Origin of the sequence: Klebsiella ornithinolytica (assembly GCF_030505655.1) — a bacterium.
In the GTDB taxonomy this organism is placed as follows: domain Bacteria; phylum Pseudomonadota; class Gammaproteobacteria; order Enterobacterales; family Enterobacteriaceae; genus Klebsiella; species Klebsiella ornithinolytica.
Window position 1 is genome coordinate 2843170 of record NZ_CP130153.1, and the last position, 57671, is coordinate 2900840.

A 57671-nucleotide genomic window follows, 5' to 3' on the forward strand; every position below is an offset into this window, starting at 1 on the left:
TCCCTCCCCGGCTGGCGCTACGCCCGCCGGGGCTTTTCCCCTTCCCCTCTTATGTTTTCCCCAGCTGCAATAACCGGCTGTAGGTACGCTGAATATCTTCCTGTTCGACATCCGCCACCAGTTCGCTCAGTCCGCAGGCAGCCACCACGATCAGCTGACACTGCTTTTCATAGAGCACATCCACCAGATTAATAAAACGCTGCTGCGCCGCCGGGCCTGCCTGACGCAAAGGCGGAACCGCATCCAGCAGCCAGCGCTCATGCCGTTCACAGAGCACCAGATAATCCATCACCGATGTCGCCGCCATGCACAGTTGGTTGAAGGTGAAATGCAGAAAATGCGCCGGCGCAGAGGCGGCGTGCAGCGTACGATAGCCCACCTGCAGCGGCTGCGCGCTGACGCAGGGATCCGGTAGTTCAAGTCGCTGGCGGGTTTGTGCAGAGGGCTGCACCAGAAACCTCCCGCGGCAGAATGGATTTTCCGCCGGCGCATGGCGCGCCCGGTAATCCTCTTCACCATTGAGCGCGGCTATCGTCATGTGCTGTTTGATCAGCGCAATCGACGGCACAAAACGTTCGTGATACAGCGGGTTAGCCAGTAATTGATCCGGGGGATAGTTGGAGGTAGCCAGCAGAATGATGCCGCGTTGGAACAGCAGCGTAAGCAGCGCTTTCACCAACATGGCGTCGCCCGGATCGTGCAGATGGAACTCATCAAAACACAGGAGTCGACAGCCGTCGGTCATCTGTGCCAGCACCTCAGGCAGGGTTAGCGCGGGCTGCGCGTTCAGCCGCTGATGCAGTTCGCGAAAGAAATAGTGGAAATGCACCCGGCGCTTTTCCGCCAGCGGCAGGCTGGTAAAGAAATGATCGATAATAAAACTTTTGCCGCGCCCGGTACGCCCCCAGACGTACAGCCCTTTGGCGCCGGCGGCCTTGCCTGAGGTCAGTCCGCTCCCCAGCGTGTCCAGTTGATTAACCAGCGCCTGCTGATCTGCATCAAGGGCCAACGCCAGCTCCTGAGCCCGCTGCGCCATAAACGAAGTAAACCTGAATTCAGTCATTCCTTGCGTCATTTTCGCTCTTCGTGGTGTTACCGGCGCATCTGCCCCGGAAAAAGATGAGGAATCCTCATCAATTACACCTTCCCTGAACGACAATAACAAGCTTATCTGCAGCACAACGGTTTTATACCTCTCGCGGACCTGAAAAAAATCCATCGCTCTCTTCAGGGGCACATCAGCAGACTAAAACCTGCAAAAACAGATAAATAGCATTGTTTATTCAGTAGCAGGTTGACTGTGCCGACCTACAAAAACCAACGTTATATATTGACATATACAGCGATGTTTTTTATCTTTTTGTCATACAAATAAAAACCGTACCCTTCAGACAGAGACGAGATTTTACCCGCCTCATTCCGCTTTCATTCGTCTGAACTCAAAATTAATGCGCTCATATAAACTCGTTTTATTTACCGGGATGATTCCCTGTTCTCTCATTATGCCGGCGATGCCCGTATATGCGGCAGAAACCCTGGTTGTCACCGCAGAACCGCTTACGCAATCCCTTGATGATGTTACGCCTGCCGCTGAACAGCAGGCTACGGTAGGCAACCTCGGCAAGCAGAAGTTGATTAACGTTCCGTGGTCCGTGCAGACGCTCTCCGACTCTCTGACCCGCCAGGTGCAGGCCAGCAGCGTCAAAGATATCTACCGTTATCTGCCCTCCGTCCAGGGCGACGGCGTTCGTCCGCAAACCCGCGGTATGCAGGGCAGCGTGGTCCAGAACAGCATGATTGATGGCCTGAACGTGGTGTCGACCACCGAGTACCCCGCTGAACAGTTTCAACGCATTGAGGTACTGAACGGTATGGCCGGCGCGTTATATGGCCCGGCGAACCCGGCAGGCATGTTTAACCTGGTCTCGAAACGGCCTACCGATGTGCCGCTGCGCAGGGTAACCGTTGGCGGTGGGACCGCCTCCGGCGCGAATGCCGCGTTGGACCTGAGCGGGCCGGTTGACGCGGCCGACAGAGTAAAATATCGCCTCAATCTGCGGGATCAGGACGGCAGCAGCTATACCCACGGTAGCCGTCAGCGCAACCAGTATGCGGGTCTGGCGCTCGACTTCCAGCTGACCGACCAGACGGTGCTGGAGAGCAATTTCAGCTACTACCACTTCTATCAAAAAGGTCTTCCTGGCACTTTTGCCCTCGCAAAAGGCACCCGTTTCCCGTCACCGCTGGATCCGACCAAAAGCCAATATGGCCAGTACTACGCCGGCAACGACGACACCACCACAACCGGAAGCCTGCATATTAAGCATGATTTTGACGGTAACTGGCTGCTGGACATTGGCGTACTGCGCCAGATTGCCGACCGCGAATCCACCGCCGTGACCAATACGCTCACCGACAATCGCGGCCATTACACCACCACAACCGCCAACTCTGCCGCCAGCCGTTTTACCATCAACAGCTATCTTGCCAATCTTACCGGCAGCGTTGAGACGGGCTGGCTGCAGCATGATCTGGCGGTCGGCATGCGCGGTTTCGTGTGGAAAAACGACAATCCACGCAACGGCGGGACGCAAACGCTGGGACACGCCTCGCTGGCGGAAAATCCGGATTACGCCCGCCCTGCTTACCCGGACTTTACCGACCGCTATCATTCGGCCACCACCACGCAGCACGTTTTTTTACTGAGCGATACGCTGACTTTCACCCCGCAGTGGAGCCTGCTGCTCTCGGGTAGCGAAAACCTGTTCACCGTCGACAATTACAACAAAAGCGGAAATCGCAGCAGCAATCATGATGACCGGGGTACCAGCGGCTCAGCCAGTCTGATGTATAAACCGGTGGAGAATGTGACGCTCTACACGACCTGGGCAAACAGCATGCAACAGGGCGACACGGCGCCGGCCGGAGCCAGCAATGCCGGAGAGGTTCTCGACCCTTATCGTAGCCATCAGCTGGAAGTCGGCGCGAAATATGCCCCGCACCGCGACCTGCTCTTAACCGCGGCGCTATTCCAGGCCGAACGTCCGTTCGCCTACACCAACGATAGCGGCGATTTTGCCGAAGACGGTACGCAAAAAAACCGCGGGCTGGAGCTGATGGCCGACGGACACGTCACCTCTAACCTGCGACTGTTCGGCGGCGCTACCTGGCTCGACCCGCGTCTGCATAATACCTCGAGCGCGGATGCCGATGATAAGCAGGTTGTCGGCCTGCCGCGCTTCACCGCCAACCTGCTGGCCATTTACAGCATCGACCCGGTTCCTGGACTCGACGTCAACGGCAATATTCACTACGTCGGGCGCCGGGCGACGGATAATGCCAATGACAGCTGGGTCGCCAGCTATACCACCGTGGATATCGGCAGCAACTACCGCACCCGACTGTTTGGCACCGACACCACCTTCAGGTTAGCAATTACTAACATTACTAATCGCCACTACTGGACCAACATCGTGCCCGGCGCGCTGACAGGCTATACCGGCGCAGGTTACGCCAGCGCTCAGCCCGGCGCACCGCGCGAAGCGACGGCGTCAGTACAGTTTGATTTCTGAGGAACAACATGAAAAAGATAGCCGCTGGTCTGCTTTCGCTGCTACTCGCTTTGCCGGTGCTGGCCGACCGTCAGGTGACGGACGATGCCGGGCACCCGGTGATATTGCCCGATCGGGTGACTCAGGTGGCAGAGGGGTGGTTCGCGCACCACTCGCTGCTGATGACGCTCGGCGTCGGCGACCGTATCGTCGCCACGGTTAACCGTCCGGATAGCCGCCCGTGGATGTTTCATATCGCTCCCCGGCTCAATCAGGTGCTGATAAGTCGCGGCCCCCACTTCACCAGCGAAGCGCTGCTGACGCGCGATGCTCAGGTGGTCTTTGTGGCGCAGGGCAATGGCGATGCGGACGCCTATCGCCAGGCGGGATTAGCCGTGATGGAAATGCACTTTACCGACTACCCGTCGCTGGCCCACGCCGTAGAGACCACCGCAGCGGTCTTCGATACGCCCCAGGTTCGGGCCAGGGCCCAGGCGTACAACCGGTATCTGCAACAGGTTATCGCCGTCACCGCTCAGCGCAACCGGGGTCTGACGGACGGCGAGCGGCCGCGGGTGCTGCATATCCAGTCGCTGAAGCCTCTTAAGGTTGACGGCAGCCATACGCTAATCGATACCTGGATTCACCTGGCCGGTGGGCGAAACGCCGCGGCGGAAATCTCCGGCAATATGCAGGAAATTTCCCCGGAGAAAGTGCTCGCCTGGCAGCCAGATATCATCATCCTCGGCGCCGGGTGCGGCGATTTACAGCACTCGGCTTATGGCAAGCTGTTCGCGCCGCTACGGGCGGTAAAAAACGGCAAGGTCTGGCAGAATCCGGCAGGCGTGTTCCCGTGGGATCGCTACGGCACGGAAAGCGCGCTGCAGATCCAATGGGCGGCGAAACGGTTGCAACCACAGCGTTTTAACGATCTGGATATGATCGCCATCACCCGCGATTTTTATCAGCGCTTTTTCGATTATTCACTGACCGGGTCGGAAGCAGAGCGGATATTACAGGCGCTGCCGCCGCAGGTAAAAGTGGGCCGCTAAGCAGCGGCTCAGCGCATCATGCTGGCCGCCGGTGTCATGGTCATTTACTTCAAATCCGTCGGCCACCCTACGAAGAAACCAGCGTATCCAGTAGACATTTTGCATATCGGCGAGATTTTTTGCTGTGGAAGTCCCATGGAAAGAGGAATTAAAAATTTAAAACCATTAACAATCTAATAACATTAGCAGGCAAACATTTTATCTGAGGAAAATAATAATATGTCTACCACCCAGGTTCTGGGGGATGCGCCTTTTGCACCCGCAGAACACCCCCACTCCAGCTTAACCCGCCGCATTGATGCCCTGCCTGCCTCTGTCGGCCTGTGGTCGTTTATTACTCTGCTGGCGCTGGGCGGCTTCTTTGAGCTCTACGATCTTTTTCAGACCGGGTATATCAGTACCGGACTGCTGGCAGAACATATTTTTCATACCGACCAACAGGGCATTTTTGGCATCTCCGATCAGGCCTCATTTGCCTCGGCCACCTTCTTCGGATTATTTATCGGCGCCAGTCTGCTGGCGCCGCTGGCGGACAAGCTGGGCCGCCGATTGACCTTTATGTTTGCGCTGGCCTGGTACGGCGCGTTTTCACTGCTGATGGCTTTCCAGAACAGCGCCGAAGGGGTCATCTTGTGCCGCTTCCTGGTTGGTATTGGGCTGGGAATTGAACTGGTGACCATCGACACCTACCTGAGCGAATGGGTCCCGACCCATCTGCGCAACAAAGCGTTCGCCTTTGCCTTTTTTATCCAGTTTCTCTCGGTTCCCGCCGTCGCGCTGATGTCATGGATGCTGGTCCCGACGACGCTGTTCGGCCTGAGCGGCTGGCGCTGGGTGATTATCTTTGGCGCACTGTGTTCGCTGATCATTTGGGTCATCCGCAAAAAATTGCCGGAGTCGGCCCGCTGGCTGGAGGTGAAAGGTCGCCATGCGGATGCGCACGCGGTGATGTGTCAGATGGAGCGGCGCTGTGGCGTCACGCCTTCGCCGCAGCATATCCCGGACACCCGGGAAGCGCAGCGCAAAAGTGGAACCTTTAAAGAGATCTGGGCGCCGGAATACCGCAGACGAACCCTCATGCTGATGGTGATGAATTTCTTTCAGGCGATCGGCTTTTTTGGCTTCGGCAACTGGCTGCCGGCGCTGCTTTCCGGCCAGGGGGCGAGCATTACCCACAGCCTGCTGTACGCCTTTTTTATCACTCTCGCCTACCCGCTGGGCTGCTTGTTCTGCACCCGCTTTGTCCACCGGTTTGAGAATAAGTGGCAGATCGTTCTTTCCGCGCTGATGACGGTGGTGTTCGGTACCCTGTTTGCGCTGCAGAATAACCCGGTGATGCTGGTTGTCTGCGGGTTTATGATTACCTGGTCCAACGCCTGGCTGACCATCAGCTATCATGCCTACCAGGCGGAAATCTTCCCGACGCGGATTCGCGCCAGAGCCGTGGGCTTTTGCTACTCGTTCAGCCGCCTGTCAACGGCGCTCACCAGCCTTCTGATCGGCCTGATTTTACAATACGCCGGCACCCCGGGGGTGATTAGCTTCATCGTGGCCAGCATGCTGATGGTGATGCTCTCGGTGGGTATTTACGGCCCGAAAACCCGCGGTATCGAGCTGGAAAATATCTGACTGTCCGCTGCGCCGCCGGGTGATTATCGGCGGCGCAGTCGGCTCCTGGCGGGCAATCGTCAGCGCACTAAGCCGTAGTCTGCCAAATGAATATGCCATTGAGCCCCAGGGACGGCCTCCCATCCCCCGGCCATATTAATTAAAAATGACCTGCGCATCGGCAAAACATTTCTCCGCCAGTGACGAGACCGGCTGCTGGTTGCGCATGATCAGCGCCAGCATTGACTCTACTTCGGTTTCGACGATGGGAATAATCTCCAGATTATCGCTTAACGCCTCCAGACCATTGTTGAGCGGCATAATGGCGCAGCAAATTCCCGCCTGCACCGCCTGGATAATCTGGAAGGTAGAATCGCTCTCAAAAACATATTTCGGCGTGAACCCTTTACTCTTAAAACTCATCTCAATGGATTCACGGTAATGCATTCCTTTAGTGAGAAAACCAAGCGGTAATGCGGCCAGCGTTTCCCAGTCTGGCGTCCCTTCGGCAAACTGAAAATGGCGTTTATCATGCAGCAACCCCATTCGCGTTGCCGGCAGCCGCTTAATGTTGAAAAGCTGGCTATCGACGTGGTGAAGGTAGCAAATGCCCAGATCGAGCTGATTACGGCTGACGCCATCGATAATCTGCTCCGAGGTGAGAGAAAGCAGGCTGAACTGCAGCTCCGGGTACTTCCCGGCCAGCGGTTTAATCAGCTGCATCGGGTTAAGGCTGGCCAGCGGCACCATCCCTACCCGCAGTTGCCCCACCATCTGGCCGCGACAAATCGCCGCTTCCGCCTCCAGCCCGTCATGAGCCGCCAGCAGCGCCCGCGCCCAGGCCAGAATACGTTCGCCTTCCGCGGTAAACCCCTCAAACCGCTGCCCGCGCTGAATCAGAACCAGATTGAGCTCCTCTTCCAGATTGCGGATGCGCATCGAAAGCGTCGGCTGAGTGATATGGCACAGCGCCGCGGCCTGGCCAAAATGACGCGTTTGATCGAGTGCGATCAGGTATTTGAGCTGTTTAATATCCATGGTTAATCCAGTGTGTTGCCGTTCGCTATATGCGAACGCCGGCGCGATGCAGACTCCCCTCGCCCGGTCAAAAGTATGTTAGTTAAATGTTACGTTCAGCATCGGACAAATACAAGCCGGTCCGGCGCTTGCGGAAGTGACGATCGGCGGACTACACTCGCACAGAACCGCTTCGGGAGGAGCACATGGCGCCCCGCATCCATCACGTCCAGCAGCATCACTTGCCTCTCCCCGGTCTCGAGGCCATGTCACTGCTGACCGAACAGCACTTTTCGCGCCATGCTCACGAGCAGTTTGGCCTCGGTATTTTCATTCGCGGTGCCCAGCGCTCGTGGAGTCATCTTGGCCAGGTTGACGCCTCGGCCGGGCAGATCATTATGGTCAACCCGGGAGAAATGCACGATGGCGTTCCGCTGAACGGTCCCCGCAGCTGGCAAATGCTCTACCTCGATCCGCAGCTCGTCGTCGATGAATTTCAGGGCGCGGTCAAAAGTGAGGATATCCTGCTGCGCCCGGTGGTCGACGACCCGCCGCTGCGCCTGCTCATGCAGCGACTGTTCGCTGAAATCACCGCCCGCACGGGCGATGAGACGGCGCTTGAAGAGGGGCTGCTGCTCTGTCTGCTGCGGGCAACCGGCTGCCATCGTCTCGTCCGGACGGCACCGGCCCGTTACTCCCCGACCATCGCGCTGGCAAAAGAGTATCTTGATGATGCGCCGGAGGAAAAAACCTCCCTCGACATGCTCGCCGCGCTGTGCGGCATGAGTCGTTTCCAGCTGATCCGCGGCTTCGCCCGCGAAACGGGCATTACCCCGCATGCCTATCTGGTGCAGTCCCGGGTACGGCTGGCGCGTCGGCTGTTAAGCGCCGGACATTCCCCCGCCGATGCGGCGCAGATGGCCGGCTTCGCCGATCAAAGCCATCTGACTCGCGCCTTTCAAAAACAGTTCGGCACCACCCCGGGCAGCTATCACTCCGTCCGGTAACCTCGTCTGCAATTTTATTCAAGACGCGCCCGCGGTGTGGCGAAATACTCAGAGCGACTGATTTCTCTCACAGGAACACCGCCATGTCGTTCATCAGCCCTGAATTTCTACTCACCTCATTGCTGGTTGTACTCGCCCCCGGCACCGGGACGCTCTACACCATTGCCACCGGACTCGCTGCCGGAAGACGCAGGAGTTTCGCGGCCGCTTTCGGCTGCACCCTGGGTATCATTCCGCATCTGCTTGCCGCCGTCACCGGTCTGGCGGCGCTGCTCCACCGCACTCCGGAACTCTTCGGTGCGATCAAATATCTCGGTGTCGCCTGGCTGCTGTACATGGCATGGAATACGCTCGCTCAACGGGGCGCGCTCACGCCAGAGAGCCGTGACGAGGCCGATTCACCGCTGAAAATCATCACGCATGCCGTGATGATTAACCTTCTCAACCCGAAACTGCCGCTCTTCTTTTTCGCCTTTCTGCCGCAATTTATCCGCAGCGATGCCGCCTCCCCGGGGGAAGCGATGCTGACGCTGAGCGGGATTTTTATGCTGATGACGCTACTGGTCTTTATGTTATACGGCGCCTGCGCGGCCGCGATGCGCGGCTATGTCCTGACCCGTCCCAGGGTGTTACTGGGGCTGCGGGTCGCTTTTGCCGCCGGTTTTGTCGGCCTTGGCATCAAGCTGGTACTGGCGCCAGAATAGCGAGAGTTTGCTGCCGACGTTGAGGTCGGCAGCGGTCGCGGGCAGATTAGCGCAGGCCGGAGACCGGCCGAATCTCTTTCGAGCGCAGGGTCAGACGAATCGGCACGGATTTATAAGAAGGCGTGCCGCTCTCTTCATCAATGTAGTCCAGCGGAACCAGGACGTTGGCTTCCGGATAGTAGGCGCCAACGGTGCCTGGCGCGATGTTGTAGGCCACCAGCGTAATATCCTCCAGACGCAAATCGCTGTCCGGCAGCGCGGTGGTGATATCCACCCGGTCGCCGTGCTCGAATCCCTGACTGGCCATATCCTGCTCGTTCATAAACAGCACGTCGCGACGGCCAAAAATACCGCGGTAGCGGTCATCCATGGCGTAGATGGTGGTGTTGTACTGATCGTGGCTGCGCAGTGTGACCAGCCGCAGTACCTCCTCGCCCGCAACATGGACGTTCTCATGTACGCCGTGGAACACCGAGAACATGGCTTTCCCGGTTGGCGTTGGCCAGATGCGCTCCGTCGGCGGCAGCGGCATGCGAAAACCGCCCGGGTGACGAATACGCTCGTTGTAGTTATCAAAACCGGGAATGGTGCGTTCGATCAGATCGCGGATACAGTCGTAATCTGCCACCAGCGAGCGCCAGTCGACTTTAGTGTTTGCCAGGGTCGCCATCGCCATACCGGCAACAATCGCCGGTTCTGAACGCAGCAGCGGCGAGGCCGGTTTCAGTTTTCCTGACGAGGCGTGCACCATCGACATGGAATCTTCCACGGTGATCGACTGCCGCCCGGTCTCCTGCATATCCAGCTCGGTGCGGCCCAGACACGGCAGAATAAACGTCTCTTTCGCTACCAGCAGATGCGAACGGTTCAGTTTTGTCCCGACGTGCACGCTGAGATCCAGCCCGCGCATTGCCGGGAACGCGCGCTCATGGTCGGGCATTGCCACCGCAAAGTTACCGCCAAGACACAGCAGAGCCTTCGATTTGCCCTCGATCATCGCCTGCAGCGCTTTCACCGCGTCATGGCCATGCTTGTGCGGCGGCACGAACCCAAACACCTCCTGCAGCTTCGCCAGGAAGGCGGCGCCCGGCTTCTCGGTAATCCCGACGGTGCGGTTGCCCTGGACGTTGGAGTGACCGCGCAACGGACAGATCCCGGCACCGGGTTTGCCGATATTCCCGCGCATCAGCAGCAGGTCGGCGATCAGCCGCACGTTTGATGTGCCTTTGTTATGCTGAGTGATCCCCATGCCATAGGTCACAATCGTGGCGTTCGATTTAGCGTAAGCGTCGGCAACCCGCTGCAGGTCAGCGCGGGTGAGACCGGATTCGCGTTCGATATCTTGCCAGGAGGTCTTCTGCAAATCATCGACAAACGCCGGGAAGTTCTGCGTATGTTCAGTAATAAAGGCGCGATCGAGGACGCTACCCTGCTCTTCTTCCATCTGCAGCAGCGCTTTGGCAATGCCTTTCAGCGCCGCCGCATCGCCACCGGCCTTCACCTGAAAATAGGTAGAGGCAATATTTGTCGAGCGCAGTGTTGCCATCTCGATAACATTCTGCGGATCGGCAAAACGCTCCAGCGCACGCTCTTTCAAAGGGTTAAACACGATAATCGGTACGCCGCGACGAGCCAGCTCATGCAGCGTCCCCATCATACGCGGGTGGTTGGTTCCCGGATTATGGCCGATGGAAATCACCAGCTCGGTTTTATCAAAATCATCCAGCGACACCGTTCCCTTGCCGATGCCGATCGACTGCGGCAGCCCGACGCTGGTCGATTCATGGCACATATTCGAACAGTCGGGAAAATTGTTGGTGCCCAGTTCACGGGCAAACAGCTGGAACAGCCAGGCCGCTTCGTTGGAGGCGCGTCCGGAAGTATAGAACTCGACCTCGTCCGGCTGCATGCCGCTGACCACTTCGCCGATACGCGCGAAGGCGCTTTCCCAGCTGGTCGGGCGCAGCGTGTCGCTGGCGCGATCGTAGACCAGCGGATGGGTTAAGCGACCGTAGCCTTCGAGCTCAAAGTCGCTTTTGGCCAACAGCGAAGTGACGGTGTTCGCCGCCAGAAATTTCGGCGTAACGCGTTTGCTGGTCGCTTCCCAGGTCACCGCTTTGGCGCCATTTTCGCAAAACTGGAAAGTAGATTTGTGTTCTTTATCCGGCCAGGCACAGCCGGGGCAGTCAAAGCCGTCAGGCTGATTGGTGCGCAGCAGGGTGACGGGCGCCTCCAGGGCATCCATTTGTGTCCGCACGGCGATGGCCGTTGCTTTCAATGCGCCCCAGCCGCCGGCCGGGCCATCATAAGGATGCACGCCAGGTACTGAGCGTCTTTTCATATTCATATCTACTCCAGAATGCGCCGTCGATAAGCGAGAACGACGTGCAGAATCACCTTAATCAGGGCGATCCGCAACGTGAAAAAGTTCGTCCGCCGGAGAACACCGCGGCGGACGTTTTTGTTAACGAAAGCATAACAATCGGGATCGCAACTGTATAATCAATGTTATCTATCACGCGTTAGATTTAACTTATTTAACAGTTACGCAGAGAGAACCATCAGGTCAGATTGTAGTAGCGGTCGGGCTGCAGCGTTTCCGGCAGCGGGTGCTGACCGGTCATATCCAACAGGTTGCGTTCGATGGTGTTGCACATGGCGTTGAGGGGTAAATCGTTCGCCGCGGTGCCAAACGGATCTTCCAGCTCTTCCGCCAGCGAATCCCAGGACAAGAAGGTGTAAGAGATAAAGACCGACACGAACGGCGTCATGTAGTGCAGATCGCCGACCAGCGCGAAAGGCAGCAAGGTGCAGAACAGATAGACCGTACGCTGCAGAATCAAGGTATATGCGAAAGGGACCGGCGTGCTGGCCAGGCGTTCGCATCCGCCCAACACGTGGGCCAGCTCGTCGAGCTTATTGTCCATCAGACCATAGGTGATATCGCTCACCTTCCCCGCTTCGCGCAGCTGGCCCAGCTCATGACCGACCAGCAACAGGATGCGGTTAGTCGGCATCGAGCTGCCGAGGATCTCCGCGACGGTATCGGGGGGCAGCAGCCGGTTAAGGTCAGCCCCGGGATGGGTTTTACGTAACTGGTGTTTCAGACTCCAGCTAAAGGCAATCAGGTAGCTGGCGATTTTTTGATGCGTTTGGTGCTCCGTCGGAAGAATATTTTTCAGCTGACGCATCAGGGTGCGTTCGGCAATCAGTACCGTCCCCCAGAGATTACGCGCTTCGACAAAACGGTTGTAGCTGGCGCTGTTGCGAAAACCGAGGAATATCGCGATGGCTATCCCCAGCAAACTAAAGGGTGCCACAGTCAGATGGATACCCAGCTGTTCGTACCATTGATAGCTGATGATGGCGATAATCGACATCAGGACGTTAAGCAGCAGGCGAAAAATGATTTTTGACAGCACGGAGCCGTGCCAGTCAAACAGACGAAGGAACCAGTGTTGTTCTGGTCGGATGATCATTGTATGACTTCCTGAATGCCCAGTCTGGCTATAGATAATATCTATTAACCGATTGGATTATTTTATTGAACATAAACACGACAATGCGTTTGTTATTAACCATTAATATGCGATGGAATAATGGCGCAATAATTATGGTCCTTTTTTATTTATCGGGCAATATGAAAACCACTGCGGGGATGCGAGGTAGAGCGCCAATGAATCAACCCTGAGATTAATGTGGCTACATTATCAACCTGCCGGCGTCAGCCTCCTCTGGACAGTTAACGCACCTGTCGCGGGGCCCACACGCAATCGATTCCAGCGAGCCGATAATTTAATTCACAGAGGGCCGAAAACGCGCATAAAAATATAAATCGCGCCGACTTTTTTATTCTGAAATAATAGCCGACAGGTGCTATCCGCGACAAAAACGTTAATTCACGGCCATTCTGCGCATCGCACAATGATAGGCGCCGTTGCGTACCGATGCGCGAAGCACCCTGGCGATACCCTGTACCGCGAGCCGGGCGGTATGCCGCTGCCAGGGAGTCAGCGTCAGAGAGAGCATCTCCTGCGCCCAGGGCGGCAGCAGATCAATCCCGGCACGCATCATCAACTGGCCTGCCGGCTGAGTCAGACGGCCGGGTAAACGGGTGGTCAGCAGCACGTTCGCCACCTCCCGCGTACGCTCATCGCAGCGCAGACGCGGGCGCATATCCTGCAGATATTCCGTCACCTGCTGCGGCGTCACCGGGATATCGCGCGCGCCCAGACGGCGGGCAATCTCAGCCGCCTCGTGGAAATATTGCGTCTGTCGCTCCTCGCTGACCACCGTACGCTTATAGCGCAGATGCGATGCCATAAAGCTGCTGCATTCGGCCACGTGTACCCAGGTCAGCAGCGCCGGATCGCTGGCCTTATACGGCGTGCCGTCTTTATCCTGCCCGCTGACCCGCAGGTGAATGCCCTGCACTTTGGCAATCAGCCTTTCCGCATCGATGGTGGTGCCAAAGGTGGTCGCGGAGATAAACTGGCTGGTGCGCCGCAGGCGGCCGAAGATATCGTCGCGGAAATTGGAGTGATCCCAGACGCCGGCCAGCGCCAGCGGGTGCAACATCTGGAGCAACAGTGCGCTCACGCCTCCGCATAGCATCGACGTAAAGTCGCCGTGTACCTGCCAGATGGCCGATCGGGGGCCGAACAGCCCCGGCTCCCCTTGCGGGTGCTCGAAATCAATCTCTTTCAGCGCCATGCCGGTTAAGCCCAGAACCTGAGCTTCTATCATTCCGCGTATGCTGGTCATTGTTTTGCCTGATTCTCTCCGTGACAGCAAAACATACCACTATTCGGCGCGGGACTCATGTGCAGGCCGTGACTTTATCCGCAGCGAGAATGCAGAGTGCCCGCCAGCAACGGGCACTAAAGACTCACGGATTCAGCTGGTAGTCGAGGCTAATCTCAGCGTTCAACACCTGCGATACCGGGCAGCCGGCTTTCGCTTTCTGGATAATGCCGTCAAAGACATCGGCTTCAATGCCCGGCAGAACAATCTGACTCTGCAGCGCCACCTGGGTAATCGCAAAACCGCCGCCGGATTTATCCAGCGTCACCACCGCCACCGTATCAATCGCCGTGGCCGTATAGCCGGCTTCACTGAGCATCAGCGACAGCGCCATCGAGAAGCAGGCCGCATGCGCAGCGCCTATCAACTCTTCCGGATTGGTCCCTTTTACTCCCTCAAAACGGGTATTGAAACCGTACGGCTGCTGGCTCAACGCCCCGCTTTCTGTCGAAACGGTCCCCTTGCCACTTTTTAAATCCCCTTCCCAGTGCGCCTGACCTTTCTTATGGATTGCCATGTAATCGCTCCTGTTGGTATGTCGAACCCAAAGTATAGATGGTGAGGCGTCTTTCGGGGGTGGATTAGGAAAATCCCCTATAAAACAAAAAATTATCAGGTGGCGCCTTCTGTCGTTTTTTTTAACACGAAAATGACAATGATTAACATTCGCGCAACAGATCACATTTTCATCATCGCGCCATAGCGAATTTTTTCCGCTCATCTACTATCAGTTCACAACTAGATATATCGAGATAAAAGATATATCTCAATTGGGCTTTGTCTTGAGCAGAACAGGCGGCCACAGAGCTGCTACGTATCCGATACCTGTAGCGATGACTGAAAGAGAGAACCCTACAATGCAGCAGATCAATGAGCTAGTCGGCCAGCCTCCTTTTAATGTGACCCGGGCCAGCCATGTCGTCCTGAACGTACGGGACCTTGAAGCAAGTAAACATTTTTATCGCGAGCTGGTGGGCCTGATCGTCAGCGATGAAGATGCCTCCACCGTCTGGCTGCGTGGCCTGGAAGAGCGCGGTCACCACAGTCTGGTGCTACGTAAAAGCGCACAGCCTGGCTGCGCGCGCATCGGCATGCGGGTCCACAGTGAGGACGATGTCAAACGGGCGCGGGATTATTTCGCCGCACAAGGAGCGAATGCCGAACTGGTTGATGTCCCCTGGCAGGGTCTGACGCTGCACGTCAGCGACAGCATCGGCGTGCCGCTGGAGTTCTGCGCGACCATGGAGCCGCGCGAACGGATGTTTAAACAGTACGATCGCTACCGCGGCGCCTGTGCCCAGCGTCTCGATCATTATCAGCTGCAGGCCAGCGACGTGCGCACCGCGTTTGATTTCTACCAGCGCCTGGGATTTCGCACTAGCGAATACACCTGGTCGACGCTGGACGGCAATGAGCAGCTCTGGGGGGTGTGGATGCAGCGTAAAGGCAACCCGCACGATATTGTCTTTACTAACGGCGTCGGCCCTCGCCTGCACCATTTCGCTTATACCATCCCGGATAGCAACGACATGATTCGCGCCTGTGACGTGGCCGGAGCGTTGGGCTACGCGCCGCAGCTGGAGCGCGGCCCTGGACGTCACGGCATCAGCGGCGCGCTGTTTATCTATTTTCGCGACCCTGATGGCCACCGCATTGAACTGTTCAACACCCACTATCAGCACATCGACCCGGAACCTGCCGTCGGCTGGGATCTGGCGGATCCCAAACGCGCCGATCAGTGGGGACTGCCGGCACAAAACAAATGGTTTACCGAGGCCACAACGTTCGTGGGCGTGACGCCGCAGCCTCCGCGGCTGCGGGTTGAACCGCCGGACCTGGAACGTTTTCTGGCGATGGCCAACGACGCCTGACATTGCACATCGTCACACGCTGTACCTCAACGCTCCGGCGCCGCGCGCGGCCTGTGAGCAAACTTAACAGCATCCAGGAGTACGATTGTGGCTACATTTTTTCAAAATGCTTATCTCAGAATTCTGGTGACCTACGCCCTCGGCGTGATGGCGGCGATGACCGTCAGTGAAGCGGTCACCGAACTGGGCGCCATTGCACACGCGTTTCATATCGACGGGCACGGCCAGGTGGGACTGATCATGTCGCTCCCTTCCTTAATGGTCGCTCTCGGCGCGCTGCTGGCAGGCTATACCGTTGACCGCTTCGGCGATCGCGTGGTGCTGCTGATTGGCGCGGTGATTATTGTTGCCGGCGACCTGCTGGTGATTGCTGCCCCCACTTTTACGCTGCTGCTGATCTGTCGGGCGATTACCGGCGTGGGCTATGTCCTGACCGCCGTCGCCGCCGTCACCCTGCTTATTCGCATCACAACCGGCAAGCAGAGGACGATGGCGATGGCGCTGTGGTCAACGTTTGTCCCCGCCAGTTTTCTACTGCCGTTTCTCTCGGCCGGTCTGGCCGAACACTTTGGCGACTGGCGGGTGGCGTTCCTGGCCCACTCGGTCTTGACCCTGCTGCTGGCCGCTGTGGCGCAATGCTGCCTGCCACGACGCAGTGCGGAAGAAAAAATCATCTTCTCCCGTACCCGGGGCCTGCGCGACGTGCTGAAGAGCCCGCTGCCGTGGCTGCTGGGGATCTCTTTCGGCGCCGATGCGTTTCTGCAAACCGGCGTCATCACCACCCTCGCACCGTGGCTGGCGAAAAGCTATGGCGTGGATCCGCTGGCGGTTTCGCGCTGGAACGTGGTGGCGATGGTCTGTAACGGCATCGGCTGTCTGATGGTCGGCGCCCTGCTCAACCGTGGCGTCCGGGCGATGCTTATCGGCGCGCTGGGCATCTTACTGACCGGTATTCCCGCGCTGGTCATCTTCAGCCTGCAGCTGGGGCTGTGGCCATCGCTGGTGGCGTCGTGGGTCTTTACCTTTGGCAGCGGGCTGCTGGTGGGAATGTGGGCACTGGCGCCGGTGGTGGCTCCTTCACGCGACAGCATTGGCGCCACCAGCGGGCTTATCACCCAGTTGACGCTGATTGGCGTGTTCCTGGGACCGCCGCTGTTTTTCCATGCTCTACAGAATCATACCGGCCATTCGCTATCGCTGCTGGTTCTGGCGGGACTGGCGGTATGTCTGGTCGGCATTCCCGTCTGGCTGCGCGATCCGAACCATAAACCTGCCGCTGAACACCGCGCCCCGGACGGCGCTGGCATCAACAAATCGTCCGTGAACTGACTATGACAGGCCAGCTGGCCTGCCGATAACACAATCTGAGGAAGTTATTATGTTGGATATCGTCATTATTGGTGCCGGTCCGGCAGGGCTGGCTGCGGCCCTGCGTCTGCACCAGCAGGGATTTAAACCGCGTTTATTCGAAGCCGTTCAGGAAATTAAGCCGCTGGGCGTCGGGGTGGATATCAAACCCTACGCGGTAAAAGAGCTGACGGAACTGGGTCTGTACGAGGCTTTTTGCGACATTTCTGTCGACGCTCAGGAGTCGATTTTTTACACCGGTTACGGCCAGCAGATTTTCGCCGAACAGTGCGGTCGACATATGGGATATGAACACGATCAGCGCTTCGTACATCGCGGCCATCTCCAGATGATGCTCTATCGTGCGGTACAGGAACGATTGGGGCCCGAGGCGATTACCCTCGGCTGTCGCTGCCTGAGCTTCACCCAGGACGAGCATGGGGTGACCGTCACGTTTGATAACAGCCTGAACCCGGCGGCTCCGCAACAGGTACGGGCCGATGTGATGGTTGGCGTGGATGGCATTCGCTCGGTGGTGCGCAGCCAGCTGCTCCCGGCCTCTCAGCGTAGTCACTTTTCCGGCCTGACGCTGTATCGCGGCGTCACCGTAATGCCGCCGATCAAAACCGGCGGCTCGATTTTGCACATCGGCGATCCGATTCGTCAGGGCACCCTGATCGTCTACCCCATTCAGGACAACGTCGATGGTCAGGGAAATCAGCTGGTCAACTGGGTGATTGAGCAGGCCGAAAAACCGCAAAGCGAAGAAGACTGGAATCAGGAAACCGGCGTCAAAGAGATTGAACATGTTTTCGATGACTGCCAGCTCGGTTTCCTGGATGTCAGCGAAATGATCCGCCGCGCCCGCGAATGCTACCTCTTCCCGCTGATCGATCACGATCCCCTCTCCCAGTGGTCTTTTGGCCGTATCACCCTGCTGGGCGACGCCGCGCACGCCATGTATCCGCGCGGCGGCAACAGCGTTTGTCAGGCATTTGTCGACGCCCGCGTGCTGGCTGAGAAACTCAGCACAGTGGCCGATCCGGTTGCGGCGCTGCGGGCCTACGAGGAAGAACGACGCGAGAAGGTGAACTGGCTGGTGCTGGCTTCACGCGGCGAAGGCCCCGAGGTGGTTCGTCGGATTGTTGAAGAGCGCAGCGGCGGGAAACCGTTCGACGATATTGAGGCCATTTTCCCCCACGAAGAGGCGCTGGCTATCTTCAGCGAATACCACGCCAAAGCCGGGATGCGGATTCCTGGAAGTAAAGAGAGCGTAGCGCCCGGTAAATATAAGTCCGTTTTTGCCAGCGAGCAGAAATAACACCCCACCAACCAACATGACACCAAAAACAAAAGGAAAGAACGCATGAGTAAAATTATCGATGCCAACATGCACTGGCTGCCAGGCGACCTGTTCTCCGACGAAAAACTGCTGAATGCATTTCTGGATTGCGTGCCGAAACAGTACGGGGTCCACACCCGGGTAGAGCAGATCGAAGGCAAACCGCTGCGTCAGCTGATCATCGAACAGCCGAAAGGCTATGTGAATCTCAACTACGCCGAAGGTCAGTACACGCTGGAGAGTCAGCTGGCAGACATGGAAAAAGCCGGCGTCGACCACGCCATTTTCCGTCTTCCGGTATGGCAGGAGTGGCTGGATCTGGAGACCTGTAAAAAGGTCAACGATCGAATGGCTGAATACGTGAAACGCAGCGGCGGAAAAATGTCGGCGCTGGCGGTCGTTCCGCCGTGGGGGACCGAAGAGTGTCTGCGCGAAGTCGACCGCTGTCTGAATCAGCTCGGCTTCCGCGGCGCGCAGATTGTCGCCCACTACGGGCAGATCTATCTCGACGATCCGGCCTTCCGCCCTTACCTCAACTACCTGAACTCGCTGGAAATTCCGGTTGTGGTTCACCATACGCCGCTGCCGGTGGATTTTAACTCCGTACTGCCGTACACCAATCAGCGCCGCCAGTTCGGGCGCTGCATCGACCAGGCCACCGCCGTCGGACGCGAGCTGTTCAGCGGCATGTTTGACGAGCTGCCGAACCTGCGCTTTATCCACTCCATGCTGGGCGGCGCGTTTTACGCCTTCGCCGATATGCTGGTACCGCCGCAGCATCAGTTCAACGATGCAGTCGATCGTTTCCAGACCGGCACCGGCAATCTGCGCGCGCAGTTAAGCAACAACATCTTCTTCGATACTTCCGGCGCGCCGCAATGGGGTAAAGCTCAGCTGGAGGCCGCGGTGAAGGTGATCGGCGGGAAAAATATTCTCTACGGTAGCTCCTACCCGATTCGCAAGGACTGGTTCTTCCAGGGGGTGGACACCATTCAGAGTCTGGATATTTCAGCGGAAGATAAGGCCAATATTCTCGGCGGGAATGCCGCACGGATGTTCCATCTCGACTAACGAAATCGGCCCCGCTAAACATCAGATTATCGGGGCCAAAAGCGAGAAACCGGCAGAGGGCTGCCGGTTTTTTTACGTCCGCTGCCAGCGGATATCCAGCGTTTCGCGCACTGCCGCTTCCGCCAGATGGCGTTCCACGATGGTTTCCATCTCGGCCAGATCGTCGGTTTCCGTGGCGCTTAACGTAATCTGCAACAGGTTATCCTGCACATCCAGCCGGACCTCGCCGATGCTCAGTCGAAACTGCCCGCTGTGCTCATCGCTGACGACCGGCGTGCGATGTTGGAAATGGCTGCACAAGCGGCGCATAAATCGCGAGGCATTGGGCGTCGCGATGCAGGCGATACTGGTGTGCACGCCCTCCGACGCAACCGGGGTAGTCAGCAGATGTTCAATACGTTCGGCGGCCAGATGAATTGCCTGCGCCAGGCTCACGACCATACCGGCAGGCAGCGGCTCATATTTCATCCGCAGGCTGAGCGCCCGTTTCAGGTGGTCCATTGCCTCTACCAGCTCCACCGGCGATGCTCGGTTCGCCTGCGGCGCCACCCGCGACTTAAGCATTTCCATAACCGATTGATTGGCCGTCAGCCATGCCCGGCCCTCTTCGGTAATGCTGTAGCGCTTGCGGCCGCCCTTTTCCAGGTCGATAACCGCATAGTTGCGGTCATACAGCCAGGTCAGGGTCGGATAGATGACCCCCGGGCTGGGCTTATACAACCCGCCAAAGCGTTCTTTAATGTCATGAATTAGTTCGTATCCATGGCTCGGCTGTTCAGACAGCATCGCCAGGAGCAGCACGCGTAGCTCACCGTAATCGAATACCCGCCCACGACGCCCGGTCTGCCCCGCATTCTGCGGGACAGCCGGAGTGTCGTTACCGGCGGACTTTTTTCCGGAGCGTTGTGTTTGTTCCATCGTCGACTCCTTTATCATCCACTGCAACATAACTAAACTTTAAATATATCTTAAAGAGATGACGCAGGCCTGAATTTTGTTCGCCAACGGAATACGCGCGGGAAAGCGGAGAAGCGGTCAGTAAAAGTTAGTTAAAGAACGGCGATAAAATCACACTGTACGCGAATATTGCCGTTCAGTTTAGCATCGATGGCGTACCTGGCCGGACGCGATGCCGGATCAGGGAAATAGCGGACCCAGTGGCGGTTCACCGTTTCGCGCTCGTTTCTGTCCGCCATCAACAGCGTCAATCGGGCAATGTTGTCCAGCGTCCCTCCGGCATCCTCAATTAGCGTTTTGATATGGGCAAACATCAGCGCGCACTGGGCATCAAGATCATCCGGTACCTGCCGGGTCAGCGGATCGCGGCCATAAATCACACCGGAAAAAACCATATTGCCAATCCGACAGGCGGCAGGAACGGGATTGGCGTGAACGAAGGCCTCGCTATAAATACTTTTTCTGTTACTCATATTTATCTCCAGTCAGGATCTGCCGCCGGCAGACCCTGCTACTAATAAAAGGACAATGTCATCACGATTAATATTCGCTGTCCGGCATCATAGCGCCGAATTTATAAACCAGGCGCAGGCGTTCAGCATGATAATCACCGGTTATCGGCGACGGCGAGTCAATATAATCAAATTCAAATTCAGCATGTAATCGCGGGGTCAGGTTATAGCCTAATATCATAAACCCGGCATTAATATCCTTAGCGGCAATCGGATAATAAATCCCACTGGAATCTTTTAAATTCAGACGCGTATAGCCTAATACCGCCAGCGCGTTTTGATTATGATAAACATAGCGCAGCGCCAGCGCATCGCCGGGCTGATTACTGGTGATCATCGATGCCAGCGGTTGTCCGGCCTCAATCGGCGTGGTGTCATAAATACCGAAATTATATGGTGCGAAATAGGCGCCATTTAAAAACGCCCCGTCTTTGCTGGGGACATGAGTGGCAATCACCGAGAGACTGTGATTGCGCGAGCGCATCCCCAGTCGGGCAGAATAAAGATCGGTGTCGATATTTTTATACGGCCAGGACTGATCCGATGTATCCCATTCATGCAAATACTGTGCGCCGAAAAATGGCGTCCATTGTCCCACGCTTAGCCCATGTACCGGCAGCTCGCCGCCGACAAAAGCCATCTGCGCACGTTTATCAAAGTGATAATACCAGGCCTCGGCCTGGGCATCGTACAGGTGGCCATAGCGCAGACCGAAGGTGGAGAAACCATCGCTGTCGACCGAAGGGATCGTCGTATCATCAACCTCTGGCGCCCCGGTATCTCCCTTACCAAAGGTATCAGAGCTGAAAGGTTTGAAGCGGTAGATTCGATAGCCGTACAGCTTTAACGGCTGCTTATCCAGCAAAGCGTAATCGCCGCCAACCCCCTCATATAAGGCCGGAATCATGGTACGACCTTCGCCGCCGTTGGCGAAAGGCGTGTCGAGTGCAATTCGTCCCCCCTGTAGATTAAATCCATATCCCCGATAGCGCAGATAGGCCTTACCCAGAACATTGATATTATCCGCCGGCAGATAAACTTCCGTTTTTTCACTGTTATCGGGATTGAGACCTAAATTCCACGACGCATAATCTGCAACACCAAAACTAAAGCCATAAAGTTCCGGGCTGACATATTGAATATCACCCCCAAAGGCGTGCGTTTGTTTATCCGCAACGGTACCGTTAAATTCTTTAAAAAAATGCATAGTTTTGACTTCGCCGTAAATATTCCCTTGCGAAAGCCAGTCGTTGAATGAATCAGAGTCGCCACCGGCAGATACCGTATTCGCGTAACAACTGCCGCACATCAACGCCAGCGGAAATAACGCCATCGTTGAGACTCTGAATGAACAGTTTAATTCCATTGCCAGATAACCTCATTGTAGGAGACAGAGATATTTTTATTTACCGCCCGGAGCCTGTTCGCGCAGGCTCATAGAGAATGGCGCGTCAATGCGCCCACCCGCGCTACGCTCTGCGTTCGCGATGGGTGATATCAACAGAAATTAAAGCCGACAGGTTTATTTGCGCGTTTGTGCCAATAAGGCTTTGCCGTAATCATTGCCATTGGGAATCCGCGTAATCGTGTGAATATGAAAACGCGCCGGCTGCTCATTGGTCAGCCACATCCCGCTATGGTGATCGAACTCCAGCATCACCACCGGACTTTGAATACGGTAATAAAAGACATCGTCATCGCCGCAGCCGCCAATCCAGCACCACCAGGTTTCCTCAAGATGCTGTTCAATGCACGCCAGCCGCCGCTGTCGCGGAGCATCGGGCAAAAAATCAAGGAAGCAGGCAATCGTCGCCATTAACATCTTGCGCTGCGCCGGACTGAACTCCGCCACACAAATTCCCTCATAAGGAATTATTCGGTTATCCTGAAAAGCCCCGCCGAGATGGCGCTGATCGGCGAAGTTAAAGCGCTCTGGCGGCATCGCCGGATCTTCCATCTGCTGGAAAATCGTTGCTCGTTTCTGCTGCCGCGGAGTCAACGCCTGCATCAACGCAAGGCCGCAGCGCTCTTCGTCGGTAAACAGCGTCGCATCGCTGTCATCACCGCGATCGATAACGTTTGGCTCCACGCCCATAAACGTGGGGGCGATAGTCAGCTGACGTCCGACGATAAAACAGCAAAACGCGACATGATGGCCGTAGATATTCCACCCCCAGGGCCGATCCGCCGAAGGCTCGCCGAACAACATGAAATGGAAGCTCCAGCGGTTCATGATGTTATTCAGGTCATACAGCTCGCCAAGGAAATGGTTGGCATCCATCAGGCGAGAGACTTTGCGAAAACCCTGCTCGCTGGTGCAGGTCCTCAATAACCCGAGAAATGCCTCGCGCGTCGCCGGAGACGTCGCTTCCAGGCGCACGCCATAGTCATTGAACGGAATTTCCGGGTTATACCAGGCACGCCACTGCGGCGCATCAATCGGCTGGCAGACGCGCTGGCGCTGCGACGGCTCCAGCGTCCGCAGCAGCTCTCTGGCGGCGGCAACCGCCTCGTCGACGGCAAACCCTTCATCGGCTAACGCGAAAAGCCCCTCGCGTACCCTGCCGTCAGTCGTGATCCCGCGAAACGTTTCATCCAGGCTGGCCTGCCACTGCGCCTGTAGGTCACGTGCTTTTTCCGTCGCCAGCATCCTGGCGCCATAGGTGGCAACATCCACGTTACGCGCGGCCAGAATACGTGGCGCGTCAGCAGGCAGAAGATAATCACGAAAAGAGTTGCTGCTCATCACGCCTCCCACGCTATGGCGTCGTCTTCTGCCACCACGCGATGTTCTATCGCCCCCAGGCCGTCGATGGTCAGATGCAGCAGATCGCCCGGCTGCAGGAAACGTCCGGTCGGCGCGCCAATCCCGGACGGTGTTCCGGTAGCAAGTACGTCGCCCGGCTCCAGCGTCATCACCGATGAGAGATACTCAATTTGTTGATATATGTTGTAAATCATATCGCCGGTTGAGGCGTGCTGACGTTGTTCACCGTTCACCGTTAGCGTCATCTGTAGCGCCAACGGGTCGGCAATTTCATCGCCGGTCGTCAGCCACGGGCCCAGCGGCCCGTGCGTATCGAATGATTTGCCGAGCGTAAAGGTCGGCGATTTTTTCAGCCAGTCCCGCGCGGAGAGATCGTTGACGATCAGATAGCCGGCAATCACCGCGTGTGCATCGCGGGCACAGACGTGGCGACAGCGGCGACCGATAACCACACCGAGCTCGATTTCATAATCCATCTGCTCGCTAACGCGCGGCTTAACGACCGGATCAAAGGGCCCGCTGATGCAGGAAACCTGCTTGTTAAACCACATTTGCGATGGCGGGATGGCGATCCCCGCCCGGCGTGCCTCCTCGGCATGCTGGCGATAGTTCATACCAATGCCGAGAAACTTCTGCGGGTCGTGAATCGGGGCCTCCAGGCGAACCTCCTCCAGCGCAATGGCCGGCCCGGTGGCCCGCTCAAGCCGTTCGCGAAGCGCCGGCAGGTCGTTGAGCAACTGGCGCATTGAGTGATCGATGCCGGTGATTTCGGATAAATCAATGACCGTAGAATCAACCACTTTGCCAAGCCGGGTACGTCCGTGGTGGGTGTAGCGCACGAGCTTCATAACACTCCTTCTTACGCCGCAAAGGGCGTCATTTGTGACAACACAATCTGCCAGCCCTGCGGGGAACGTCGCAGAACCAGCGTGGAAAAACCGTGGCGAACCCTTTCGGCGCCATCGTGCAGTGCACGGACCACGTTGCGCGTTTCGCCGCTGATAATGGCAATATCGCCCAGCAGGCGTATGTCCGGCGTTGGCCGCTCGATAGCCACAAAGCCGCCCATTTTCACCACGTGTTCGAGAAACTCGGCCTTACCCTGCACCATTCCGGTACTGTGAATATGAACAAGATCGTCGGCCAGGAGCCCCGCCAGACGCACGCTATCACCGGCCACCAGTGCCTGCTGACGCTGCGTCTCAAGCGTCATTAGCGCCAGGAGATCCGTATTCATAGCAGCCCCTCATAGGAACCGCCGTCGAGCTGCAGATTTTGTCCGGAAATATAGGAAGCCTGCTGGCTACAGAGAAAGGCACAGGCTGCAGCGAACTCCTCCGGGCGGCCAAAGCGACCGGCGGCGATTGTCGCCTCATTGCGTCGGCGCGCCTCTTGCAGACTGATGCCCTCTTCATCCATCAGCCGCTGCAACATAAATGCCTGGCGCGGCGTATCGATCCGCTCCGGAAGCAGGTTATTGATGGTCACATTGTCGGCTACCACTTCACGACCGATCGCTTTGCAGATAGCAGTCAGCGCCGTCCGCGCCGAGGTGGATAGCCCCATCATGTAGTGCGGCGCTTTGACCATGGCCGAAGTGATATTGACGATCCGCCCGAAGCGCTGCTGCTGCATTGCCGGCAGCCACGCGCGAATCAGCTGTACCGCAGGAATAAAATTGGCCGCCATCGCCCCCAGCAGCGCCTCTTCATGCCAGTCGGCAAGTGCGCCGGGCTGAGGCCCGGCGTTATTGGTCACCAGAATGTCGATTTTTGGCCAGGCCGCCAGGATCGCCGCGCGCCCCGCCGACTGCGTCAGGTCGGCAGTGACGGTGGTGACGGCAACCTGAGGAAAGCGCTGGCGCAGCGCCGATGCCGCCTGCGCCAGCTTCTGTTCATAACGCCCGTTTAGCGTGACGTTCACGCCTTCTGCCGCCAGCGCCGCCGCGCAGGCCAGACCGAGTCCTTGCGATGATGCGCAGACGAAAGCCTGTTTTCCGCCAATCCCCAGATCCATTCTCCGCTCCTGAATGTTAATTATTGGTAAAATAATGTACATATATTGATATATCTCAAATTGCGATATGTCTAGATATCCACAGGAGGATTAGATGAAAGTCGGAGATGGCTCACGAAAGAGGACGCTGTCGGCGCGAACAAGAGACAGACGTGCGGACGCCACCCGGTAGCAGGTAGCGAGGTGAGTGATGGCAGGAGCACGCGCGCCCGCAAGGCGCGACGCAGGATCGGCGGTACGAAAGCGCGCTAGCTAAGCTGCGCCAGCTGCTGTTGGATCTCATCGAGGAACAGCGGTAGCGCGCTGGGTTGATAGTCGCGCGATAAATAGATGCCGTAGACGCTGAGTGCTTTCGGCGTCCAGCCCGGCAACACCGGCTTCAGCGCCCCGCTGTTGAGCGCGCGCTGCGCTTCCAGTTCCGGCAGCATCGCGATACCGCATCCGGCTACCGCCGCTTTGAGTAGTAATGAGGAGATCCCGGCGCTGAGGTTTCCGGAAACCGTCACCGAGACCTCCTCGCCCTGCGAGTCGGTAAGCTGCCAGCTCGGCGCGACAAAATGGCTGTAGTGCAGACAGTTATGTTCGCTAAGCTCCGCCGGCGTCTGCGGCTGGCCATGTAACTGCAGCCAGCGCGGCGATGCGCACAGGACCGAACGACAGACCCCCAGCCGACGGGCAATCGCTCCTGGCTCCGGGTTATCGGTGATGCGAATCGCCACGTCGATGCGCTCGCCGATCAGACTCACCGGATGATTATTGATATCCAGTTCGAGACGCAGCTGGGGATAACGGGCGAGAAAATCGGGTAACAGCGGTGAAATCAGCTGCATAGCCGTAAAGTGAGCGCAGGCGACGCGAAGCGTGCCGCTGGGCACCGCCCGCTCGGTCTGCCCGGCAATTTCATCCGACAGTTGCGTCAGGCTGCGGGTTTTTTGCAGCACCTTCTCCCCGGCCGCGGTTAAGGTTAATTTGCGCGTCGAACGGTGGATCAGGCGGGTACCCGCCCAGTGTTCCATCTGCTCCAGATAGCGACTGACCATCGGGCGTGACATCCCCAGCGCACGGGCCGCGGCGCTCAGGCTCCCCAGTTCGCAGATCCGCATGTAGACCTGCGCGGCAATAATTCTGTCCATCTTTCACTTCCATCTGCACGTTTTATGAAACTCAGCATCTCTTTTTTCAGGAATTTTCGCAAATCAGGAAATCCGTAAAATAGCGTTATTCAACAGACACAGAGAAAACCAACATGAAATTATCTGCCCTTGCCGTTGCCACCGCGCTGTTCAGCTCCGCTGCGTTTGCCGCACCTTTAACATTGCAGACCTATAACCCGCAGGATAAAGGTATCTTCGCCGTGAACTCGACGCTGGCTTCCGGCCCGCATGAAGCGGTGCTGTTTGATGCGCAATTTAGCGTGAAAGATGGCGAAAAGCTGGTCGATATGATCCGCAAAAGCGGTAAGAAACTGAGCCGCATTGTCATTACCTCCGGCGATCCGGATTTCTATTTCGGCCTCGAGCCGCTGGTGAAGGCTTTCCCGGACGCAAAAGTTGTCGCCACGGCCGAGGTGGTCAAGCACATCGAAGCAACCCAGGCCGCGAAGCTGGCATTCTGGGGCCCGCAGATGAAAGATGGCGCACCGAAGCAGCTTTATACGCCGCAGGTGATTGCGGCCAACACCTTTACCATTGACGGCGAAAAAGTTGAAATTCGTCAGCCGCAACACTACGCGGCGTTCGTCTGGATCCCGGCGAACAAAGCCATCCTCGGCGGTACCGGTGTCGCCTGGGGTATGCACGTATGGACGGCCGATACCCAGAGCGCCGAAAGCCGCTTGCAGTGGCGCAAAACGCTCGACGATATGGCTGCACTCCATCCGCAGCAGGTCATTCCGGGCCACTATCTTGGCACACCGCCGGCCGGGGATCGCGCGATCGCCTTTACCCGCGACTATCTGCAGCAGTTTGAGCAGGCGCTGAAAACGCACAAAGACTCCGCCGGGGTGATCGCCGAGATGACACAGCGCTGGCCGGAGCTGGCGGAAGTCAGTTCGCTGGAGCTGAGTGCGAAGGTGAACACCGGCGAGATGAAGTGGTAAACGCAGACTATTCCTGATTCCGGGTGATAAAGTTGCCAGGGGCGGAAAAATAGACCACGATAGATAGACGGTCGCGCTAGCGCGCCGTTCTTAGGGTTACATTTCGTCCGGCCACGCCGGGCTTGTCCTTGAAACAGAACTGGATTAAGGAGTAAGAATGAAATCGAACCACCAGGCACGTCATCTTCTCGGTCTGAACTATAAACTGTCCCAGCAGAAAAAAGTGGTGCTGGACGGCGATGTGGAAACGACAATTAACCACGCTCATGCCACCGGCCGTAAGCGCCGCGCGGGTTAATTTCTCAGCTGAATGATGATAAAAACACCGTCCTTTCGTCAGGATGGTGTTTTTTTAATACAATTTCCCCTCTTTGATAACATCTGCTCTATACTGCTCCCGCTGCATTCCCTGCCAGCCCGCACGCTTATCGCCGCGCACGGTCTGAAGTGAACATCAAGGAGTTAGTGCGATGCAATTCACCCATAAGAAAAACCGTTCCCTGTATATCCCCTACGCTGGCCCCGTTCTGCTCGAATTTCCCCTTCTCAACAAAGGTAGCGCCTTCAGCATGGAAGAGCGCAGCAGCTTTAACCTGCTCGGCCTGCTGCCAGAAGTTGTTGAAACAATTGAGGAACAAGCTGAACGCGCATGGATCCAGTACCAGGGATTTAAAACTGAGATCGACAAGCATATTTACCTGCGCAACATTCAGGACACCAACGAAACCCTCTTTTATCGCCTGATTGGCAACCATCTCGATGAGATGATGCCGGTCATCTATACGCCGACCGTCGGCGCCGCCTGCGAGCGCTTCTCTGAGATCTACCGTCGTTCGCGCGGTGTTTTTATCTCCTATCAGAACCGGCACAACCTCGACGATATCCTGCAAAACGTCCCGAACCACAACGTCAAAGTGATCGTCGTCACCGACGGGGAACGCATTCTGGGTCTCGGCGACCAGGGCATCGGCGGTATGGGGATCCCGATCGGCAAACTCTCGCTGTACACCACCTGCGGCGGTATCAGCCCGGCCTACACGCTGCCGATTGTGCTGGACGTGGGGACGAACAATCAGCAGCTGCTCGACGATCCGCTGTATATGGGCTGGCGCCATCCGCGTATTACCGACGATGAGTATTATCAGTTTGTCGATGACGTTATCCAGGCCATTAAGCACCGCTGGCCGGACGTTCTGCTGCAGTTTGAAGACTTCGCGCAGAAAAACGCTATGCCGCTGCTCAACCGCTATCGCAATGAGATTTGCTCATTCAATGATGATATCCAGGGCACCGCCTCGGTGACCGTCGGCACGCTGATTGCAGCCAGCCGCGGTGCGGGCAGCCAGCTGAGCGAACAGAAAATCGTCTTCCTCGGCGCCGGCTCTGCCGGTTGCGGGATTGCCGAACAGATTATCGCCCAGATCCAACGCGAAGGATTAAGCGAAGAAGAAGCGCGTCAGCGCGTGTTCATGGTTGACCGTTTCGGCCTGCTGACTGACGCCATGCCGAACCTGCTGCCGTTCCAGAACAAACTGGTGCAGAAGCGTGAAAATCTGCAGCAGTGGGATACCACCAACGAAGTGCTCTCCCTGCTTGACGTTGTGCGCAATGTGAAACCGAATATCCTGATCGGTGTCTCCGGCCAGCCGGGTCTGTTCACCGAAGAGATTATTCGCGAGATGCATAAGCACTGCCCGCGTCCAATCGTAATGCCGCTGTCGAACCCGACCTCTCGGGTGGAAGCCACGCCGCAGAACATCCTCAGCTGGACCGACGGCGAAGCGCTGGTTGCCACCGGCAGCCCGTTCGCGCCGGTCACGCTGAAAGGTAAGCAGTACGTTATTGCCCAGTGCAACAACTCCTATATCTTCCCCGGTATCGGTCTTGGCGTCATCGCCTCAGGGGCATCGCGAGTCACCGATGAGATGCTGATGGCGGCCAGTGAGACGCTGGCGAAGCACTCGCCGCTGGTCAACAACGGCGAAGGCCCGGTGCTGCCGGAACTGAAAGATATCCAGACCGTCTCACGCGCGATCGCTTTCGCGGTCGGCAAAGTCGCTCAGGAACAGGGCGTGGCGGTGAAAACCTCCGCCGAGGCGCTGTTGCAGGCGATCAGCGATAACTTCTGGTTGCCGGAGTATCGCAACTACCGCCGGACCTCGATCTGATTAACCTGCATCGCAAACGGGCCTGACAACGGGCCCGTTTTTTTGCCGCCGCCCCACTATCTTTAGTTGCTAGCCAAATCGCCGCCCACCTCCTACACTGCTTTCACCTGTCAACTCACTGAATGAAAAAGGAGGACCCCATGCTGTTATGTGAAATATCTATGTTTTCACTGACATTTGGTAATCGTCACTGCTCAAGCGTTATCGGTATCGTGCTGCGATAACTTCAGCTTGAGCGAAGACACCCCAGACTAATTCCCTTCCCTCGGGCTTACCGGGTTATCGTCAGCGATGTTTGACGAGGCGTTTTTACGCCTGTAACTCTTGAGTAAGTTCACTATGAGTACATTATTTAGCGCGCAATCTCTGCATGTTGAAACGGCATTCGGGCCGCTTTTCACCGACCTCTCCTTTACCCTGAAAAAAGGCGACCGCATCGGCCTGATCGGCCATAACGGCTGCGGCAAAAGTACCCTGCTGCAGGTGCTGGACGGCACGCTGACGCCCGCTGCCGGCAGCGTGGCGCTGGCGCACCATTGCCTGATGGCGCGGGTTGAACAGCACCTGCCGGATGCCCTGCTGCAACAATCGCTCATTGAGGTGGTTCTGGCGCGGCTTCCCGCCAGCGGGCGTGAACAACAGCGCTGGCAGGCAGAACGTCTGCTGGCAGAAATGGGCTTTACGACGGTGGCGTTCACCCAGCGAGCGGCAACGCTAAGCGGCGGGCAACATACCCGACTGCTGTTGGCCAGAGCGTTAATTCAGCAGCCGGATCTCCTGCTGCTGGACGAACCCGGCAACCATCTCGATCTGCCGACCCTGCTGTGGCTGGAAAGCTTCTTGCAAACCTGGCAGGGGAGCTTCGTGCTGGTGTCCCATGACCCCCTCTTACTGGATGCTGTAACTAATGCCAGTTGGATCCTGCGCGACAGAACCCTGCACGCCTTCTCTCTTCCCTGTAGCGCGGCGCGTCAGGCGCTGGCGGAACGGGACGAAAGCGATGCCCTGCGTCATAAAGCCGAGCAGCGAGAAATCGACCGCGTCAACACCAGCGCCAAACGGCTGGCAACCTGGGGACAGGTGTACGACAACGAAGATCTCTCGCGCAAAGCCAAACAGATGGAGAAACAGGTCGCGCGCCTGAAGGAGAGTCAAACCGAGCTGACCGCCGGCACGCCGTGGCGGCTGGCGCTGAACGGTGACGCCCTGCGGGCCGATCGTTTACTCGAAATTGAACAGCTGCCGGTGCCCCCGGCTCCGGGATTACCAGCCCTGTTCACCGCCGGGCTGGCGCGTCTGCGCAGCGGCGACCGGGTGGCGATTATGGGGCGCAACGGCGGCGGGAAATCGTCGTTGCTGCGCCTGCTGTGGCGGCAGATGCAGCAGGCGGCGCCGGATGTCGGCCTGCGTCTGCATCCACGATTACATCCGGGCTACTACGACCAGTCGCTGCATCAGCTGGCGGATAATGCCACGCTGCTGGAGGCGCTGGAGCGCTTCGAACCCGCCGGTGAACGCCGTAAGCGGGCGCTGATTTCCGCCGGTTTCGGCTGGAGCCGCCACGGGCAAAAGGTCAGCACCCTCAGCGGGGGCGAACGTTCCCGCTTGCTGTTTGTCGGGCTGTCGCTGGCGAGCTATAGCCTGCTTCTGCTGGATGAGCCCACCAACCATCTGGATATGGAAGGCAAAGAGGCGCTGGCTGCCTCGCTGCGCGAGTATTCCGGCGGTCTGCTGCTGGTCAGTCATGACCGTCAGTTGATAAGCCAGAGCTGTAACCGCTTCTGGCTGATTGATGATAACGGGCTGAGCGAGTGGCATAGCACCGACGACGTTTACACCCGCCTGCGCGGCGGGGCGCCCCTGCCCGGGAGGCCCGCCGACGCGGATGCGACGACCACCGTCTCCGAAGACCATGACGCCCTGCTGGAACGGCTGATCGATCTGGAACAACGGCTGGCGGATGATGTATCGCGTAAACCTAAGCACCAGAAACCCCACCTGCAGGCGCAGTGGCGCGAGGAGATCGCGGCCATTACCGCCAGACTGAGTTAAAGGAGACTGAATCCCCGGCTAAGGTGGAGACAGCTTAGCCGGGTGTACGCGGTCAAGGACGGTGGCTACGCCGACGCTGCATCCGCCGGGTATCGGCTGAACTGCTGTTCGGTCATCATCATCCCCCACTGATCGCCCTGCCACTCTTTATGTAGCGTAAAGCCGAATGATTCATACAGCGCGCGCGCGGCGTCAAGCCCGCTGAAGGTCCACAGCTGAACGGCTGAAAACGCGCGACGGTCGCAAAAAGCCATCGCCTCGGCCAACAGACGTCGGCCAACGCCGCTGCCCCGACAGCTGTCGTCGAGAATAAACCAACGTAGATGCGCTTCGTTATTGCCCAGATCTTCACCATCGATGGCCACGGAGCCGACGATTTTGCCCTCCAGCACGGCCAGCCAGATCTGATTGCACTCTGCGTCAAGTCGGGCAGAAAACTCTGCCAGCCCGCTGGCGACCTTACCTTCGAAAAAGTGGCCGAACCCGTGGTGCCGGGCATAATATTCGCCGTGCATCTGCGCAATGCGGCCAATCATACCCGGCCGGTATCCGCGCACAATCGTCACGTTGTTTGCCGCAGCGGGCCTTGGTACGTCGCGGCATTTCGCCAGCGCCTGCGCGTACGCGGTCAGCCCCAGCGCCACGTTTTGCTGTTGTCCGGCATCGAGATGCATAAGCGCATCAATGACCCGCATCGCCCCGTAATCGTTAATCCGTCCGACCGTCCCTCGTCCCTGTTCCGTCAGTTCGAGTTGCTTGAAGCGGGCATCTTCGCCGTCGGGTTTTTCCTGCAGCTCGCCGGCGGTCAGCAGACGGGACAACATCCGACTGACGCTTGATTTCTCCAGGCCGAGGATCTGAACCAGCTGCGCGGCGGTCATCGCCCCGTGTGCGGAAATTTCCAGCAGCGTATGCACGGCGGAGGGTGAATAGTCGGTGGCTGCCAGCGTAGAATTCATGAAGCCGAGTTCACGAACCATCAGGCGGGAAGAGCGGCGTATTTCAGTGATGAGCGATTGGTTAATAAGCGATGGATGCGTCATGGAGATGGGTGCAGGTGAGTTAATAGTTGCACAATACAACCATTATTGCGTTCTTCCTGTCAATCCACGCCGCCATTCGGCCCGCGCACACGAACGGTATTTCCTTCCGGCTCATCGGCTCTTTGTCAGGATTAAACACGGTCGCAACGGGTCATTGCCCGGCTAAAAAAGTACAGGCACCGTGCGGTGCCTGTTTTTATCTTATTGTGGATTTTTGGCTTTCCACGCATCCCATGCCTGCTTAATCTCTTGTTTTGCCGCAGCGGCATCGTTAAAGCCGTTCAGCTCCACCTTTTTACGCCCGTCAGGCAGTTGCTTATAGACGCGGAAAAAGGCCTGCAGCCGCTCCTGCTCAATGGCAGGCAGGTCGCTGATATTCTTGATGTCATCATAGGTCGGATCGATTTTGCTCGCCGGCACGGCAATAATCTTATCGTCCTTTTCCCCACCATCGATCATCTTCAGGACGCCGATTGCCCGCAGCTTAATCAGCGTCCCCGGAGCCATCGGTGCACGCGTGTAGAACACCACGTCCAGCGGATCGCCGTCTCCCGCCAGCGACTGGGTCAGTGAACCGTAGTTAGCCGGATAGGCGACCGGCATCGACTGGAAACGATCGGCTATAATAAATCCCGTCTTCGCGTCGGTCTCATATTTGATGATACCGCCCGTCGGAATTTCCGTGACCGCGTAAAACTCTTCCGGGTTGTTCTCCGGCTGCGGAAAGTCCAGTACGTTGTGGGCCTGAGCGGCGGCAGACAGGAACAGCGATGCGGCGAGGATAGTTTTTACCAGATGCATTGTAGTATCACTCTGTTGTTATAAGAAATTTGCCTGTAACAGCCTGCCGCTTAGCCATGAACAGAATATGACGACCTCATTGCATAATTATTAACAGCCAAAATTCACACATATGCTCGAATTTTGCGCTATTAGTGCTCCTCTAGACCACATATTTCACTAGCTCCCTTGCATTCCTGACTATAAGGGTTAATCCTTAATGAGTATTATTTAAGAGTAAACACTCATTTTTTCTTCAAAATTCAAGGAGTAAACATGAAGGCAGCCGTTGTTACCCACGATCATCAGGTTGATGTGACGGAAAAAACACTGCGTCCCCTGCAACATGGAGAAGCGTTGTTGAAAATGGAGTGCTGTGGCGTATGCCATACCGACCTGCACGTGAAAAACGGCGATTTTGGCGATAAAACCGGCGTGATTCTGGGCCATGAAGGCGTGGGCGTTGTACAGCAGGTTGGTCCGGGCGTCACCTCCCTGAAACCGGGCGACCGCGCCAGCGTGGCGTGGTTCTTCGAAGGCTGTGGGCACTGCGATTACTGTAACAGCGGCAACGAAACGCTCTGCCGTTCGGTAAAAAATGCCGGTTACAGCGTAGACGGCGGCATGGCTGAAGAGTGCATCGTCACCGCTAACTATGCGGTCAAAGTGCCGGACGGCCTCGACTCTGCTGCCGCCAGCAGCATCACCTGCGCGGGTGTTACCACCTATAAAGCGGTGAAAGTTTCCCATATTAAACCGGGCCAATGGATTGCCATCTACGGTCTTGGTGGCCTCGGCAACCTGGCGCTGCAATATGCGAAAAACGTGTTCAATGCCAAAGTCATCGCCATCGACGTTAACGATGCGCAGCTGGCGCTGGCGGCCGAGATGGGCGCAGATCTGACCATTAACTCCCGCAATGAAGATGCGGCGAAGGTGATTCAGGAAAAAACCGGCGGCGCTCACGCGGCCGTCGTCACCGCTGTCGCCAAAGCGGCGTTTAACTCCGCCGTTGACGCCGTTCGCGCCGGAGGCCGCGTGGTGGCCGTTGGCCTGCCTCCGGAAGCCATGAGCCTCGATATTCCCCGTCTGGTACTGGATGGTATCGAAGTGGTGGGCTCGCTGGTCGGCACCCGTCAGGATCTGACCGAAGCCTTCCAGTTCGCGGCCGAAGGGAAAGTCGTTCCTAAAGTGACGCTGCGTCCGCTGGGCGACATCAACGCCATCTTTAAAGAGATGGAACAAGGGCAAATTCGCGGCCGTATGGTTATCGATTTCCGCCGCTAAGCCTCGCGCCTCTCCCGCTCAGGGAGAGGCCGTTTCATGACGCTGGCCATCCGGCATGAACGCATTCCTCCGGCTGTTACCCACATAGAATATTTCCCCGACGCGGTAAATGCCTTTTCCGCAAATGCTTAGCGCAATTCGTTGGTTCCTTTGTTTATATCCGCGCCCGATGATGGCAACACAATAGATAACAAAGGAATTCACCATGCAAAGCCGTTTTCGTCTGCCCGCGTTGGCAGCCCTCTTTTTATCCGGCGCTTTTTCCGCCTGGGCCGCCGATACGCCGGTCAAAGGCGGGACATTAATCTATCTGGAGCAGCAGCCGCACACCAATCTCTATCCACCGGCCGGAGGCTTCTACCCCAACGGCGGCATTCTCAATCAGATAACCGATAAGCTCACCTGGCAAAACCCGAAGACGCTGGCGGTTGAACCGTGGATTGCCGAGAGCTGGGTCACGAACGCCGACAAAACCGAATACACCTTTACGCTGCGTCCGGGCATCACCTTCTCCGACGGTACCCCGCTGGATGCCCACGCGGTGGCCAAAAATTTTGATACCTACGGTCTCGGCAATAAAGCCCACCGGCTGCCGGTCTCTGAAGTGATCAACAACTACGACCATAGCGAAGTCATCAATCCGCTAACGGTGAAGTTTTACTTCAAAAAGCCGTCGCCAGGATTCCTGCAGGGTACCGCCACCATTGGCTCCGGGCTGGTCTCTCTCAGCACCTTGCAGCGTAATTTCGACGAGCTCGGCGACGCGCGCAATATTATCGGCTCCGGACCCTTTATCGTTAAAGATGAAAAGCCGGGTCGCGAGCTGACGCTGGTCGCCCGTAAGGATTACCTGTGGGGGCCGAAAAACCTGGCTCAACAGGGGCCGGCCAACCTCGACGGCATTACCTTTATCGTCACTCCGGAAGACAGCGTGCGTATCGGGGCGTTACTGGCGGGTCAGGCCGACTTTATCCGCCAGGTCCAGGCCTACGATGAAAAGCAGGCGACCGACCAGGGATTCAGGATTTATGCCGCCCCCACCCGCGGCGTCAATGACAGCCTGAGTTTCCGCCCGGATAACCCGCTGGTGTCCGACCTGCGCGTCCGCCAGGCGCTGCTGCATGCCACCAATGCAAAACAGGTGGTTGATACGCTGTTCTCCGCCAACTACCCGCAGGCGACCTCGGCTATCGCCAGCACGGCGGCAGGGTATGTCAATCTGAGCGACAAGCTGACCTTCGATCAGGCCAAAGCCAGACAGTTGCTCGATGAAGCCGGATGGCAACCGGCCGCCGACGGGATCAGAGAGAAAGATGGCCAGCGCCTGGCGCTGACGGTCTATGAATCGCTGCCGCAGCCGCAAAACAAAGAGGTGCTCCAGCTGATCGCCCAGCAGTGGCGCCAGGTGGGGGCGGCGCTGAGCGTCAAAGCGGGCGATGCCGGTAGCCGGGTAATTGATAACCTCGATCCGCTGAAGACCCCGCTGACCGTTTCAGAAGTGGGTCGCGCCGACCCGGACGTGGTGAAAAGCATGTTCTTCCCGACCAACCGCGATGCTCTGCTGCAACAGGGCGGTTCCAGCGACAAAGTGCAGCACTTCCGCGACGATAAGCTTAACGATCTGCTGACCGCGATTTCCGCCGAAGTCGATGCGCAAAAACGCCTGCAGCTGACCGGCGATGCCCAGCGCTATCTGCTGGATAACGCCTACGTGATCCCGATATTTGAAGAGCCGCAGGTCTTTGCCGGCGCGCCGTGGGTGAAGGGCGTGAGTTTTGAAGCCGTTGGTCGTCCGTCGTTCTACGGCAGCTGGCTGGAAAAGCACTGAGGAGCATGGGATGAGCCATAACCTTCTGCGACGTCTGGGCCAGAGTTTACTGGTGCTGTGGGCGGCCTTCACCCTCTCCTTCGTGCTGCTGCAGGTGCTGCCGGGAGACGCGGTACTGATCAAGTTCCAGAATCCGGATCTGGGTCTCAGTCCGGCGCAAATCGCCGATATGCGCATCGCCTACGGCGCCGACAGCCCAATCTGGACGCAGTATTTCCACACCTTAGCGGCGATGCTGCAGGGGGATTTTGGCTACTCGTTACAGGCGGGTATTGCGGTCAGTACGCTGCTGGCCAGCAACCTGCCGGATACGCTCAGCCTCGCGATCCCGGCGTTTATACTGGCTATCGTGCTGGCCTTTAGCCTGGCCTTCGCCTCACGCCTGCCGGGGCTGCGCTGGCTGAGCAATACCTTACAATCTTTGCCGGTGCTGTTTATCTCGCTGCCGACCTTCTGGCTGGGCATTGCGCTGATTCAACTCTTCTCCTTCCAGCTGCGTTGGATCCCGGTGATCAACCCCGGCCCGCTACAGGGCCTGATACTGCCGATCATTGCCGTCGCGGTGCCCATTTCCGCCCCGCTGGCGCAGATCCTGATGCGCAGCATGGACCAGGTGGCCGCCCTGCCGTTTGTCGCCATCGCCCGCGCCAAAGGGATGAGTGAAACCGGCGTCCTGTGGCGACACGTTACCGGCAACGCCCTACTACCGGCGCTGAATATCGCCGGGCTGCTGCTGGGGGAGTTGATCGCCGGCGCATTGATTACCGAAACCGTCTTCGGCCGCGGCGGTCTGGGTCAACTGACCCAGCAGGCGGTCAACAATCAGGATATTGCCGTCTTACAGGCGGTGGTGATGATCTCCGCCCTCGCGTTTGTGTTGATTAACCTGCTGGTGGATCTGCTGATGCCGCTGTTCGATCCCCGCCTGAAAACAGTGACCGGAGGAGTGGTATGAGCCTCGTTGATTACGCTACCGCCGCCCGCCGGCGGGCGCCCGGCCGTCGACCGCTGCGTTTCCAGCCGGGGCTATGGCTCGCCTGGAGCATCATGATCGCCGCGCTGTTGATGGCGCTCGCCCCGCAGCTGTTCAGCGGCTATAACCCGCTTGAAGGGACCTCCGGCGCGCAGCGTCTGGCGCCGCAGGTCGGCCACTGGCTAGGAACCGACCAGCTGGGACGCGATCTGTGGACGCGGATTGTCTATGGCGCGGTCCACTCTCTTTCCGCCGCGCTGGCGGCCGTCGCTATCGGGCTGCTGGTCGGCACCGCGCTCGGTACGCTGGCCGGTGCCGTTGCCGGACGCGTCGAGTCGCTGGTGATGCGGCTGGTTGACGTCCTGCTGGCCATCCCGTCGCTGCTGCTGTCATTAACGGTGATTATCCTGCTTGGCTTCGGCACGCTGAACGCCGCGGTTGCCGTGGGCGTTGCCGCCATTGCCAGTTTTGCCCGCCTGGCGCGAGCGGAAGTAGTCCGCGTGCGGCACAGCGACTACGTCGAAGCGGCCTTTGGCAGCGGCGGCACTTTCTTCGCCGTCTTCTGGCGGCATATTTTACCTAATTCCCTCACCGCCGTACTGGCCTTCGCCACACTGCAGTTTGGCCAGGCGATTCTCGCCCTCTCCACCCTGAGCTTTCTCGGCTACGGGACCCCGCCGCCGGTGCCTGAATGGGGGCTGCTGATTGCCGAAGGCCGTAACTATCTCTCAACCGCCTGGTGGCTGACCACCTTTCCCGGCGTGGCGGTCGTCGCGGTGGTGCTGGCGGCCAACCGCATCAGCCGTCAATTTAGCGGAGAGCGCTCATGAACGTATTACGCGTGGAAAACCTGCGCATCAGCTACCGCTCGCAGCACCGCTGGCAGGAAGTGGTGCATAACGTCAGTTTCAGCCTGCAACGCGGTGAAATGCTGGCATTTGTCGGGGAGTCGGGTTCCGGCAAAACCACCACCGCCCAGGCCATTATCGGCCTGCTGGCGAACAATGCCCGACGCGACAGTGGACGAGTGGAGATCAATGGCGAGGATATCAGCGGCTGGTCGGGGAAACGACTTGATAGTCTGCGCGGCACGCGCATCAGTCTGGTCCCGCAGGACCCGGGCAACTCCCTGAACCCGGTACAAACGATCGGCGCGCAGGTTGGCGAAATTCTGCGTCTGCACCAGAAAGAGCCCGCCGCCGTACGTAAGCAGCAGGTGCTGGCCCTGCTGAGCAAAGTTGGCCTCAGCCACCCCGAACAGCGCTTTCATCAGTATCCGCATCAGCTCTCCGGCGGCATGAAGCAGCGGGTGTTAATTGCGATCGCCATTGCCCTGAAGCCGGACTTGATCATTGCCGACGAGCCAACCAGCGCCCTCGATGTCACCGTACAAAAACGTATTCTCGACCTCCTCGATACCCTGCGCCGGGAGTCCGGGACGGCGGTACTGCTCGTCACCCACGATCTGGCGCTGGCGGCGCAGCGTGCCGACCGGCTGCTGGTTTTTCGCCACGGAGAAATTCAGGAACAGGGCATTACGGCGGATGTTATCCGCGCACCGCAACACGCCTACACTCGCCAGCTGTTGAGCGATCTGCAGGGAATCCAGCCGACAATAGGGGCAGCGCAGCGCCGCCATCCGGCGACGGCCGCTATCCGGGTCGCGGATATCAGTAAACGTTTTTCGCTGGGCGACGCCGGGCTGCAGGCGCTTGACGCCGTCAGCTTTGAGGTGAAACGCGGTACAACCCATGCGTTAGTGGGTGAATCAGGTTCGGGCAAAACCACGCTGGCGCGGATTCTGCTCGGATTTGAACAGGCCGATCGCGGCCACATCGCCATCGATGGTATCGATGCCGGTCATTTAAGTCGCGAGGCGCAGCGTCAGCTGCGGCGTAAAATTCAGTTCGTCTACCAGAACCCGTTCGCCTCGCTCGACCCGCGTCAGACCCTGTTTGAGATTATCGAAGAGCCGCTGAAAAATTTCGAACCGCTGAGCCCGGCCATCCGTCGTGCCCGGGTCGAGGCGGTTGCCGCCCGGGTCGCACTGGCGCCGGAGCTGCTGACGCGGACCGCCCGCGAGCTTTCCGGCGGCCAGCGCCAGCGGGTCGCCATTGCCCGGGCGCTGGTACTGGAGCCGACGATTCTGGTCCTCGACGAAGCGACTTCCGCGCTGGATGTCACGGTGCAGGCGCAGATTCTGGCCCTGCTTCAGCAGCTCCAGCAACAGCTGGGGCTGACCTATCTGTTTATCACCCACGACCTGGCGACGGTGCGTCGCATCGCGCAGAGCGTCACGGTACTGCGCGCCGGTCAGGTTGTGGAATACGGCGAGGTCAACCGCCTGTTTAGCCAGCCGCAGCACGACTATACCCGTGAACTCATCGCCGCTATTCCCCACCTGTCCACTCTGAGCAAGGAGATCGCATGACGCGTAAACGCCTGGGTTTTTTCACCCGCCTGCTGGACTCTGCCCCTGCGCAAGAGCGCTACCGGCTGGCAACCGAACAGATTCGCCACGCCGAACGTCTCGGCTTTGACAGCGCGTGGATTGCCCAGCATCACTTCCACGAGCATGAAGGCGGCCTGCCTTCGCCGCTGGTCTTTCTCGCCCACGTGGCGGCACAGACCGAACATATTCGCCTCGGTACCGCCATTATTACGCTGCCGATGGAGAACGCACTGCGGGTCGCCGAAGACGCGGCGGTGCTGGATCTCCTGGCCAACGGGCGTCTTGAAGTCGGCTTTGGCTCCGGCGGTACGCCCACTTCATTTCTGCCGTTTGGCTTAACCAGCGAACAGCGGGGCGCCGCCTTTGCCGATAATCTGCATCTGATCCACAGCGCCTGGCGCGGTGATTCACTGGCCCATCCAGAAAACCATCTCTACCCGCCGGCGCCGCAGCTGGCTGAACGGATCTGGATAGCGACGTTTTCAATTGACGGTGCCATTCGCGCCGGTCAGGCCGGTCACGGCCTGATGCTCTCCCGCACGCAGCCGCGCCCGCCCGGGCAGCCATATTTAGCGCTTGATGCCATCCAGAATCCGCTGATCGATGCCTACCTCGCGGCGCTGCCCGCCGGCAAAGCGCCAAGGATCCTCGCCTCGCGCACCGCCTTTATTGCCGACAGCCAGGAGTACGCTCTGCAGGTTGCAGCACCCGGATTACGCCAGCAGGCAGCGGCGCATCGCGCCGCCGGGCATGAAATAATCGGTGACACTGTCACCGACCATCTGTCGCAACTGGATGCCCACGTCGGGGATGTCGAACATGTACAGGCGTCTCTGGCGCGGGACAGCGTGCTGGCCCGCGTCACCGATATTTCGTTCCAGGTCCACTCCGTTGAGCCCGCGCACCGTGACACGCTGCGTTCCCTTGAGCTGATCGCTCAGCATATCGCCCCGCAACTAAGGTAGGAGTCACCATGACACTGAGTCAGGATATTTTGGCAGAGCTGGCAGAGATTTCCCCGCGTTCCCCGTTAGCCGAGGCCCGGGCCGTGCGCGACGCAGCGACCCGCCATGCGCAGGGCAGCTATGAGGTGCTGTTCAGCCAGCAGGATGAGGATTTTCCACCCGATGAGCGTTTTGCCGTCGCCGCCAAAGTGGCGAAACTGCATCAGGCCGATGCGCTGGCCGCCCACTATGCCGGTTTTGGCCTCGCCGACCCGACCTCCGCGCGGCTGACACCGGCGCTGGCGTTTGCCCGCCTGTTAACCTTCAGCCCGGTGGAAGCCACGCCCTCGGCGCTGCAGGCGCTTACCCGCGCCGGCTGGACCCCGCGGGGGATAGTCACCCTCGCCCAGCTGATCGCCTTCGTCAGCTTCCAGAGCCGGTTGCTCAACGGTCTGCGGTTATTGAACGGCAAACCCTTTGCCAGCGCCGATACGCCGGTGGCGGCCGGTTTCTGGCATACCACCCGGCAAACGGTCAGCGGTAGGCCCGCCCCGGGACATTTCACCCGAGATGAGCTCAACTGGGAGCCCTGGCTTGAGGCCAAACCGCTGGAAGCCTTCAACGACGACGAACGGGCGATTCTGGCGAAATTTGGCCATACGGATTCCCCCTACTTCCGGCTGCTGGCGCGCAATCAGCCGGTGCTGGAGCAGCGTACGCTGACCGACAAAGGCATCTTCTACACTCCAGGCGGTCTGCCGCGTGCGGAACGGGAGCTGGCCGCCACGGTCGCCAGTAAAGTTAACGGCTGTATTTATTGCGCATCGGTCCATGCCCGCAAGGCGGCGCAGCTGGCAAAAGATGAGAGTGCGATAGAAACGCTGCTGGCGGTGACGCCGGGGGAAACATTGAGCGACGGCCAGTCGCCGCGCTGGCGGGCGGAAATAGACTTTGCCGCCGCCCTTTCCGTCACGCCGCCAGCCCTGACCACAGCGCATCTTCATGGCCTTGAAGAACAGGGGCTGGACACGCTGGCCCAGCTCGATTTACTGCAATCGGCGGCCTTTTTCGCATGGGCTAACCGCCTGATGTTGACCCTTGGCGAACCGTGGGAAACCGATTAATTCACCGCGCCCGCCGCGATGCGGTTTCGCTGGCCGCGGGCGTAAATCAACAGGGATGTCATGGCCAGGAAGGAGAGTAACGCCGCCGGGAGCGCAATCGCATTCCAGCCAAAGCCCGAGGTAATCATCATCCCGCCGCAAAATGCGCCGATCGCGCTGCCGAGGTTGAAGGCTATCTGCCCGCCGGCCGCCCCCAGCATCTCTCCGCCCCGCGCATTCTGTAGCAATAAGATTTGCAACGGCGCCGCCAGCGCAAAGAGTCCGGCGCAGCACAAAAATGCCAGCAGCAGCGATGCCGTTTTATGGTCGCCAAAGAGAAAGATCAGCAGCATCACCACCACAATGGCGCCGTCGGTGGCGGCCGCAATGCGCAGCGGGCTGTAGCGAGCGGAGATTTTCCCGCTCAGCAGATTACCGATAACCATCCCCAGCCCTACCAGCATCATGATGGCGATCATCGCGCTTTCGGAAAATCCGGAGACATGGATCATAAAGGGTTTGATGTAGCTGAACCACGTAAACACCCCGGCGTTGCCAAACAGGGTCGCGGCAAAAATAAGCCACGGCGCAGGCGACGATAAGAAGTGAAACTGCTCCCGCAGCCGCGATGTGGATCGATCAAAGACGGTCGGTACCCACCAGAGAATCGACATCAGCACCGCCACGTTGAAGACGGCAATGCCCAGAAAGGTATAGCGCCAGCTGAACTGATGCCCAAGCCATGTCCCGGCGGGGACGCCGACCAGGTTAGCCACCGTCATCCCGGCAATCATTCCCGCCACCGCAGCGGTCACTTTACCCGGCGGGGCCACCTTCGACAGAATAATCGCCCCGACGCCGAAAAAGGCGCCATGCGGGAAGCCGGACACCAGCCGCCCTGTCGCCAGCATGAAATAGCTGGAAGAAAAGGTAAACAAGGTATTCCCGACAATACAGAGCGCCGCGAGAAACAGCATCACCGACTTTAATGAAAAGCGGCTGGAAAACAGCGCCATCACCGGTGCGCCAATCACCACCCCGAAGGCATACCAGGCGATCATGTTGCCGGCGACAGGAATGGAGACCCCGACATCGTGAGCAATTTCCGGCAACACACCCATAATGCCAAATTCCGCCATGCCCAGGCCAAACGTACCCAGCGCGAGCGAAAAAATCGTCTTTTTCATTCAGTTAATCACGTAGTTTGGATTTTTGGCCGGCATTATTGACCATTCAGGATCGGCAAACCAGACAAAAACGTCCGCTGACCCGTTTGTCCATAAAATAGCGCGATCCCTGCATGTGAGTCTGGGGGCGGGAGAGATGAATTGGAGAGGATGGCCGGCGCGTCGGCGTGACGCAGAGGCAGTCAGCCGTATCGCAGCGCAATACGGCTGGAGAGCGTTAGTGGGTCGCTTTCCCGATCATGCCGCCGGCCCCGGCGCCCAGCGCCGCGCCCTGCAGCACGCTGTTGCCGGAAACGGCTGCGGCACCCGCTCCGACTGCGGCGCCGATGGCCCCGCCGGTACGTGCGGCTTTGCCTTTGTCGCCGTGTTCAGTCATGGCGCCGATACCGCCACCGACGACCGCGCCTTGTACCGTAGAGCGCACGCTTTTTCCGCTTAGCGCCCCCACGGCGGCCCCCGCCACGGCGCCACCGGCCGTTTTATCCATCGCGCTGACGGAAAAGGTCAGTGCGCATCCCAAAAAAATGGCTATACCGTTCGCTGTTTTCATCGGTCAATTCCTTTTTAGTTCGCTCCCGAAGGCGTTAACGCCAGCCCTACGGACAATCCTCAGGAGCCAGACCTCGCGGTCTGATGGCAAAGAGTCGGCAAACGGTATGCGCTCGCTGGCGGAATGAAAAGAGAAAACTTGTCCAAATCTGGACAAGTTTCATGCCTTCTGCCGCGTGACGCCTTGCCGCTTTCAGCCATTAACCCGCGGAATTGTCATAATGTCCGCCACTCTGGCCCGGGGTGATTACACTTTACGGTACACGGGTCCCATTTCCCCTCTCAGAACGGAGCGATAGCCATGGGAAACAACAAGAAGGCCAAGGGTGTAGCGGGTTCGACCAAAATGAAGCCGCTTGGCGACAAAGAGTATGAAAAAGCGCTGCGCAAGCTCCACGTTGAGCTGGTTAAATTGCAGCAGTGGGTGGTCAGTCAGGGACTGAAGGTCTGCATTGTCTTTGAAGGCCGCGATGGCGCCGGTAAAGGTGGCACCATCAAAGCGATCACCGAGCGGGTCAGCCCGCGTGTGTTCCGGGTGATCGCCCTGCCGGCCCCGACCGACAAGGAGAAGACCCAGCTCTATTTTCAACGCTATATCCCGCATCTGCCGGCCGCAGGAGAAATCGTCATTTTCGACCGCAGCTGGTATAACCGGGCCGGCGTTGAACGGGTGATGGGATTTTGCAGCGCCGACGAAGTGGAAAAATTCCTTGCTGGCGCGCCGCTGGTAGAGCGGTCGATGGTGGAGTCCGGCATCATCCTGCTCAAATACTGGCTCGAGGTGACGCCGGAAGAGCAGGAACGTCGGCTGCGCGACCGCATTGATGACGGGCGAAAAATCTGGAAATTATCACCGATGGATATCAAGTCATTTAACCGCTGGGATGAGTACACGCAGGCCAGGGATGCGATGTTTGCCGCCACCGACACCTCCTGGGCGCCGTGGTTTGTCGCCCGTTCGGAAGAGAAGAAGCGCGTGCGCCTGAATATCATTACGCATCTGCTGTCGCAGATCCCCTATAAGAGCGTCCATACCGAACCGGTCAAATTACCCAAACGTAAAATTGGCAAAGTGAAAACGGCCGATTACCCTTTCCGTTTTATTGCCGAGCGTTTCTGAGTCCGGACTCCGCCTTGCCCGCCTCGGCCCTTCGGTGCCGGGGCGGGCAAGGCCCCCCTTTTCTGGGGAGCTCAAATCGACAAATCCGCCGTTTACCTCAAGTTAACTTCAGGTATTACCCTTAACGCATCCTCGTCAGACCACAATAAGGACATGATATGCATGAGATTGACAGCGGTTTTACCCACGTCGCCTTTATGGTGCGGGATCTCGACAGGAGCATCGATTTTTATACCCGTTATACCGCCATGCAGGTGATTCATCGGCGCTCGCCGAATCTTCCCTCCGCGCGTCACGTGGCGTGGTTAAGCGATCGTACCCGCTTATTCGCCCTGGTGCTGGTGCAGGCGGACGAGCCGACCGATACCCCGCTGGGGCCGTTTGGTCATTTAGGTGTCGCCTGCGCGACCAAAGCGGAGATCGACGGGAAAACCGCGATGGCGCGGCGGGAAGGCGTGCTGAGAAAGGAGCCGGAGCAACTTGGGGAACCGGTGGGCTATTACGTTTTTTTCCGCGACCCGGATGGCAATACGCTGGAACTCTCTTACGGCCAGCGCGTTGGGCTGGAAGTCCTGCGTAGCGAGAGCTGAAAGCACATGGCGCGACCAGGTCGCGCCATGAATCGGTCAGGAACGGCGGGACGAGATGCCTTCCGAACTCTCTTTTTTCGCTTCCAGGCGCTCAACCTCGCGATACCAGCGCGGGTGGTGTTTCTTCGCCCAGCGACGGCTGACTTTCCCTTCGACCATCCCCTTAATCGACCCTTTCACCCAGAATGCCATATACATATGGATCAGGATGGCGTGAATCAAAATAATCGCCGAGGTGGCGTGAATCAGCAGGCTGTAGCGAATGACCTGGATCGGGAAGAAAGGGGCAAACCAGGGACGCCAGATGATCACCCCGGTCACCAGCAGCACGAAAATCATGCTCATGATGGTCCAGAACATCATCTTCTGCCCGGCATTATATTTGCCGACGCGGGCCACTTTATGCTCATTGCCCTTCAGCACTTCAACAATGCCCTTCAGCCACGGGATGTCCTGCTTGTCCGGAATGTTATGGTGGACAAAGCGTACAAACATAAACATCAGCGCAATGAAGATAGCCACGCCGAAGAAGGGATGCAAAATGCGCCCCATCTGCGGCGTACCGAAGGTTTCCGTCAGCCACTGCAGCGTCGGGAAAAAGAACGAGATCCCGGAGAGCGCCACCAGAAAGAAGCAGATAACCACCGTCCAGTGACAGGCGCGATCGATAAACTTTGTGCGCACAATCATTTTCGATTTATTCATCATGCTCCTCCTCGTCGTCATCCACTTCCTTATTCGGCCCGATGCCGATGTAGTGATAAATCAACCCGGCAAAGGTAGCGATAAAACCGGCCGCTGACAGCGGTTTCAGCGCCCCTTTCCACAGATTAATACTGGTATCAATCTGCGGCTCTTTCGGCAAATTGTGGTACAGCTCAGGCTGGTCAGCATGGTGCAGAACGTACATCACGTGGGTACCGCCCACCCCCTGCGGGTTGTATACCCCGGCCTGTGAATAGCCGCGCGCTTTCAGCTTGTTGACCCGCTCCTGCGCGACCTCCAGCATCTCCTTCTTGCTGCCAAAATGGATGGCGCCGGTCGGGCAGGTTTTCACGCACGCCGGTTCCTGACCGACGCTAACGCGATCCACGCAGAGGGTACATTTATAGACCCGGTTATCCTCTTTATTGAGACGCGGGACATTAAACGGACAGCCGGCAATGCAGTAGCCGCAGCCGATGCAGTTCTCCTGCTGAAAATCGACGATGCCGTTGGCGTACTGAATAATCGCGCCGGCGGAAGGACAGGCTTTCAGACAGCCTGGCTCCTCGCAGTGCATGCAGCCATCTTTACGGATCAGCCACTCCAGCTTGCCGTTCTGCTCGGTTTCGCTAAAGCGCATCACCGTCCAGGATTTTGCGCTCAGGTCCGCCGGGTTATCGTACACCCCGACGCAATGCCCCACCTCGTCGCGGATATCGTTCCACTCGGAACAGGCCACCTGGCAGGCTTTGCAGCCCACGCAGGAGGAGACATCAATTAGCTTAGCCACTTCCGCCTTGTAGTCCCGCGCACGCGGCGCGGGGGTTATCGGGTTGGTAGCGGAGCGCTTAATAATGTCTTGTGTTTCCATCGCCATTGAATCGCTCCTTACGCTTTCTCGATGTTGACCAGAAACGCTTTATACTCCGGCGTTTGCGAGTTGGAATCGCCGACGTTTGGCGTCAGGGTATTGGCGATATAGCCTTTCTGCGCCACCCCTTCAAAGCCCCAGTGCAGCGGGATCCCGACGGTCTCCACCTGCTGGCCGTGAACGTTGAGGGTCCGCAGACGGCGAGTCACCACCGCCACCGCGCGAATAAAGCCGCGCTGGCTGCTCACCGTCACCCGATCGCCGTTGGCAATGCCTTTCGCCTGCGCCAGACCTTCGCTGATTTCCACAAACTGTTCCGGCTGGGCGATGGCGTTGAGCCGCGCATGCTTGGTCCAGGTATGGAAATGCTCGGTCAGGCGATAGGTCGTGCCGACGTAAGGGAACTTATCTTTTTTCCCTAAGCGCAGGGCGTCCTCTTCATACAGACGCACCACCGGACTGGAGATCACCTGCGGATGCAGCGGGTTGGTCCCCAGCGGCGTTTCCATCGGCTCGTAATGTTCCGGGAACGGCCCTTCGGCCAGCTTATCGAGCGCAAACAGACGCCCCAACCCTTCCGGCTGCATGATAAACGGCCCGGTATTGCTGCCCGGCGCGGCGGTATTGAAGTCAGGAATATCGTTCCCCGTCCACTTGCTGCCGTTCCACTGGATCAGCATCCGCTTCGGATCCCACGGCTTGCCGTTAATATCCGCCGACGCCCGGTTGTACAGCACGCGTCGGTTCAGCGGCCACGCCCAGGCCCAGCCCAGCGTATTGCCCAGCCCTGACGGATCGGCGTTATCGCGGTTGGCCATCTGGTTACCCTGCTCCGTCCAGCTACCGGCGTAGATCCAGCAGGACGATGCCGTAGTGCCGTCATCGCGCAACAGCGCGAAGCTGCTCAACAGCTGGCCTTTTTTCGCCAGCAGAACGCCGTTGCTGTCGTAGAGATCCTCCAGCGCGTAGCCGTTGTTCTCTTTCGCCACCTCTTCCGACTCCGGATGATCCGGCTGCTTGTAGCTCCAGCTCATCTTCAGCAGCGGTTCCGCGCCTTTGCCGCCTTCACGGCGATACATTTCGCGCAGGCGATGGTAAATCCCGGCCAGAATTTCGCCGTCGTTACGCGCTTCGCCCGGCGCATCCTGGCCTTTCCAGTGCCACTGCAGCCAGCGCCCGGAGTTGGCAATCGACCCGTCCTCTTCAGCAAAGCAGGTGGAGGGCAGACGGAACACTTCGGTCTGAATCGCCGCCGGGTCAACATCGTTCGACTCGCCGTGGTTTTGCCAGAAGGTCGAGGTTTCGGTCACCAGCGGGTCGATAACCACCATGTACTTCAGCTTGCTCAGGCTGCGGACCACCTTGTTTTTGTCCGGGAACGAGGCCACCGGGTTGAAGCCCTGGCAGATATAGCCCGTGACCTGACCTTTATCCATCATGTTGAAATACTTGATGACGTCGTAAGCCTGATCCCATTTCGGCAGCCAGTTAAAGCCCCAGTCGTTCTCTTTCTGCGCCGCATCGCCGTAAAACGCTTTCATCAGACTGACCGCAAACTTCGGATAGTTGCTCCAGTAGTTCACCTGATCCGGTCGCGTTGCTTTTGGCGTGTTCGCCGCCAGCCAGGTGTGCAGATCGGTCTGTTTTTCAGACGGCAGCGTCAGATAGCCAGGCAAGCTGGTCGACAGCAGGCCGAGGTCGGTTAAGCCCTGAATATTGGAGTGGCCGCGCAATGCGTTAACGCCGCCGCCGGCCATCCCCATGTTGCCGAGCAGCAGCTGGATCATCGCCATCGTGCGGATGTTCTGCGCGCCGACGGTATGCTGCGTCCAGCCCAATGCGTACAGGAAAGTGGTGGTCCGGTCCGCGGCGCTGGTGGAAGCCAGCACTTCGCACACTTTCAGGAAGTCGGCTTTCGGCGTTCCGCAGATATTCTCCACCACTTCCGGCGTATAGCGGGAGACATGCTGCTTCAGCAGGTTCCATACGCAGCGCGGATGTTGCAGGGTCTCATCGCGCAGGGCGTAGCCATTTTCGTCGAACTGATAGTTCCACGACGTTTTGTCGTACTGCCGTTTTTCAGCGTCGTAGCCGCTGAACAGGCCATCTTCGAAGGCAAAATCATCGCGCACCAGCAGGTTGGCGTTGGTGTAGTGCTTAACGTACTCCGCATTGATTTTGTTGTTTTCAATCAGGTACAGCAGCACTCCCGACAGGAAGGTAATGTCGGTCCCGGATCGAATCGGCGCATAGATATCGGCGACCGAAGCCGTACGCGTAAAGCGCGGGTCGACGACGATCAGCGTCGCATCGTTGTTGTTTTTCGCCTCCATCGCCCAGCGGAATCCCACCGGATGAGCTTCAGCGGCGTTGCCGCCCATCACCACCACGACGTTAGCGTTTTTGATATCAACCCAGTGGTTGGTCATCGCACCGCGACCAAATGTTGGAGCAAGACTTGCTACCGTTGGTCCGTGTCAGACGCGCGCCTGGTTATCCACTGCCAGCATGCCGAGCGAACGCACAAACTTCTGCGTCAGCATCCCGGTTTCGTTACTCGCCGCCGAGGCGCACAGCATCCCGGTTGAAAGCCAGCGGTTGACCACGGTGCCCTGCTCGTTTTTCTCAATAAAGTTGGCATCACGGTCGGCTTTCATCAGTCTGGCGATACGGGTAAAGGCATCGTCCCAGGAGATGCGCTGCCATTTGTCAGAGCCTGGCGCGCGGTATTCCGGATAGCGCAGACGGTTATCGCTGTGAACATAATCCAGCAGCCCCGCCCCTTTCGGGCATAAAGCGCCCCGACTGACCGGGTGATCGGGATCCCCTTCAATATGATAAATGGCTTCTTTCGCGTTCTTCGCGCCGTCGCCCAGGCTATACATTAATAGCCCGCAGCCCACGGAACAGTATGTGCAGGTGTTGCGGATCTCTTTGGCGCGCAATAATTTGTAATTACGCGCCTGAGCCAGCGCCATTTTGGGTGCGAAACCCAGGGCAGCAGCTGTTGTTCCGGCCATACCGCCTGCGCAGATTTTAAAAAACTTTCTGCGGCTGACGTCCATTGATTTTCTCCATGCAGGATGCGTGTTCATCGCGGGGGAAACTAACAGCAATGCCCCTGATTTTTTTGCGTCAAATCAATGTCGAAAACCATCGCCCCCTTAATAGTCAAGGTCAGCGGATTTCATTACTCCCTTTGTATTAAGCGCGAAGGAAAACAGGGGCCAGAAGGAATGAAAAAGTGTTATAAATCGACTCTTGATGAATATCGGTGTCAGGTTTGACATGGAAAAGAAAAAAGCAACGTTGACCGGTCTGGCTGCCATTGTGCTGTGGAGCACGATGGTCGGACTAATTCGTGGCGTCAGTGAAGGGTTAGGTCCGGTCGGCGGCGCGGCAATGATCTATACGCTGAGCGGCTTATTATTGCTGGCCACCGTCGGGTTTCCCCGGCTGCGGCAAATGCCGCGCGCCTATCTGCTGGCCGGCAGTCTGCTGTTCGTCAGCTATGAAATTTGTCTGGCGCTGTCGCTGGGCTTTGCCGGCAGCCGCCAGCAGGCGATTGAAGTCGGGATGGTCAATTATCTGTGGCCCAGCCTGACGATTCTCTTTGCCATTCTCTTTAATGGTCAGAAAACCAGCTGGCTGGTCGTTCCCGGCTTATTTCTCGCGCTGCTTGGCGTCACCTGGGTATTAGGCGGTGAGCATGGCCTGAATATCGATGAAATTACCCGGAACGTCGTCTCCAGCCCCCTGAGCTATATTCTGGCCTTTGTCGGCGCATTTATCTGGGCGACCTATTGCACGGTCACCGCAAAATATGCGCGCGGCAAAAACGGCATCACCCTGTTTGTTTTATTAACCGCCCTGACCCTGTGGCTCAAGTTTATGTTCAGCGATCAACCGCCGATGATTTTCAGCTGGCCGGTGGTCATTAAGCTGGTGATGTGCGCGGTGGCGCTGGGGTTTGGCTATGCGGCCTGGAACGTAGGTATTCTCCACGGCAACGTCAGCCTGCTGGCGGCCGCCTCTTACTTTACCCCGGTGCTCTCTTCGGCGCTGGCGGCGGTGCTGCTCAGCGCGGTCCTCTCCTGGCCATTCTGGCAGGGAGCCGGCATGGTATGCGCCGGCTCCCTGCTCTGCTGGTATGCCACCCGACGTTAGCCGAGGTCGCCTCCGGCCACCGGCAGCGTAACGCCGGTGATATAGCTTGCCTCATCGCTGGCGAGAAACAGGATCGCGTTCGCCTGTTCCGTCAGCGTGCCGTAGCGATGCATCAGGCTGCTCTCCACGGTTTGATCGACCACCTGCTGATACCACTCCTGCTCCTGCGCCGTGGGCGTTTCATGATTCCGCGGGGTTAAGCGCGCCGGCGCCTCGGTTCCGCCCGGCGCCACGGCGTTGATGCGAATCCCGCTGCCGCTGTACTCCATAGCAATCGAACGGGTCAGCGCGTTGACCCCGCCTTTCGCCGCCGAGTAAGGCACCCGGTTAACGCCCGCGGTGGCAACGGACGAGACGTTAACAATGCTGCCCTTGCCCTGTTTGAGCATCCACGGTAGCGCCGCGCGGCAGCCCCACAGCGTCGGAAACAGCGAGCGACGAATCTCTTTTTCAATCTGATCCGGCTGATATTCGGCAAACGGCCGCGCCCAGATCGTCCCCCCGATGTTATTAATCACCACATCCAGTCGGCCAAAATGGGCGACCCCGGCGGCAAAAGCCTGCTCGGTGCTCTCCCACTGTTCGAGGTCTGCCTCCAGCGCCAGCACGTCGCTGCCCCCCTCGGCCAGCGTCGCCGCCAGCTCGTGGACATAGCGCGAACGGTCGATCAGCAGCAAACGGGCCCCTTCACGGGCGGCCTGCTCTGCCGTCTGACGGCCAATGCCCTGGGCGGCGCCGGTAATGGCCACCACTTGATGTTGAAAACGCATCGCTCCTCCTTATGCCGCCGCACTCTGGCTGGCGAGAAATTTTTCGTACCAGAAACCTGCCGGATTAATTCCCCGCTCGCGAAGCGCGCCGGAAACCGCGTTGACCATCGGCGGCGGGCCGCACAGATAGATGTCGACATCGCCATCGTTAAGCATCGCGTCATCAAGATGCCCGGTAACAAACCCGCGCTGCGGGCAGGCGCTCTGTTCATCGGCAACGACCGGCAGCCAGCGGTAACCGGAAAGCTGACCGACAAACGCATCCAGCGCCTCGGTCTTCACCAGATCGCTATCGCGGGTGACGCCATAGAGCAGCGTAATCGGCCGGGTACTGCCCTGCAGGGCCAGGGTGTGCAGCATCGACAGCAGCGGCGCCAGCCCGGTCCCGCCCGCCAGCATCAGCAGCGGACGTTCTCCGTTGCGCAGGTAGAAGCTGCCCATCGGGCCGCTGAGGGTAAGACGATCGCCCGCTGCCGCCTGGCGCGTCAGCCACTGGCTCATTACCCCGCCGGGCACATTGCGGATCAGGAACCGACCTTCGCGCTCGCCCGGAAGCGAGCTGAAAGAGTAAGCGCGCACCTGCGGTGTGCCCGGTACCTGAATGTTGATGTATTGTCCGGGCAGAAAAGCCAGCGGTTCATCCAGCTGGAGCACCAGCTCAATGGCGGTCTCCGACAGGTGATTCACCTGCATCACCGCCGCACCGCTGCTGGCGAGCGCGGTTTTGCACTGCGCCGCAGCCACCGGAACGTCAATCACGCAATCGCTGGTCGGGATCATCTGACAGGTCAGCACCTGACGAGCATCGGCCTCTTCTTCGCTCAATGCCTCCTCGAGATACTCTTCCCCCATGCCATAGTCGCCGCTGGCGCAATGGCATTTGCAGGTCCCGCAGACGCCGTCCGAGCAATCCATCGGCAGGTTGACCTTCTGGCGGTAGGCGGCGTCCAGCACTTTTTCTCCTGCATTGCACTGGATAAAGCGGGTAATACCATCCTCAAAATTGAGTGCGATAGTAAACATATCCACCTCTTAAATATGGTAAACGTCAATCACCTGACGGATATAATCGTTGTTCAGCCGCACCGTCTTACGCAGGATCTGCGGTTTGCCGTCGCAGGTCGTCAAGGTGACGCAGGTCGAGCCAAACCACGCGTCGGTGTGCTGGTACCGGTGGTTGTAAGTCACCCAGTTGTAGCGCACCTCCACCCCCTGCTCATTTTCGCCGAGCAGCTCAACGTTGCTGATCAGGTGGGTGGTACGCGGCTCCGGCGTACTGGCGCCAGAACGTTCCGTTTTGATGCGGTAGACGCGGTCCTCAAGTCCCTCGCGGTTCGGGTAATAGATCAGCGATATTTCGCGCTGCGGGTCGCGGGTCAGCTTGTCGTCATCGCCCCATGCCGGCATCCAGAACACCACTTTCGGGCTGTAGCACGTCAGCCACTGATCCCACTGGCGGTCGTCCAGCAGGCGGGCTTCGTAATAGAGAAACTGGCGAACCTGTTCAAGCGTCAGCATCACACCACCTCCACGCGTTGGGTTATGGACTGTTCATAGCGCTGCTGCTCTTTTTCCAGCGCCGCCAGCATCACGTTTTGCCAGTGATGGTGATGGGCGATGTACAGCGCCTCATCCTCCGATTTCACCCCGCTAAGCAGCGGAGTGAATCCGGCATGCCGGGCGTGTTCATCCGGGCCATCGACCCAGTGCAGCGCGCCGCGACTGAGATCGCTCCACGCCAGGTTCTCGCCGAGATAGCCGCGCTGGCAGGCGCTGAACTCTTCCAGATCGTCCGGCGTTCCCATGCCGCTGACGTTAAAGAAATCCTCGTACTGGCGGATGCGCAGCGCGCGGGCCTGCTCCGGCTCGCCTTTCGGCGCGAAGCACCAGATAGTGACTTCGGTTTTGTCTACTGCGAGCGGGCGAATAACGCGGATCTGTGTGGAAAACTGGTCCATCAAATAGACGTTGGGATAGAGACAAAGATTGCGCGTTTCATTGACCATCTGGTCGGCGCGCAGCTCGCCAAACTCGGCCTGTAAGCGGGCCTGATGGGCGAAAACCGGGCGCACTTCCGGGTTGAGCGCCCGGGTCCACAGCAGCATATGGCCGTTTTCGAAACCGTAACCTCCGCCGAGACTTTTCGACCAGCCGTTGGCATCGACGGAATGCGTCCCTTCGGCTTCGTAGTTGCGGCGCGACATTGTGGAGGCGTAGTTTCAGTGCACCACGCTAACGTGGTAGCCGTCGGCGCCGTTTTCCGCCCCCAGCTTCCAGTTGCCCTCGTAGACATAGCTGGAGGAGCCTTTCAGCACTTCCAGCCCTTCCGGCGCCTGATCGACCATCAGATCGATAATTTTGCAGGTTTCGCCAAGATAAGTTTCCAGCGGCTGCACGTCCTCGCTGAGGCTGCCGAATAAGAAGCCGCGATATGAGGCAAAGCGCGGCAGTTTTTTCAGGTCATGCGACCCTTCATGTTTAAAGGTCTCCGGATAACCGCCGGTGCTTTCATCTTTGGCTTTCAGCAATTTACCGTTGTTGCCAAAGGTCCAGCCGTGGAACGGACAGGTAAACGAGTTTTTATTGCCGGTTTTACGACGGCAGAGCATGGCGCCGCGATGGGCGCAGCTATTAATTAACGCGTGCAAGGCATGCTGTTTATCGCGGGTGATAATAACCGGCTGTCGTCCGAGAGTCAGAGTAAAATAATCACCAGGCTCAGGAATTTGACTTTCATGGGCGAGGAACACCCAGTTCCCTTCAAATATATGTTTGATCTCAAATTCAAATAGCTGCGGATCGGTAAAAATCGAACGATGGCAGCGATAAATATGTTTTTGCCGGTCAACAATTAATGCATTGCTGATTTTATCTTTTAATAGCGAGAGTGTTTTTTGCATGAGCTTAGCCCTCCTGCAGAATTCAGGAATTAATAAAGTCAGAGAGAATAATCAATTCGGGAATATCCCCGGCCGCGCGTGGCAGGCCGGGCAACAGCATGACTCACCGCCCCGGGCGCACCGGCCCGGGAGGTGCGCCGGTCATTACTCTTGTGCGCGCAGGCGGGAAATACGCTGTTCTTCGTCGGCGTTGAGGGCCGGGCACAAAGTAAAGTCGAAGCGAATTTCGGTGTGTTCGCCGTCAAGCTCACGCTGCTGAATCAGCTCACGATCGGTGATTTTAACCGGGTCGGCAATCAGGCCATCGCGGGTGGCGAAGGCAAAGTCATCCCACAGATACTTATCACCGTTAAGGTTAATCTGGCTGGTTAAATGCTTGTGGCCCGGCGCGGAAACAAAGAAGTGAATATGTGCCGGACGGTTGCCGTGACGACCCAACTGATTAAGCAGCTTTTGGGTCGGGCCATCCGGCGGACAGCCGTAGCCAGAAGGCATGATGCTACGCACGCTGTAGCGGCCATCTGCGCCGGTGCGGATGCGGCGACGCAGGTTGTATTCACTCTGGCTCTGGTCGAAGAACGAATAGTTCCCCAGGGTGTTGGCGTGCCAGATATCCACAATGGCGTTAGCGACCGGACGCCCCTGGGTATCGCACACCTGACCGTGCAGCCACATGACTTCACCCGCATCGCGGCCGTCATCCATCCGCGCGTGCCCTTCTGCGAGCGGCGCATTGGCCACGTACAGCGGCCCCTCAATGGTGCGCGGCGTACCGGTTTCCCGATGCGCTGCGGCGTCAATCGCATCCTGACGCAGGTCGAGGAAGTGTTCCAGCCCGAGACCTGCCGCCAGCAGCGCCGCTTCCTGACGCCCGCCCAGTTCATGCAAATAGTTCACCGCATGCCAGAACTCTTCCTGGGTAATATTATAATCGTCGATCAGGGTGCACATATCTTCCAGTAAACGATGCACAATGGCTTTAAAGCGTTCATTACCGCCGGGAACATTTAACCCGGCACTTTCACGTAATAATTTCTGCACGGCTTCTTGTTGTACGAAAGAATTTTTCATTGTGATTCTCACTTATTGCTTGCAGTTGGCTTGTAGGGTTTACACCGGAATATCCGGCGCGAGGTTTTTTATTATTTTTAGCTATCGTCTTCACGAATCGAGGAGGGATGACGACACAGTGCCTCGACGCGTATTTCCATAAACGGGTATAACGGCAGAGCCATTAATATCTGGTGTAACTGGTCGGCATCACGCACATCAAAAATACTGACATTGGCGTACAGTCCGGCGACGCGCCAGATATGTCGCCAGGTGCCTTCACGCTGTAATTGCTGCGAATAGGCTTTTTCTCGTTGTTTAATCTCCTCAAGCTCGGCGGCGGGATATCCCAGCGGGATCTTGACGGTCATATCCACTTTAAACAGCATATTTTTCTCCTGTCATGTCCTACGCTTTGCGGGCATAGAACTGCAATTTATCTTCATCGAGTTCGACACCTAAACCCGGCGTCTGAGGCAGGACGACGCTGCCGTCGGTGAACGTTAGCGGCACGCTGACGATGTCATCTTTGAGCAACAGCGGACCAAACATTTCAGTGCCCCATTGCAGCGGCAGCGTCGACCAGGCGTGCAACGATGCGACGGTGCCCACGGTTCCTTCCAGCATGGTGCCGCCATACAATCCGATACCCGCCGCCTGCGCGACGTGCGCCAAGGCTAAAACGCTGGCCGGGCCGCCCGCTTTGGCAATTTTCAAGGCAAAGGCGCCGCTGAAGCCTTGCTGCGCCAGGCGATAGCCATCGTAGTGCGTCGCCACCGCTTCATCCGCCAGAATCGCGGTTTCAATGTGATGGCTGAGGCGAACCAGCGCCGCGTTGTCCTGCGCGCTGACCGGTTGTTCAATTAAGTCGATGCCCATCGCCGCCAGTTCACGACAGCCTTTTGCCGCCACAGTGGCGTCCCAGGCCTGGTTGACATCGACACGAATGCTCGCCCGATCGCCGAGGGCTTCGACAATCGCCCGGGTATGACGTAAATCGGTCGCCAGTTCGCGGGCGCCAATTTTCAACTTAAATGCCTGATGGCGACCTTCGGCCAGCAGCGTTTCCCCTTCGGCGATATCCTTGTTGGTATCCCCGCTCGCCAGGGTCCACAGCACCGGCAGCGAGGTCTGCAGCGCGCCGCCAAGCAGCGCTGAAACCGGCAGCCCCAGCGCCTTGCCCTGCGCATCCAACAGCGCGGTTTCAATGGCGGATTTGGCGAAGGTGTTACCTTTGATGGCGCTGTTGATACGCTGCGTCAGCGCATTCAGGTTATCGGCGGGCTGCCCTTTGAGCAGCGGCGTCAGATAATGGTTAATGGCGCTGGAGATGGCTTCCGGACTCTCGACGCCATAGCTCAGCCCGCCGATGGTGGTCGCCTCGCCGATACCGCAAATACCGTCAGAGC

The 57671-nt window shown here is 58.1% G+C and carries 50 protein-coding genes and 1 pseudogene (1 of these 51 running past the window's edge); 23 read left to right on the top strand and 28 right to left on the bottom strand.

The window, feature by feature from the left end:
- Nucleotides 1-49 precede the first annotated feature (49 nt).
- The gene (zapE, locus tag Q1L34_RS13670; protein ID WP_080888731.1) at nt 50-1075 is read right to left on the bottom strand and encodes a cell division protein ZapE; all 1026 of its coding nucleotides are present in this window, start codon (nt 1073-1075) and stop codon (nt 50-52) included.
- A 373-nt stretch (nt 1076-1448) separates the two neighbouring features.
- Between zapE and Q1L34_RS13675 the strand changes: the two genes are divergently transcribed.
- From Q1L34_RS13675 to Q1L34_RS13685, 3 genes are all read left to right on the top strand, one after another.
- A complete protein-coding gene (locus Q1L34_RS13675; RefSeq protein WP_015584361.1) occupies nt 1449-3572 on the top strand; it encodes a TonB-dependent receptor in 2124 nt (707 codons plus the stop codon).
- An 8-nt stretch (nt 3573-3580) separates the two neighbouring features.
- A complete protein-coding gene (locus Q1L34_RS13680; RefSeq protein WP_327204102.1) occupies nt 3581-4603 on the top strand; it encodes an ABC transporter substrate-binding protein in 1023 nt (340 codons plus the stop codon).
- Between the two features lie 219 nt (nt 4604-4822).
- The gene (locus Q1L34_RS13685; RefSeq protein WP_004861807.1) at nt 4823-6232 is read left to right on the top strand and encodes an MFS transporter; all 1410 of its coding nucleotides are present in this window, start codon (nt 4823-4825) and stop codon (nt 6230-6232) included.
- Between the two features lie 135 nt (nt 6233-6367).
- Here Q1L34_RS13685 and Q1L34_RS13690 read toward each other — a convergent pair whose 3' ends face one another.
- The gene (locus Q1L34_RS13690) at nt 6368-7249 is read right to left on the bottom strand and encodes a LysR family transcriptional regulator (protein ID WP_266278716.1); all 882 of its coding nucleotides are present in this window, start codon (nt 7247-7249) and stop codon (nt 6368-6370) included.
- A 185-nt stretch (nt 7250-7434) separates the two neighbouring features.
- On the opposite strand from Q1L34_RS13690, the gene Q1L34_RS13695 reads away from it, so the two are divergent.
- Both Q1L34_RS13695 and Q1L34_RS13700 read left to right on the top strand, forming a co-directional pair.
- Entirely contained in the window at nt 7435-8235 is an 801-nt protein-coding gene (locus tag Q1L34_RS13695) for a helix-turn-helix transcriptional regulator (RefSeq protein ID WP_015584364.1), read from the top strand.
- A gap of 83 nt (nt 8236-8318) precedes the next feature.
- Nucleotides 8319-8939 (top strand): LysE family translocator, encoded by a 621-nt coding sequence (locus tag Q1L34_RS13700; RefSeq protein WP_015584365.1) that lies wholly within the window; start codon nt 8319-8321, stop codon nt 8937-8939.
- A 46-nt stretch (nt 8940-8985) separates the two neighbouring features.
- Here Q1L34_RS13700 and Q1L34_RS13705 read toward each other — a convergent pair whose 3' ends face one another.
- The 4 genes from Q1L34_RS13705 to Q1L34_RS13720 form a co-directional block, all read right to left on the bottom strand.
- Complete coding sequence (locus Q1L34_RS13705) at nt 8986-11286, bottom strand: FdhF/YdeP family oxidoreductase (RefSeq protein WP_327204103.1); 2301 nt, start codon at nt 11284-11286, stop codon at nt 8986-8988.
- A gap of 214 nt (nt 11287-11500) precedes the next feature.
- Nucleotides 11501-12418, bottom strand: coding sequence for a bestrophin family protein (locus tag Q1L34_RS13710; protein ID WP_004861790.1), 918 nt, complete (start codon nt 12416-12418; stop codon nt 11501-11503).
- Nucleotides 12419-12833: 415 nt separating this feature from the next.
- Nucleotides 12834-13703, bottom strand: coding sequence for an oxygenase MpaB family protein (locus tag Q1L34_RS13715; protein WP_032717429.1), 870 nt, complete (start codon nt 13701-13703; stop codon nt 12834-12836).
- Nucleotides 13704-13827: 124 nt separating this feature from the next.
- Nucleotides 13828-14259 carry an OsmC family protein gene (locus Q1L34_RS13720; protein ID WP_004861784.1) on the bottom strand — a complete coding sequence of 144 codons (432 nt, stop codon included), beginning with the start codon at nt 14257-14259 and terminating at the stop codon, nt 13828-13830.
- 340 nt (nt 14260-14599) lie between these two features.
- On the opposite strand from Q1L34_RS13720, the gene hpaD reads away from it, so the two are divergent.
- The 4 genes from hpaD (at nt 14600) to Q1L34_RS13740 (ending at nt 19373) form a co-directional block, all read left to right on the top strand.
- The gene (hpaD, locus tag Q1L34_RS13725; RefSeq protein WP_015584367.1) at nt 14600-15613 is read left to right on the top strand and encodes a 3,4-dihydroxyphenylacetate 2,3-dioxygenase; all 1014 of its coding nucleotides are present in this window, start codon (nt 14600-14602) and stop codon (nt 15611-15613) included.
- 87 nt (nt 15614-15700) lie between these two features.
- Complete coding sequence (locus Q1L34_RS13730) at nt 15701-16942, top strand: MFS transporter (protein WP_064359355.1); 1242 nt, start codon at nt 15701-15703, stop codon at nt 16940-16942.
- Nucleotides 16943-16991: 49 nt separating this feature from the next.
- A complete protein-coding gene (locus Q1L34_RS13735) occupies nt 16992-18281 on the top strand; it encodes an FAD-dependent monooxygenase (protein WP_015584369.1) in 1290 nt (429 codons plus the stop codon).
- A 45-nt stretch (nt 18282-18326) separates the two neighbouring features.
- Nucleotides 18327-19373, top strand: a complete 1047-nt coding sequence (locus Q1L34_RS13740) for an amidohydrolase family protein (protein ID WP_015584370.1) — start codon at nt 18327-18329, stop codon at nt 19371-19373.
- A gap of 72 nt (nt 19374-19445) precedes the next feature.
- Here the strand turns inward: Q1L34_RS13740 and Q1L34_RS13745 are convergent, their stop codons facing one another.
- The 8 genes from Q1L34_RS13745 to Q1L34_RS13780 all read right to left on the bottom strand — a co-directional run bounded on the left by Q1L34_RS13745 (nt 19446) and on the right by Q1L34_RS13780 (nt 26758).
- Complete coding sequence (locus tag Q1L34_RS13745; protein WP_015584371.1) at nt 19446-20291, bottom strand: DUF2218 domain-containing protein; 846 nt, start codon at nt 20289-20291, stop codon at nt 19446-19448.
- Nucleotides 20292-20422: 131 nt separating this feature from the next.
- Complete coding sequence (locus tag Q1L34_RS13750) at nt 20423-20803, bottom strand: RidA family protein (RefSeq protein WP_015584372.1); 381 nt, start codon at nt 20801-20803, stop codon at nt 20423-20425.
- A 67-nt stretch (nt 20804-20870) separates the two neighbouring features.
- Nucleotides 20871-22175: a hypothetical protein gene (locus Q1L34_RS13755; protein WP_081213135.1), complete on the bottom strand. Its 1305-nt coding sequence runs from the start codon at nt 22173-22175 to the stop codon at nt 20871-20873.
- A 189-nt stretch (nt 22176-22364) separates the two neighbouring features.
- A complete protein-coding gene (locus Q1L34_RS13760) occupies nt 22365-23588 on the bottom strand; it encodes a DUF3500 domain-containing protein (RefSeq protein WP_015584374.1) in 1224 nt (407 codons plus the stop codon).
- A complete protein-coding gene (locus Q1L34_RS13765) occupies nt 23588-24457 on the bottom strand; it encodes a fumarylacetoacetate hydrolase family protein (protein WP_015584375.1) in 870 nt (289 codons plus the stop codon). Before Q1L34_RS13765 ends, Q1L34_RS13760 begins: the two co-directional genes overlap by 1 nt.
- 11 nt (nt 24458-24468) lie before the next feature.
- Nucleotides 24469-24846: a nuclear transport factor 2 family protein gene (locus Q1L34_RS13770; RefSeq protein WP_015584376.1), complete on the bottom strand. Its 378-nt coding sequence runs from the start codon at nt 24844-24846 to the stop codon at nt 24469-24471.
- On the bottom strand, nt 24843-25625 hold the full coding sequence (locus tag Q1L34_RS13775; protein ID WP_015584377.1) for an SDR family oxidoreductase: 783 nt from the start codon (nt 25623-25625) through the stop codon (nt 24843-24845). Before Q1L34_RS13775 ends, Q1L34_RS13770 begins: the two co-directional genes overlap by 4 nt.
- Nucleotides 25626-25873: 248 nt before the next feature.
- Entirely contained in the window at nt 25874-26758 is an 885-nt protein-coding gene (locus Q1L34_RS13780) for a LysR family transcriptional regulator (RefSeq protein ID WP_327204104.1), read from the bottom strand.
- Between the two features lie 113 nt (nt 26759-26871).
- Here Q1L34_RS13780 and Q1L34_RS13785 point away from each other — a divergent pair, with 113 nt between their 5' ends.
- The 4 genes from Q1L34_RS13785 (at nt 26872) to Q1L34_RS13800 (ending at nt 31943) form a co-directional block, all read left to right on the top strand.
- Nucleotides 26872-27723 carry a Vmh family MBL fold metallo-hydrolase gene (locus tag Q1L34_RS13785; RefSeq protein ID WP_306124339.1) on the top strand — a complete coding sequence of 284 codons (852 nt, stop codon included), beginning with the start codon at nt 26872-26874 and terminating at the stop codon, nt 27721-27723.
- Nucleotides 27724-27880: 157 nt separating this feature from the next.
- A complete protein-coding gene (sra, locus tag Q1L34_RS13790) occupies nt 27881-28021 on the top strand; it encodes a stationary-phase-induced ribosome-associated protein (protein WP_004861775.1) in 141 nt (46 codons plus the stop codon).
- Nucleotides 28022-28193: 172 nt separating this feature from the next.
- Nucleotides 28194-29891 carry an NAD-dependent malic enzyme gene (locus tag Q1L34_RS13795; protein WP_004861771.1) on the top strand — a complete coding sequence of 566 codons (1698 nt, stop codon included), beginning with the start codon at nt 28194-28196 and terminating at the stop codon, nt 29889-29891.
- A gap of 339 nt (nt 29892-30230) precedes the next feature.
- On the top strand, nt 30231-31943 hold the full coding sequence (locus Q1L34_RS13800; RefSeq protein ID WP_327204105.1) for an ABC-F family ATP-binding cassette domain-containing protein: 1713 nt from the start codon (nt 30231-30233) through the stop codon (nt 31941-31943).
- A gap of 65 nt (nt 31944-32008) precedes the next feature.
- On the opposite strand, the gene Q1L34_RS13805 is transcribed toward Q1L34_RS13800, so the two are convergent.
- The gene (locus tag Q1L34_RS13805) at nt 32009-32986 is read right to left on the bottom strand and encodes a bifunctional helix-turn-helix transcriptional regulator/GNAT family N-acetyltransferase (protein WP_327204106.1); all 978 of its coding nucleotides are present in this window, start codon (nt 32984-32986) and stop codon (nt 32009-32011) included.
- Nucleotides 32987-33187: 201 nt separating this feature from the next.
- The gene (locus tag Q1L34_RS13810; RefSeq protein WP_004861761.1) at nt 33188-33787 is read right to left on the bottom strand and encodes an inorganic diphosphatase; all 600 of its coding nucleotides are present in this window, start codon (nt 33785-33787) and stop codon (nt 33188-33190) included.
- Nucleotides 33788-34042: 255 nt separating this feature from the next.
- Here Q1L34_RS13810 and adhP point away from each other — a divergent pair, with 255 nt between their 5' ends.
- From adhP to Q1L34_RS13845, 7 genes are all read left to right on the top strand, one after another.
- Nucleotides 34043-35053, top strand: coding sequence for an alcohol dehydrogenase AdhP (gene adhP, locus Q1L34_RS13815; protein ID WP_004861757.1), 1011 nt, complete (start codon nt 34043-34045; stop codon nt 35051-35053).
- A gap of 205 nt (nt 35054-35258) precedes the next feature.
- On the top strand, nt 35259-36881 hold the full coding sequence (locus Q1L34_RS13820; protein WP_327204107.1) for a TIGR04028 family ABC transporter substrate-binding protein: 1623 nt from the start codon (nt 35259-35261) through the stop codon (nt 36879-36881).
- A gap of 10 nt (nt 36882-36891) precedes the next feature.
- A complete protein-coding gene (locus Q1L34_RS13825) occupies nt 36892-37836 on the top strand; it encodes an ABC transporter permease (RefSeq protein WP_211843531.1) in 945 nt (314 codons plus the stop codon).
- Nucleotides 37833-38684 carry an ABC transporter permease gene (locus Q1L34_RS13830; RefSeq protein WP_004861751.1) on the top strand — a complete coding sequence of 284 codons (852 nt, stop codon included), beginning with the start codon at nt 37833-37835 and terminating at the stop codon, nt 38682-38684. The genes Q1L34_RS13825 and Q1L34_RS13830 overlap by 4 nt, the downstream gene beginning before the upstream one ends.
- Nucleotides 38681-40285 carry a dipeptide ABC transporter ATP-binding protein gene (locus Q1L34_RS13835; protein ID WP_004861748.1) on the top strand — a complete coding sequence of 535 codons (1605 nt, stop codon included), beginning with the start codon at nt 38681-38683 and terminating at the stop codon, nt 40283-40285. Before Q1L34_RS13830 ends, Q1L34_RS13835 begins: the two co-directional genes overlap by 4 nt.
- A complete protein-coding gene (locus Q1L34_RS13840; RefSeq protein ID WP_015584382.1) occupies nt 40282-41271 on the top strand; it encodes a putative FMN-dependent luciferase-like monooxygenase in 990 nt (329 codons plus the stop codon). Before Q1L34_RS13835 ends, Q1L34_RS13840 begins: the two co-directional genes overlap by 4 nt.
- Before the next feature lie 8 nt (nt 41272-41279).
- Entirely contained in the window at nt 41280-42374 is a 1095-nt protein-coding gene (locus tag Q1L34_RS13845) for an alkylhydroperoxidase domain protein (protein WP_327204108.1), read from the top strand.
- On the opposite strand, the gene araJ is transcribed toward Q1L34_RS13845, so the two are convergent.
- Together araJ and Q1L34_RS13855 are read right to left on the bottom strand one after the other, a co-directional pair.
- Nucleotides 42371-43540 (bottom strand): MFS transporter AraJ, encoded by a 1170-nt coding sequence (gene araJ / locus Q1L34_RS13850; protein WP_004861738.1) that lies wholly within the window; start codon nt 43538-43540, stop codon nt 42371-42373. The two genes, Q1L34_RS13845 and araJ, sit on opposite strands and share 4 nt — an antisense overlap.
- A 217-nt stretch (nt 43541-43757) precedes the next feature.
- Nucleotides 43758-44090 (bottom strand): hypothetical protein, encoded by a 333-nt coding sequence (locus Q1L34_RS13855; RefSeq protein ID WP_004861735.1) that lies wholly within the window; start codon nt 44088-44090, stop codon nt 43758-43760.
- A gap of 300 nt (nt 44091-44390) precedes the next feature.
- Here Q1L34_RS13855 and ppk2 point away from each other — a divergent pair, with 300 nt between their 5' ends.
- Both ppk2 and Q1L34_RS13865 read left to right on the top strand, forming a co-directional pair.
- Entirely contained in the window at nt 44391-45209 is an 819-nt protein-coding gene (gene ppk2 / locus Q1L34_RS13860; RefSeq protein ID WP_004861730.1) for a polyphosphate kinase 2, read from the top strand.
- A gap of 158 nt (nt 45210-45367) precedes the next feature.
- Nucleotides 45368-45799 carry a VOC family protein gene (locus Q1L34_RS13865; protein ID WP_044348267.1) on the top strand — a complete coding sequence of 144 codons (432 nt, stop codon included), beginning with the start codon at nt 45368-45370 and terminating at the stop codon, nt 45797-45799.
- Between the two features lie 36 nt (nt 45800-45835).
- Here the strand turns inward: Q1L34_RS13865 and fdnI are convergent, their stop codons facing one another.
- From fdnI to fdnG, 3 genes are read right to left on the bottom strand one after another with little or no spacing between them, the layout of a single operon-like run.
- On the bottom strand, nt 45836-46504 hold the full coding sequence (gene fdnI / locus Q1L34_RS13870) for a formate dehydrogenase-N subunit gamma (protein ID WP_004861726.1): 669 nt from the start codon (nt 46502-46504) through the stop codon (nt 45836-45838).
- Nucleotides 46497-47381, bottom strand: a complete 885-nt coding sequence (gene fdxH / locus Q1L34_RS13875; RefSeq protein WP_015584385.1) for a formate dehydrogenase subunit beta — start codon at nt 47379-47381, stop codon at nt 46497-46499. The genes fdnI and fdxH overlap by 8 nt, the downstream gene beginning before the upstream one ends.
- A gap of 11 nt (nt 47382-47392) precedes the next feature.
- The gene (gene fdnG, locus Q1L34_RS13880; protein WP_099144447.1) at nt 47393-50440 is read right to left on the bottom strand and encodes a formate dehydrogenase-N subunit alpha; all 3048 of its coding nucleotides are present in this window, start codon (nt 50438-50440) and stop codon (nt 47393-47395) included.
- Between the two features lie 223 nt (nt 50441-50663).
- On the opposite strand from fdnG, the gene yddG reads away from it, so the two are divergent.
- On the top strand, nt 50664-51542 hold the full coding sequence (yddG, locus tag Q1L34_RS13885; protein ID WP_004861717.1) for an aromatic amino acid DMT transporter YddG: 879 nt from the start codon (nt 50664-50666) through the stop codon (nt 51540-51542).
- Here yddG and benD read toward each other — a convergent pair.
- The 7 genes and pseudogenes from benD to Q1L34_RS13920 form a co-directional block, all read right to left on the bottom strand.
- Nucleotides 51539-52312, bottom strand: coding sequence for a benzoate diol dehydrogenase BenD (benD, locus tag Q1L34_RS13890; RefSeq protein WP_004861716.1), 774 nt, complete (start codon nt 52310-52312; stop codon nt 51539-51541). The genes yddG and benD overlap by 4 nt on opposite strands.
- A gap of 9 nt (nt 52313-52321) precedes the next feature.
- The gene (gene benC, locus Q1L34_RS13895) at nt 52322-53335 is read right to left on the bottom strand and encodes a benzoate 1,2-dioxygenase electron transfer component BenC (protein WP_032717410.1); all 1014 of its coding nucleotides are present in this window, start codon (nt 53333-53335) and stop codon (nt 52322-52324) included.
- A gap of 9 nt (nt 53336-53344) precedes the next feature.
- The gene (gene benB / locus Q1L34_RS13900; RefSeq protein ID WP_004861712.1) at nt 53345-53830 is read right to left on the bottom strand and encodes a benzoate 1,2-dioxygenase small subunit; all 486 of its coding nucleotides are present in this window, start codon (nt 53828-53830) and stop codon (nt 53345-53347) included.
- Nucleotides 53830-55212 (bottom strand): annotated as a pseudogene (locus tag Q1L34_RS13905) (Rieske 2Fe-2S domain-containing protein). Before Q1L34_RS13905 ends, benB begins: the two are co-directional and overlap by 1 nt.
- A 144-nt stretch (nt 55213-55356) precedes the next feature.
- Complete coding sequence (catA, locus tag Q1L34_RS13910; RefSeq protein WP_004861706.1) at nt 55357-56283, bottom strand: catechol 1,2-dioxygenase; 927 nt, start codon at nt 56281-56283, stop codon at nt 55357-55359.
- 77 nt (nt 56284-56360) lie between these two features.
- Nucleotides 56361-56651: a muconolactone Delta-isomerase gene (gene catC / locus Q1L34_RS13915; RefSeq protein ID WP_004861704.1), complete on the bottom strand. Its 291-nt coding sequence runs from the start codon at nt 56649-56651 to the stop codon at nt 56361-56363.
- A 19-nt stretch (nt 56652-56670) separates the two neighbouring features.
- A protein-coding gene (locus Q1L34_RS13920) for a muconate cycloisomerase family protein (protein WP_370313355.1) crosses the window boundary here: on the bottom strand, nt 56671-57671 show its 3' portion. It continues 166 nt past the right edge of the window; the window shows 1001 of its 1167 coding nt (coding positions 167-1167); the start codon falls outside the window, past its right edge; its stop codon occupies nt 56671-56673.

Bases quoted from the DNA above. Each gene is read 5' to 3' on its own strand.
- zapE (WP_080888731.1), bottom strand. From the start codon at position 1,075: ATGACGCAAGGAATGACTGAATTCAGGTTTACTTCGTTTATGGCGCAG.
- Q1L34_RS13675 (WP_015584361.1), top strand. From the start codon at position 1,449: ATGCGCTCATATAAACTCGTTTTATTTACCGGGATGATTCCCTGTTCT.
- Q1L34_RS13680 (WP_327204102.1), top strand. From the start codon at position 3,581: ATGAAAAAGATAGCCGCTGGTCTGCTTTCGCTGCTACTCGCTTTGCCG.
- Q1L34_RS13685 (WP_004861807.1), top strand. From the start codon at position 4,823: ATGTCTACCACCCAGGTTCTGGGGGATGCGCCTTTTGCACCCGCAGAA.
- Q1L34_RS13690 (WP_266278716.1), bottom strand. From the start codon at position 7,249: ATGGATATTAAACAGCTCAAATACCTGATCGCACTCGATCAAACGCGT.
- Q1L34_RS13695 (WP_015584364.1), top strand. From the start codon at position 7,435: ATGGCGCCCCGCATCCATCACGTCCAGCAGCATCACTTGCCTCTCCCC.
- Q1L34_RS13700 (WP_015584365.1), top strand. From the start codon at position 8,319: ATGTCGTTCATCAGCCCTGAATTTCTACTCACCTCATTGCTGGTTGTA.
- Q1L34_RS13705 (WP_327204103.1), bottom strand. From the start codon at position 11,286: ATGAATATGAAAAGACGCTCAGTACCTGGCGTGCATCCTTATGATGGC.
- Q1L34_RS13710 (WP_004861790.1), bottom strand. From the start codon at position 12,418: ATGATCATCCGACCAGAACAACACTGGTTCCTTCGTCTGTTTGACTGG.
- Q1L34_RS13715 (WP_032717429.1), bottom strand. From the start codon at position 13,703: ATGACCAGCATACGCGGAATGATAGAAGCTCAGGTTCTGGGCTTAACC.
- Q1L34_RS13720 (WP_004861784.1), bottom strand. From the start codon at position 14,259: ATGGCAATCCATAAGAAAGGTCAGGCGCACTGGGAAGGGGATTTAAAA.
- hpaD (WP_015584367.1), top strand. From the start codon at position 14,600: ATGCAGCAGATCAATGAGCTAGTCGGCCAGCCTCCTTTTAATGTGACC.
- Q1L34_RS13735 (WP_015584369.1), top strand. From the start codon at position 16,992: ATGTTGGATATCGTCATTATTGGTGCCGGTCCGGCAGGGCTGGCTGCG.
- Q1L34_RS13740 (WP_015584370.1), top strand. From the start codon at position 18,327: ATGAGTAAAATTATCGATGCCAACATGCACTGGCTGCCAGGCGACCTG.
- Q1L34_RS13745 (WP_015584371.1), bottom strand. From the start codon at position 20,291: ATGGAACAAACACAACGCTCCGGAAAAAAGTCCGCCGGTAACGACACT.
- Q1L34_RS13750 (WP_015584372.1), bottom strand. From the start codon at position 20,803: ATGAGTAACAGAAAAAGTATTTATAGCGAGGCCTTCGTTCACGCCAAT.
- Q1L34_RS13755 (WP_081213135.1), bottom strand. From the start codon at position 22,175: ATGGCGTTATTTCCGCTGGCGTTGATGTGCGGCAGTTGTTACGCGAAT.
- Q1L34_RS13760 (WP_015584374.1), bottom strand. From the start codon at position 23,588: ATGAGCAGCAACTCTTTTCGTGATTATCTTCTGCCTGCTGACGCGCCA.
- Q1L34_RS13765 (WP_015584375.1), bottom strand. From the start codon at position 24,457: ATGAAGCTCGTGCGCTACACCCACCACGGACGTACCCGGCTTGGCAAA.
- Q1L34_RS13770 (WP_015584376.1), bottom strand. From the start codon at position 24,846: ATGAATACGGATCTCCTGGCGCTAATGACGCTTGAGACGCAGCGTCAG.
- Q1L34_RS13775 (WP_015584377.1), bottom strand. From the start codon at position 25,625: ATGGATCTGGGGATTGGCGGAAAACAGGCTTTCGTCTGCGCATCATCG.
- Q1L34_RS13780 (WP_327204104.1), bottom strand. From the start codon at position 26,758: ATGGACAGAATTATTGCCGCGCAGGTCTACATGCGGATCTGCGAACTG.
- Q1L34_RS13785 (WP_306124339.1), top strand. From the start codon at position 26,872: ATGAAATTATCTGCCCTTGCCGTTGCCACCGCGCTGTTCAGCTCCGCT.
- sra (WP_004861775.1), top strand. From the start codon at position 27,881: ATGAAATCGAACCACCAGGCACGTCATCTTCTCGGTCTGAACTATAAA.
- Q1L34_RS13795 (WP_004861771.1), top strand. From the start codon at position 28,194: ATGCAATTCACCCATAAGAAAAACCGTTCCCTGTATATCCCCTACGCT.
- Q1L34_RS13800 (WP_327204105.1), top strand. From the start codon at position 30,231: ATGAGTACATTATTTAGCGCGCAATCTCTGCATGTTGAAACGGCATTC.
- Q1L34_RS13805 (WP_327204106.1), bottom strand. From the start codon at position 32,986: ATGACGCATCCATCGCTTATTAACCAATCGCTCATCACTGAAATACGC.
- Q1L34_RS13810 (WP_004861761.1), bottom strand. From the start codon at position 33,787: ATGCATCTGGTAAAAACTATCCTCGCCGCATCGCTGTTCCTGTCTGCC.
- adhP (WP_004861757.1), top strand. From the start codon at position 34,043: ATGAAGGCAGCCGTTGTTACCCACGATCATCAGGTTGATGTGACGGAA.
- Q1L34_RS13820 (WP_327204107.1), top strand. From the start codon at position 35,259: ATGCAAAGCCGTTTTCGTCTGCCCGCGTTGGCAGCCCTCTTTTTATCC.
- Q1L34_RS13825 (WP_211843531.1), top strand. From the start codon at position 36,892: ATGAGCCATAACCTTCTGCGACGTCTGGGCCAGAGTTTACTGGTGCTG.
- Q1L34_RS13830 (WP_004861751.1), top strand. From the start codon at position 37,833: ATGAGCCTCGTTGATTACGCTACCGCCGCCCGCCGGCGGGCGCCCGGC.
- Q1L34_RS13835 (WP_004861748.1), top strand. From the start codon at position 38,681: ATGAACGTATTACGCGTGGAAAACCTGCGCATCAGCTACCGCTCGCAG.
- Q1L34_RS13840 (WP_015584382.1), top strand. From the start codon at position 40,282: ATGACGCGTAAACGCCTGGGTTTTTTCACCCGCCTGCTGGACTCTGCC.
- Q1L34_RS13845 (WP_327204108.1), top strand. From the start codon at position 41,280: ATGACACTGAGTCAGGATATTTTGGCAGAGCTGGCAGAGATTTCCCCG.
- araJ (WP_004861738.1), bottom strand. From the start codon at position 43,540: ATGAAAAAGACGATTTTTTCGCTCGCGCTGGGTACGTTTGGCCTGGGC.
- Q1L34_RS13855 (WP_004861735.1), bottom strand. From the start codon at position 44,090: ATGAAAACAGCGAACGGTATAGCCATTTTTTTGGGATGCGCACTGACC.
- ppk2 (WP_004861730.1), top strand. From the start codon at position 44,391: ATGGGAAACAACAAGAAGGCCAAGGGTGTAGCGGGTTCGACCAAAATG.
- Q1L34_RS13865 (WP_044348267.1), top strand. From the start codon at position 45,368: ATGCATGAGATTGACAGCGGTTTTACCCACGTCGCCTTTATGGTGCGG.
- fdnI (WP_004861726.1), bottom strand. From the start codon at position 46,504: ATGAATAAATCGAAAATGATTGTGCGCACAAAGTTTATCGATCGCGCC.
- fdxH (WP_015584385.1), bottom strand. From the start codon at position 47,381: ATGGCGATGGAAACACAAGACATTATTAAGCGCTCCGCTACCAACCCG.
- yddG (WP_004861717.1), top strand. From the start codon at position 50,664: ATGGAAAAGAAAAAAGCAACGTTGACCGGTCTGGCTGCCATTGTGCTG.
- benD (WP_004861716.1), bottom strand. From the start codon at position 52,312: ATGCGTTTTCAACATCAAGTGGTGGCCATTACCGGCGCCGCCCAGGGC.
- benC (WP_032717410.1), bottom strand. From the start codon at position 53,335: ATGTTTACTATCGCACTCAATTTTGAGGATGGTATTACCCGCTTTATC.
- benB (WP_004861712.1), bottom strand. From the start codon at position 53,830: ATGCTGACGCTTGAACAGGTTCGCCAGTTTCTCTATTACGAAGCCCGC.
- catA (WP_004861706.1), bottom strand. From the start codon at position 56,283: ATGAAAAATTCTTTCGTACAACAAGAAGCCGTGCAGAAATTATTACGT.
- catC (WP_004861704.1), bottom strand. From the start codon at position 56,651: ATGCTGTTTAAAGTGGATATGACCGTCAAGATCCCGCTGGGATATCCC.